The organism is Campylobacter ureolyticus (assembly GCF_013372225.1).
Taxonomy (GTDB): domain Bacteria; phylum Campylobacterota; class Campylobacteria; order Campylobacterales; family Campylobacteraceae; genus Campylobacter_B; species Campylobacter_B ureolyticus.
On sequence record NZ_CP053832.1, the window covers coordinates 1,037,321 to 1,094,991 of the forward strand.

Genomic DNA, 57,671 nt, shown 5'->3' on the forward strand with positions numbered 1-57,671 from the left:
AAACAACTGATGAAATTTTAAATAAAGATACTCTTACACTTGATGATTTAAAACAAATTGCACCAAACGAAGATGGTAATTTGGAGCTTGATAATTCATTGATTTATCAAGAAGTAAGAGTGACTGATTTTTTACTATCAACTAGAAATGTTCCTAAAAACGTTTATCAAAATCAAATTTTTAGCATAAATTTCAATGCAGATATTCAACAAAATATAAGTTTAGATCTGAATTTAACAGTTGATAAAACTCCAAATTTGGAGTGGTTAAATGAAGGAAAAATAAACTGGGATAAAGATATAAATGGCGTTTACTCAACTAAACTTTGGTTTGAAGCAAAAGAGAAAAATGCAAGCTTAAGTAAAATTTCAATCATAGCAAAAAGAAATGGAGAATTTTTTCAAAAAGCAAACATAAGTCCAAAACTTCCTAAAATTCTACCCATAGAAGAAAAGGATGGCTATGCTCATATCGTAGCTGATGAGTTAAAAGTATTAAACTACAAAACGGCAAAATTTGATGAAAATTCGAATATTATGACTATTGAACTATCTTCAAAAAATGCAAATTTAAAAAGCTTTTACGTAAATAATGAAAATATAATAAGACAAGGTATAAATTCCACAAAAGGTGGATATCAAAACCAAAAAGGCTTTTACTTTGTTGTTTTTAATAACAATATAAAGAAATTTGATTTTTCTTATTTTAATGCTAAAACGAAACAATTTGAAAGTTTTTCTTTAAATATTAAGCTTGAAGTCGATGACTTAAGCACCCAAACAGAACTAAATCCACAAAATGATCCATTTTATGCTTACAAAAAAACTGCTCTTTACGCGGGTGTTATATTGCTTTTATTTTTATATATTTTTAGTAAAAATACCACACCACTTATATTTGCATGTATTTTGATAGCATTTCATATATATAATAAAGATCCTCATAATGTCGGAATTGTAAGCAAAGATGCAAAAGTTAAAATTTTACCTATTGAAAAATCAACTATTTTTTATATACCTGATAGTGATGAAAAAGTTGAAATTTTTGATCAAAATAAAAATTACTATAAAGTTCTTTTTGAAAATGGAAAAATTGGCTGGGTAAATAGTCAATATTTAATTAAAAAATAATTTTAAATCTTAATACTCAGTAAGTTGATAGTAATAATATCAACTTACTTTATAAAAATATATTATTTCTTGCAATTTTAATCACTTTGTTGTATAATCTGCTAAAAATTCGAAATAAAAAAGGAATAATTATGGAACAAAAACATGAATTTCAAACTGAAGTTAGCGAACTTTTACATTTAATGATTCACTCACTTTACTCAAACAAAGAAATTTTTTTAAGAGAACTTATATCAAATGCAAGTGACGCGCTTGATAAGCTAAACTATCTATGTCTTACAGATGATAAATATAAAGCGCTTTCTTATACTCCAAAAATAAATATTGAGTTTAATAAAGATAAAAAAACTCTAATTATAAGTGATAACGGCATTGGAATGGATAAAGAAGATTTGATTAATAATCTTGGAACAATAGCAAGAAGTGGAACAAAAGGATTTTTATCAAATTTAAGTGGCGATATTAAAAAAGATTCAAATTTAATAGGACAATTTGGAGTTGGGTTTTACTCTGCTTTTATGGTTGCTGATAAAATAGAAGTAATGAGTAAAAAAGCTTTAAGCAATGATGCAAATATATGGAAAAGTGATGCTACAAATTTTAGTGTTGAGCCAGCAAAAATGGAAAACTTTGGAACAAAAATAACTCTTTATATGAAAAATGATGAATTTTTAGATGAGTATACGCTAGAAAATATTATTAAAAAATATTCGAATCACATTCCTTATCCTATTTTCATGGATAAAAGCGACTATATCCCACCAAAAGATGGAGAAAAAGAAGGTCACACAGAGATAAAAAATGTTCAAGTAAATAAAGCAAGTGCATTGTGGCAAATGCCAAAAAGTACATTAAAACCAACTGATTACAATGACTTCTATAAGCAAATTAGCCACGATAGTAAAGATCCACTTTTGTATATACATACAAAAGCTGAAGGAAAAATAGAATACTCAACACTTTTTTATATCCCTAGCATTGAGCCTTTTGATTTATATAGAGTTGATTATCAAAGTGGCGTGAAGCTTTATGTAAAAAGAGTTTTTATAACCGATGATGAAAAAGAGCTTTTACCATCATATTTAAGATTTGTAAGAGGCATAATCGATGTTGAAGATCTACCACTTAATGTAAGTAGAGAAATTTTACAAGAAAATATTATAATGCAAAGCGTAAAAGAGGCAAGTATTAAAAAAATTCTATCTGAGTTAAAAAATTTAAAGGAAAAAGATTTTGAAAAATACTTAAAATTCTATTCGCTTTTTGGAAAAGTTTTAAAAGAGGGGCTTTATGGTTTTACACCATATAAAGATGAAATTTTAGACTTAGCGCTATTTAAATCAAATAAAAAAGATGGTTTTATAAGCTTAAAAGAATATAAAGAAAATATGCAAAAAGATCAAAAAGAGATTTATTATATCACTGGAAAAAATGCAAATAATTTGAAAAATTCCCCTCTTCTTGAAAATTTTAATAAAAATAACATTGAGGTTTTAATCTGCGATGACGAGATAGATGCCATTATTATGCCTATGGTTTATGAATATGATAAAACTCCTATTAAGCCAGTAACAAGTGCTGAATTTAAAGAAGAGTTAAATCAAGATGACTTTAAAGAACTTACAGAAAAAATAAAAGAGGCCTTAAAAGATGAAGTAAAAGATGTAAGAGTAACTTCAAGACTTAATAAATCAGCTTCGTGTTTGGTTTATGATGAAAATGATCCAGACTTTGCAACACAACAAATTTTAAAACAAATGGGACAGGATAATCTACCAAAAATTCTACCAATTTTAGAAATAAACCCAAACCATGAAATCATAAAAAAACTAAAAGATAATAATATGGTATTAAACGATGTAGCAAAAGTTCTTTTAGGAGTTGCGAAAATTCAAGAGGGCATCACAATAGAAAACACAGATGAATTTACTAGCATTCTAACTAGTTTTATACAAAAAGCAATTTAAAAAGCAAAAGAGTAGATTTTTCTACTCTTTTATAAATTTGTAATTATATTCTTTAGCTAATCTCTCAACGCCACCTTTTAAATTTACTACATCTTTATAACCATTTTTATCAAGTAGTTTTGCAGCCGCGCTAGATCTTGCACCACTTTTGCAAATAACAGCTATCTTTTTATTTTTATCAACATTTAAAGCTTCTAGCTCATTTAAAAAATCAGCATTATAACCATTTTCAGTTGTTATAGGAACATTTAAAGAGTCAGCTATATGAAAGCTTTTAAACTCTTCTTTTGTTCTTACATCAATAAGTAAAACATCATTTAATGCTTCAGGCGTAGCCAAAATATTTGAAATTTTGCCAAAAAGCACACAACTACTAAAACATAAAATAAAAATTATTTTTTTTCAAATTCTATCCTTTTTATAAAGTTGATATATTATACAAAATTATTATAAATAATATTATTGCATTTCTTTTTTATAACAAATATATAAATTTTTTATAATTAAAAAAAACTTATCTTATAATATAATTTAATTAATGTTTTTTAGATTCGTTTAAAACTTATTGTGATATAATTACTCAAAATCTTTAAATAAAGGAGAAAAGATGGCAACAAGAAAAGAACACGATTTTATCGGTGAGTTAGAGATTAGCGATGACGTTTATTATGGCGTTCAAACTTTTAGAGCAGTCGAAAATTTTAAAATGACTGGAAGACAGATAAAAGACTATCCATTCTTTGTAAAAGCTTTTGCGCAAATTAAAAAGGCAGCAGCACTAGCAAATAAAGAAGTTGGTGTTTTATGCCCAGAAAGAGCTGATGCTATCGCAAAAGCAGCTGATGAAATCATAGCTGGAAAATATCACGATCAATTTGTTGTAGATATGATCCAAGGTGGTGCAGGAACTTCAACAAATATGAATACAAATGAAGTTATAACAAATGTTGCATTAGAAATTTTAGGCCATAAAAAAGGCGAATATAAATATCTTCACGCAAACGACCACACAAATTTGGGTCAAAGCACAAATGATACATATCCAAGCTCAATCAAAGTTGCAACTTATGCAAAACTTACAGACCTATTAAAGGCAATGGAGCTTTTAAAATCGGAGCTTGAGAAAAAAGGCGAAGAGTTTAAAGATATGATTAAAATGGGTAGAACAGAGCTTGAAGATGCTGTTCCTACAACACTTGGAAATACTTTCAATGCCTTTGCAAGCTATATCAAAGCTGATATTGAAAACATTAAAAAAGCAAGAGAATTAATGAGCTTTTTAAATATGGGAGCAACAGCAATTGGAACAGGAATTAACTGCCACCCAGATTACAAATGTGCAGTTCATAAACACCTTAGTGAAATAACAGGTACAGAATTTAAACCAGCTGAAAATTTCATAGCTGCTACACAAGATACAGCAGACTTTGTTCAAGTTAGCGGAAGCTTAAAAACAGCTGCAGTTAGACTAAGCAAGATTGCCAATGACTTAAGGCTTATGAACTCAGGCCCAAGATGTGGTTTAGCTGAAATCGAACTACCTAAAATGCAACCAGGAAGCTCAATTATGCCAGGAAAGGTAAATCCTGTTATTGCTGAAGTTGTAGGCGAGGCTTGCTATGAAGTTATAGGAAACGATGTAACTATTATGCTTTGCTCAGAAAGAGGAGAGTTTGAGCTTAATGCATTTGAGCCAGGAATTGCTTATGCACTATTTAATTCACTTGTAATCCTTGAAAATGCATACATAACTCTAGCAGAAAAAGCTATTAAAAATGTTCAAGCTAAACCTGAGAATTGCTTAAATTTGGTTCTTAACTCAGTTGGTATAGTAACTGCATTTAATCCAGTAATTGGTTACGAAAACTCAGCTTCAATTGCAAAAGAAGCACTTAATAATGGAAAATCAGTTGGTGATATCGCAATAGAAAGAGGACTTTTAACAAAAGAAGAAGTTGATAAACTTCTAGATCCAAAAAGTATGTTAAATCCTCATATGTCACATACTGGCAAAGATAAATAAATAGTCGGCACAAGGAAAATTTCCTTGTGCTTTTTCAAAAGCAAAATTTAAAAAGGGGTTTTTATGGACTTCATGCTTATTTTAGAAATAATCGTTTTACTTGGAGCGATTTTTATAGGTGTCAAGTTAGGTGGCATCGGCATAGGCTATGCAGGTGGTCTTGGTGTTGTAATTTTGACAATGCTTGGTTTAAAAGCTGGAAACATTCCTTGGGATGTTATCTTAATTATTGCTTCTGTTATTTCAGCAATAGGTGCGATGCAAGTTGCAGGTGGACTTGATTATTTGGTTCAAATTGCCGAGAGGATTCTTCGCAAAAATCCAAAATATATCAACTTTTTAGCTCCAACAGTAACATATCTTTTGACTATCTTTGCAGGTACAGGTCACACAGCGTTTTCAATGATTCCTGTTATTTCAGAGGTTGCAAAGGGACAAAACATCAAGCCTTCAGTTCCATTATCAATCGCTGTTGTTTCATCTCAAATAGCAATTACAGCAAGCCCTGTATCAGCTGCAGTTATCTTTATGGCTGGCAATATGGCACTTGGCGGACTTGGAATTTCTTATCCAATACTTCTAGCTATCTGGATTCCAACAACATTTGCAGGTTGTATGGTAACAGCTTTAATTATGAATTTACTTTGGAAACAAGACCTAGATAAAGATCCAGTTTATCAAGAGAGACTTAAAGAAGGTTTAGTTGCAGCTCCACAAAAAGAGGGTAACTATAAAGAGCTTCCAAAAGGTGCTAAAACTTCAGTTTTGATATTTTTCATTGGAATTATAGCCGTAGTATTTTATGCAACAGCTATAAGCAAAAATGTAGCAATAATAAAACCAAGCTATGTAACAGGATATGAAAAGGTATATCAAAGCAAAGATACAGCTAAATTTGATGAAATAGTAGCGGCAAATCCTAACATAAAAATATCGACAGATAAAAATACAGGCATAAAATATGTAGAAGATAAAAGCAAACCGGTAAAATCTCTTACCCTAGCAAGAGATGGCGCTATTATGAGCTTTATGCTAATTATCGGTGCATTGATAGTTATGATTTGTAAAATTGATGTTAATAAAATTCCTGTTCAAAGTACATTTAGAAGTGGTATGACAGCGTGCATATGCGTTTTGGGTGTCGCTTGGCTTGGAGATACATTTGTATCAAATCACACTGAAGAGATTAAGGGCTTGGCAGGAAACCTGGTAAAAGAATATCCTGTTTTATTGTCAGTTGCACTCTTTCTTGCAAGTATGCTTCTTTACTCACAAGCTGCAACTGCAAAAGCATTGATTCCTACTGTTATAGCTGCTCTTGGACTAAGTGCAACAAACAATGGAGATGTTTATATCCTAGTTGCTTCATTTGCTGCTGTTTCAGCACTATTTGTTCTGCCAACCTACCCTACACTTCTAGGTGCAGTTCAAATGGACGATACAGGAACAACAAGAATTGGAAAATATGTATTTAACCATGCATTCTTCTTACCTGGTGTTTTGGCTATAGCTTTCTCAGTAGGCTTTGGCTTTATTTTAGCACCAATTCTACTTTAAAACTATTAGTTGGGGTAATCCCAACTAATTTTTATATAACTTATTTAACTTGACTTACGATAATTCTTATTAATACACTAACATTGATTTTTGACACTTGATATGTTTTACTAGTTTTAAATCTAACGGGTATCTTTTTACTGATTTTTTTACAATAAATAACAATGTTGGTTATAAAAAAACTAGCATTTAATTACTTAGTTCATATTTTTCAATGTTTAATTACATTATATAATTTTTTACAATTTAACAGTGTTTAACTCTACACTATAGTATTCCAATATTTTAAAACATAAATTTTTTAGTTATAAAAAAACTATGTTTTGATATTAAATTATATATTTTTTACACTATTAATCATAAAAAGCTTTAAAATATTTGAAATCTTTTTAAAATTTGGATAATGAAATTTCTAAATGATACATACTTGTTTTTATCGGCAAAATACAACTCAAAACTCTTTTTTAGAGTTTTGAGTTGTATTAAATTCAATATATATTATTAATAATAGTCTTTATTTTTAAGAATTTGCAAATTTAATTACCTCTTTTGCAAGCTCTTCAGTAGCATCTACAAATTTAAATTCTTTTGGCACAAATGGCAAAAATAATGGTATTTCAGTGCAAGCTGCTATAAATATATCCGCATCAATCTTCGACATAGTTTCATTGAAGAAATCTTTACATTCAACTATTTTTCCAGCTTTTACGCCCTCATAAATGCATTTCATAATGTCATTTTCTATCTCTTTGCTAAACTCAACACTTTTAAAACCATATTTTTCTAAATTTTTATCATAAATTTTACTTTTTCTTGTAGTTATTGTTCCTACAACAGCCACTTTTTTAGCATTTTTGTAATTTGTACTTATATTTTCAACAGTTATATTTGGCATATCTAAAAATTTCATTTTTGTTTCAGTTATAAGTTTTGGTGCAAAATAATGAGCCGTATTACACGCCATGCAAAATGCATCACAACCTGAGTTTTCAAGTCTTTTAACACTATCGAGCAAATAAGGAAATGGATCTTTTCCATCTCCATAAATATAACTTGTTCTATCAGGAATTTTTGCATTATTATCAATTGTCAATAAAATATGATCTTGGTCGCATTTTGCAGGAGTTAATTTAACTATTTTCATATAAAGATCTGCACTTGCCATAGATCCCATTCCACCAATTATCCCAACTCTTTTCATAAATTTTTTCCTTTTAATTTTTGTGAGCTAAAATTATACTATCAAAATACTTAAAAACATAAAAAACTAACTAAATTTATAAATTTAACTTTAAAAATAAAATCTAATTTAATCAAATTAAAATCTATTTTTTAAACTCTTTTAAAAGATCAGCTACTAAAAAAGCAAGTTCTAAGGATTGATTTGCATTTAGTCTTGGATCGCACTGAGTTTCATATCTTTTAGCTAAGGTTTCTTCTTTTACATTAAAAAATCCACCAGTACATTCAGTTACATCATCACCACTCATTTCAAGATGAATTCCACCAGGATATGTTCCTTCACTTTTATGAATTTCAAAAAAGCTTTTTACCTCTTTAAGTATTTTATCAAAAGCCCTTGTTTTGTAATTATTTGTTGTTTTAAAAGTATTTCCATGCATTGGATCACTGCTCCAAAGTACTATTTTACCCTCACTTTTTACAGCTTTTAAAAGTTTTGGTAAATTACTTTCTATTTTATCAGCACCCATTCTAACAATTAAATTTAATCTTCCTGCTTCATTTTCTGGATTAAGTTTTTCACAAAGTCCTAAAACCTCATCTGGTGTTGCAGTAGGTCCAACTTTTACACCAACTGGATTTTTAACTCCGCTTAAAAAATTTACATGGGCTTCATTAAGTCCTCTAGTTCTCTCACCTATCCAAAGCATGTGAGCTGAGCAATCATACCAATCACCACTTGTGCTATCTATTCTAGTTAATGCCTCTTCATAAGGCAAAAGCAAGGCTTCATGGGAAGTATAAAATCTGGTCTCATTTATGGCTTGAGCTTCTGGGTCTATACCACAAGCTTCCATAAAATCTAGTGCTCTTGTGATTTCACTTACCAAATTTGAAAATTTAGTCTCGATTTCAGCTGCTTTTGCAAAACCCAAATTCCATTTATGAATTTCATGTAAATTTGCTAGTCCGCCTCTAGCAAAAGCTCTAAGTAAGTTTAATGTTGTAGCGCTTTGATAGTATGCTTGAATGAGCTTTTCTGGCTTTGGCTCTCTTGCTTCTTTAGTAAATTCTAAATCATTTACAATATCGCCTCTATAGCTTGGAAGTTTTACTCCATTAATCTCTTCAAAATCACTACTTCTTGGTTTTGCAAACTGTCCTGCGATACGCCCTACTTTGACAATTGGAAAACTCCCTGCAAATGTTAAAACAGCCGACATTTGTAAAATTACCTTAAACATATTTTTTATATTATCAGCTCTATAGTTTGCAAAACTCTCAGCACAATCTCCGCCTTGAAGCAAAAAGCTTTTTCCTAAACTAGCACTTGCAAGTTCTTTTTTAAGACTTCTTACCTCTCCTGCAAAAACAAGTGGAGGAAGTGTTGCTAAGCGAATTTCGGTATTTTTAAGTTCATCTAAATTACTATAAATAGGCTGCTGTTTAATAGGTAAACTCCGCCAACTATCTTTATTCCATTTCATATTTTTCCTCACTTAAAATTTATAAATTTATCCATTTTATCTTAAAAACCTAAATTCAAAGTTGATTTTAAAGAAAAAATTATAAAATAATGATAAATTTTAAACTTTATTTCGGAGAGTTAATGAAAACAGAGACTAATATAGGTTTTGTTGCAGGAATTTCTACATTTGTTATGTGGGGTCTTTTTCCTTTATATTTCAAGCTTTTACAAAATGTAAGTGCAGTAGAAATTTTAGCCCATAGAATATTTTGGTCTTTTGTTTTTGTATTTTTTTTTATACTTTTTTCAAAGAAAATTAGCAGTTTAAAAAAATATATATTAAATAAAAAAGTAGTTCTAACACTAACTATTAGTGGAATTTTTGTTAGTCTTAACTGGGGAATTTACATATATGCAGTAAATTCTAATCAAATTTTAGAAGCAAGTTTAGGGTATTTCATCAACCCTTTAATGTATATAATCTTAGGTATGATTTTCTTTAGAGAAATTCCTTCAAATTTAGGAAAAATAGCAATTTTTATAGTATTTTTAGCTATTTTAATACAAGTAATATCCCTTGGAAAACTTCCTTTTATCTCACTTATTTTACCAACATTATTTGCCTTATATGGATTAATCAAAAAAAAATTAAATATTGGCTCACTTGAAGGACTTTTTATAGAGACATTTTTACTTTCAATTTTAGCATTTTGCTATATTTTAATAATACAAAATAATGCAACCGGACACTTTGGTTTTGGCAAAACTGGGTTTCTTTTAGCACTTTCAGGTTGCGTGACAGTTTTACCACTTATAACATTTAATATTGCCGCAGTAAGATTAAAATTTTCAACCATAGGCTTTTTACAATATATTTCACCAACAATGACAACAATGCTTGCTATTTTTTTATATAAAGAAGATTTTAGCATTTATAAACTAATAAGCTTTGTTTTAATATGGATAAGTATAGCTTTAGTTACAATTGATAGCTATAAAAATAAAAAAGAAGAAAAATAATGAAAAATTTAGGTTTAATTTTAGGAATTTTATCCTTTTTTATGTGGGGAGCTTTTCCTGTTTATTTTAAGTATTTATCACACATTTCAGCATTTGAAATTTTAGCAAATAGAATACTTTGGTATTTTATATTTGTCTTTTTTGTCCTTTTGTTTTGTAAAAAACTAAGAAGCTTAAAAAGATATCTACTTGATAAAAAACTATTTTTAAAATTAAGCGTTTGTGGAATTTTAGTAAGTCTAAACTGGGGAATTTATGTTTATGCAATAACTATAAATAGGGTTTTAGATGCAAGTTTGGGGCAATTTATAAATCCTTTAATGTATATGTTTTTAGGAATTGTATTTTTTAAAGAAAAACCATCTAAACTAGAATTTACAGCTATATTTTTAGGGTTTTTAGCCATAATGATACAAGTAATTGAGCTTGGAAGTTTTCCATATATTGCTTGCTTTTTATCACTTAGCTTTACAATTTATGGACTTTTAAAGAAAAAAATGAACATCCCATCACTAGAAGGACTTTTTATAGAAACATTTGTTGTTGCAATAATTTCTTTTTTTTATATAAGCATAACTCCTTCAAATTTAAATTTTGATTTAACTGGGCTTTTACTTTTAGGATGTGGTATAGTAACGCTAGTTCCTATGCTCACATTTAACTATGCAACCCTTCTTTTAAAGCTTTCAACTATTGGATTTTTACAATACATTACGCCAATTTGTACTGTAATTTTTGGTGTAGTTTTATTTAACGAACACTTTAGTATTTATAAATTTATAAGTTTTGGACTTATTTGGATTGCACTAATAATGATAACCTATGATGGATATAAAAGGAGAAAAAATGTTTAATGTTGAGCTTATGCTTGTAGTTGCGTTAGTGGTTGGATTTATAATATATAAAGAAATTTCAAAAGTAACTTCAAATATAGATATTCACGAACAAAATCCTGATATGAGTAAATATTCTAAATTTTGTGATTTTATAGATGATGAAATAACCTCGGTTAAAAACTCACTTATGCTTGAAAATGTAAAATTAAAAAATGAAGATTTAAAAGATGAATTTTTAGATAAAGTCAGCACTCTTAGCAAAGAGCTTGTTTTTTTACAAAATATGAGTTCAAGCAACAAAAATGCAAAAGATTGGGAAAAAAGACTATTTGATTTTTTAAATAAATTTGAGAGTTTAAATGATGAATATTTGCAAAATTCACAAAACTTAAATGATGAAATAAGGGAAAGACTAGCTAATAAATTTAGGAATTTGTAAAAAATAACTTTTTTAAAAAAATTATTTTTTATTATAAATCTTTTTTGAGAGTACAAAGAAGTCTAATTATAGCTCCCGTTTGATACATTAAATATTCTAAGGATTTTAAGTTGGCATCATATATTTGATTTGGTTCTTTTTTATTTGTTTTATGTTTGGCATAATTATTCATAAATTTTGCATACATATCTAATACATTCACAAAATTATTTGAAATTTCTTTTGGAATTCCTTGTTCATTTAAAAAAAATCCATATTCTGATTTATAATTTTCAAGACTCTTATCACTATTAAAAAATTCTTTAAAAAACTGCTCCAAAGATTTTCTAAAAGAATCTGCAACTTCACTAGGATGTTCTTGAGTTATATTTTGATATTTTTTAATCGCCATAATAAATTTCAAATCTAGATTTTGGATAATCTTTTAACCAATCCAAAGGCCCACTGATTAAACCATCATCCATTTCTTTTGCCCCTTTTTCAAAAACAAATTTTCCATCGTCGTCTTCTATAATTTCTACTGGAATTTTACACTCTTTAAAATATGATTCAAAGTCAGCCCACATTTCATTTTTTTGCTTATAATCACTAATAGAATTTAACAATATTACAAAATTATATAAAAATTCCAAATTTTCAAATTTTTCAAAAAAATCAACTATTTCATAATATGGGTAATATCTTCCATAATGATTTATGCGACAACTAGGTTTTTCATACTTATAATTGAGATCTTTAATATTGCCTAAACACTTATTTATATCATTAAAATAAAAGCTTTGATATTTTTCTAAAAGCAATAGAGATTTTTGCTTGAACATTTTCATTTTATCAAAATTACTGAAAGATAATCCTAATTTTTTCTATAATCTATAAAATTCATTTTATATATTTATTAAATTTAAAAAAGGTGTGAAAAGTTTCACACCTTTTTACTTCTTTGAGATTAAATTTTACTTACTCAACTTCAGCATCTATTACATCATCATCGTTTTTCTTGCCGCTCTTATTGTCAGCACCAGCGTTATTTGCACCAGCATTTTGACTTGCTGCTGCTTTATACATATCTTCAGCAACTTTACTTAAAGCTTGAACCTTGCTATCAATTGCCTCTTTTGTAGCACTTTCATCTTTTAAAGTAGCTTTAAGATCATTTAAGGCACTTTCAATTTTTGCTCTAACATCATTAGGGATTTTTTCACCCATTTCATTTAGAGTTTTTTCAGTTTGATGAGCTATACCATCAGCTTGATTTCTTGTTTCAATGAGCTCTTTTCTCTTTGAGTCCTCTTCTTTGTGAAGCTCGGCATCTTTTACCATTTTATCAATCTCTGCCTCACTTAGTCCGCTTGATCCAGTAATTCTTATATCAGTTGCTTTTCCAGTTGCTTTATCTTTAGCTGAAACTGTTAAAATTCCGTTTGCGTCGATATCAAATTGAACTTCGATTTGTGGGATACCGCGTTGAGCTGGCATAATACCCTCAAGATTAAAATTACCCAAAGTTTTGTTATCTTTTGCAAACTCTCTCTCACCTTGAAGTACATTTATAGTAACTGCAGTTTGGTTGTCTTCTGCGGTTGAGAAAACTTGAGATTTTTTAGTTGGTATTGTTGTACCTTTTTCAATAACTTTTGTCATAACACCACCAAGTGTTTCAATTCCAAGGCTAAGAGGTGTAACATCAAGTAAAAGTACATCTTTTACATCACCTTTTATAACAGCACCTTGGATAGCAGCGCCAATTGCTACAACCTCATCAGGATTAACAGATTTATTTAACTCTTTTCCACCAAATGCTTTTTTAACTTCTTCTTGAACTAAAGGAACTCTTGTTGAGCCACCTACCATTACGATTTCAGCAATATCTGAGTTAGATACTCCAGCATCACTCATAACATTTTTAAGTGTTTTAATTGTACTTGCTACTAAATCCTCAATCATACTTTCAAATTTAGCTCTTGTTAAAGTTTTTGTTAAGTGTTTTGGTCCTGTTTGATCAGCTGTAATAAATGGTAAATTTACAGTTGTTTCCATTGCTGAACTTAACTCTTTTTTAGCATTTTCAGCAGCTTCTTTAAGTCTTTGCATAGCCATAACATCATTTTTTAAATCAATTCCACTTTCACTTTTAAACTCTGTTAAAAGCCAATCAATTAATTTATTATCAAAGTCATCTCCACCTAAAAACGCGTCTCCTCCAGTTGCTAAAACCTCAACGACATTATCTCCAGTTTCTAGAACTGTGACATCAAATGTTCCACCACCTAAATCATAAACTACGATTTTCTCACTCTCTTTTTTATCAAGTCCATAAGCCAAAGCTGCCGCAGTTGGCTCATTTACTATTCTTAAAACATTTAAACCTGCGATAGTTCCGGCTTCTTTTGTAGCTTTTCTTTGGCTATCGTTAAAATATGCTGGAACTGTAATAACAGCATCTACAACGCTTCCGCCTAGATAGCTTTCGGCATCTTCTTTTAATTTCATCAAAACTTTTGCTGAAATTTCTTGTGGTGTATAAACCTTACCATCAATCTCAACAGCTGCTGCACCGTTTCTATCAACTATCTTATAAGGAAGTCTTTTTTGAGCTTCTTTGGCATTATTCTCATTCATCATTAAGCCCATTATTCTTTTTATAGAATAAATTGTTTTTGATGGATTTGTAACAGCTTGACGTTTTGCAGTATCACCTACTAAAACCTCACCCTTATCTGTAAAAGCAACAATTGAAGGAGTTGTGTTTTTTCCCTCTTTATTTGGGATAATTTTACTCTCTCCCCTTTCAAATATTGCAACTGCTGAATTTGTTGTTCCTAAGTCAATTCCTATAACTTTACTCATTTTTTATCCTTTTTATTGTTTTTATCTATTATTATGATTTTCTTTTTTCAGAATATCTATCTTCGATACATTTTTTACCTTTAGAGGTTATACTTAAAATTTTTTTATCTTCATCATAGGCTAAATAACCAATATTGTTATTAACATATGAAGTTAAATTTTTTCTATTGCAAATAACATTATTTACAAGCTGTTTATCATTGGGAGATAAAACCTTTTCTATTCTGTCAGTAGAAATACTTTCTGCTTTGTATAAATAATGTAAAGCTAACTCATCTAAAAACGCGTTTTCATTAATTGCCATTATTAAATCCTTATTTTTTATTTTACTACTACAACCATTGCTGGTCTTAAAACTCTATCTTTATACAAATATCCTTTTTGATAAACTTGATGTATATCTCCACTTTCTTTTGACTCATCTTCAACTTGATTTATCGCATTGTGGATATTATGATCAAATTTACCATCAGTTTTAATCTGCTTAATACCTTGTTTTTCAAGACTTCTTAGCATCATATCAAGACATTGTTTTACGCCATCTTTTATCTTGCTTGCCAAGTCATCACCTTGTGTTTGTATCTTTAAAGCCTCTTCTAAAGCATCAATTACTGGTAAAATATCCTTTGCAAAACTCTCGCTTGCATAGGCAACTGCGGTAAGCTTTTCTTTTTCAAGACGCTTTTTGATGTTTTCAAAATCTGCATTTGCTCTATAAAATTTATCAGTTAGTTCACTAAGCTCATTTTGAAGCTTTATAACCTCATCATTTTGTGAGTTTTTATCTGATTTTTCTTCACACTCACACTCTTTGTTATCTGTACAATCAGCTTGATTGTTTATATTTTCGCACTTATCATCAGCACAAAAACCATTTTTTAGTTCATCTTGATTCATGCTGCCTCCATTCCTATAATATTAAAAAATTTTTCATAATCTTCATAAACACTTCCTGCACAAAGCATAGTAGCATCACTGTCTTTATAAACAACATCTGTTTTTATACCCATAAATCCTTGTTCAAAAATCGGATAAAAGAGTAAATTTTTACTAAATTTTGTTGTTATGCTTGGCTCAAAAAGCATTTTAAATCTTTCATCTTCAAATATTTTATATGCAATTACTTCATTTGCCATAAACTTAATTTCAGATCTTTTAAGCTCCTTTAACTTGGTTCTAAGATCACTTAATCCAACTTGAATAGAAATTCTCTCCAAATCTTTAAGCTCTGTTCCAACCAAATTTAAAAGTAAATCATAAACTCTATAATCAAATTTCAAAACAATTTCACTTCTTGAAAAACAAAGTATAATAAACCTATCTCTATAATTTATCACCTCATTTAAAATTTCATTATCTGAGCTAAAAATCATACAATAAATACTAAATTTATCTAAAACTTGCTCTAAAACTTGCTCATTTATAATAAGCTTTTTGTCTAAATTGCTGAGTTTCTTTTCCCAATAGTTTTTCATAGTCAAAACAGTTGGCATTCTACCACCACTTATGTGAAGCTGCTTTAAAGCACCCTCATCGCTTAGCTTTTTAAAATAAACTCTAATAGTTGAAGCTGGGATCAAACCATCCATTCTAAGACCTAAATCAACAGAGCCAATTGGAGTGTTTTCATCCAAATAAGCTTCTATTATGTAATTAAGTATTAAATCTCTTTTATTTATCTTCATCCCACAAAACCTCAAATAAACTTGCCAAATCTAAAAATCCATTTTAAATTGGCTTTTAATATTAGCACTCTATATTTTAAATTGCTAAGTGGTATTATACAATGTGAGCGTTATAATGTCAAGTATTTTATATAAATTTATTGATTTAATTTTATTTAGCCTTTAACACTCAACTTTTAAAGACTAAATAATACTTTTAATTTGTATTTTTTAGATAAAATAGAGATTAAAACAATAAAGGGAAATTTTTGCAAACAGTAAATAGCGAATATTACGCAAAACAAGAAATAAAAAAATCAACTTTCTTGTCTTTTTTAGTTCCGTATGAACTTTTTGATAAAACCCATGAGAGATTGAAGGCTGAGCATCCAAAAGCAGTTCATATAGTTTGGGCTTATAGGTTTTATAATAAATATCTTCAAATCGTTGAAAACCAAAGTGATGATGGAGAGCCAAAAGGCACAAGCGGGCCACCTGCACTAAATTCTTTAAGAGGTGCTGATATTATAAATGCTGGAGTTTTTATAGTAAGATATTTTGGTGGCATAAAACTTGGAACTGGCGGACTTGTAAGGGCATATAGCTCAAGTGTAAATTTAGCTATTAGCCAAGCTGAATTAATAGATTTTGAGATAAAAGATAGCTGCTCATTTTTTGTCCCATTTAGCCTAATATCAAGATTTGAGTATTTTCTAGATAAAGAAGACTTAAAATGTCAAAAAGAATTTGGAAATTTTGGCGCTTGTATTGAAATTTCAGTAAATAAGGATGAGTTTATAAAATTTTATGATTTTTGTAAAGTTTTTTTGATAGATGAGTTTAAATTTTTATCAATTCCGCTTTTTGCAAAAGATATTTTAAAGGATTTTAATGATTAAAAAGTTATTTTTAGCATGCTTTGTATTGTCTTTTTTATTTTCTAACGAGACAAATAGTTCAAATTTTAAAGAATTTTTTGGTGAAAATAGAGAATTTAAACATCCACAAATGGATTTTTGTCAAAGAGATAAAAATCTATTAGATCATAATATTACAAAATCAGACTTAAAAAAGGGTGAGGTTTTTATACATGGTGGAAATACTGTGAAAAATAAATTTTTAGTTTTAAATAAATTTATAGACTCTAAAAAAGTTATAGATAATCTAAATGATGTTTTAAAAGAAGAGTTTAAAAATGATAAATTTAAAGAGTTTGAAAATTCACTTAGCTATGAAATTTTTGCCTTTAATATAAGAGAAAAAGGCTCTAAAACAGAGTTTGAATTTGTAATAAAATATAAAACTACAAACCCTTTGAATAAAAAAGAGCTTAAGGAAAAAGAAATTTCAAATATTGTTAATTTAAAAGAAAACTCTAGTGATGAAATTTATAAAGAAGCTTTGAATATTATAATGCTAGAAATAAAAAATACAAATAATAAATAATTTAATTATTTGTCTAGACTTTTTATAAACTTTACATTTTTATTTATAGCTCTTTTGCACTAATATACTTTATTATGTGCTATATCTAATAAATGGCATTTTTTGCGAAACTTTTTTTGCGTTGTTAAAATCAAAACTATCTATATTTTCTTTTATTAGAACTTTTAATATTTCATTATATTTTATATCTAAGTATTATTTTTACAACGCTTTCTCTATTTATAATTTATTCCCTATAATCATTTAATTTCTTTAAAAATTCCACTACTTTTTTTAAAATTATCTAAATTTTTACCAAAACAAATTAAAAAATATTTTTTTAACTCCTTATATTCATAGTGTGATTTTATAAATATGAAAAACTTTGCATTATCATTACCAATAATTTCGAGAGTATCAAACATTCTTATGGATTTTAATCCTCCATTGAGATGGTGAATAAAAAATGGAAATGAAAAATAAAATAAAAATAATGATAAAATCACTGCAAAAACCTTAATAACATTTACACCAGTATCTATAAAATAAACCAAAGCAATTAATGCAAAAATAAAAAATATAAATAAAACTATCTTTACATAAGTTTTATCTAATGTCCTGTCATCATAAGAAACATTCCAAAAAATCTTTTTTATACTTTTAATTTCATTTAGTGAAATTTCACCTATTATGTTGTTATTTTTGTCGATATGAACTATCTTGGTTGTTAAAAAATGATAATGGCTATTTTGTTTTATTTTATACACACTATAAGTTTCCTTAAGCCATACAAGAAAACTCATAAAAAAAATCACTGTTGATGATTTTTGTAATATGCCAAATAAAAACAAAAAAAAACAGACACAACTAGAACAATTATTCCAAAAAATAAATTAATTGCCGAACTATATTCATAAATAATTAAAGGCTCTTTATCATAATCGCGTTTGTTTGGAGAATTTGATGGGTTGCTGTTTTTGTTAGAATTAGTTTCATTGTTTGAAATTTGAGAATTGTTTAAATTTAAATTATCCAAATTTGATTCATTTTTCAAATTTTTATTAGAATTCTCTTTATTATCAGAGTTATTGCCTAAATTCACTCTATTTTTAGGTCTATTGTTTCTTAAATATTCTCTAAGTTTTTCTCTTTTATCATCACTCAAATTTTAGCCTTTGCTGTTTTTATAAAAACGATGTATTCTAGTCTTTTAAAACTTAAAATATTATTTGAATTTTTTATTAATATAAATTTAGCATAGTGGCTAATTTAGGATTATCTACTATAACTTATTGTAATTAAAAACTTTTATTTATGGTAAAGATTTAATATAAAAAAGAGTGTTTAGTTTATCATTATAAGAGTTTAAAGATGATTTTAAATTTAATTTTATATATTTTTCTGCCTTATCAAGCTTCTCTTTAGCTTTTATTTGCCTATCTAATAAATTCATAATTATCCCCTTTAAATAAAATTTTATTATTAAAATATGTTATAACTTTTTGGTAAATTGTCTATATCAATATTTTTTTGCAAAAAATATTGTTTTACCTCTTTATAAATTTCATAATTATAAAGATAAATTATATAATACCGTTTAGCAAAAGAATTGTTATAGCTTAGCAAAAAAGTTGGTTTATAAATTTGTATAAATGGAAATATTTTAAAGCCATTTACTCTTTTGTTTATAAATAGATAGATAAAAAATTTGATAAATAAATTTGAAAAATAAAAAGATATCACAATAAAAAATACAAAACCTTTACTAATAATTATAAGTACAACTAACGAAGAATATATTATAATATCAGCAATATCAAAATTTGAATTTTTTGAATAATTTGTAGAAAATGGTAAAATCAACTCGCTAGCCACAATCTTGCTTTGCTTTTTTAATTTGCCATAATCATAAAATTCAATATATTTATTGCAAAATTTGATTTTATGATTTGAAAAATATTGTTTTTGACAAATAGTTACGACAAAAATATATCCAACTAACAAAAACAATGCAGCTATATACCCATCAAAATCTATAACCGACCCTTTATATAAATCTTTGCAAAAACAAGAGATAATTAAAGATAAAATCAAAGACGCCATAAACATAATAAGAACAAAAAACTCTTCATAGCTTTGTATTATCAGCGGTTCTTTATCATAATCTCTTTTATTTAAGTTTGTTTTATTATCTGAAATTTGAGAATTGTCCAAATCTGAGTTATTATTTAAATTCAAATTATCTGAGTTTAAATCATCTTCTAAATTTTTATTAGATTTTTCTTTATTATCAGAGTTATTGCCTAAATTTATTCTATTCTTAGGTCGATTATTTCTTAAATATTCTCTAAGTTTTTCTCTTTTATCATCACTCAAATTTTAGCCTTTTGTTGTTTAAGTTATCATCATAAATTTTTAATGTATTATAGCATTTACAGTTATTTAAAGCTAAAAATTTTATGATAATTAGTCTTAAAAAAACAGAGAATAAAAATTGATATTTTTAACTTTAACATTAAAATCATAAAACAACTGTTTAATCCAAAATTTCTGTTTTTATATGGCTTTTATCTATTTTAAATCTAAAACCATTTTTTGATTCTATAAACCACTTATTTCCAAGTGCTGATAAAACTTTAATATTATGAAGTTTTATTATATCACTATCTTTTGTAAAATATGTTGGTATTACCACAAAGATTTTTTTATCAGTTTTGTTGTCGCGAGATATATTTTCATTTTTATATGTTTTTATTGTATTATTATTTTCATCTATAAAAGCAAGACATTTAAATGAGATATTTAATGACTTTGTTGTGTTATTTTCTAATCTATATGTTAAATTTCCGTCTTTATAAGATATCATCTCTTTTGGCTTTTTTATATTTTTTATATATGTATCATCACAAATTTCATCAGGAAGTTTTGCATTTTTGTCTAAAATGATATATTCATAATCAATATTTCCGAAATTTAAATATCTATAGACACTATCTATAAAAAAGAAAACACTTCCAAAAATCAAAAACACAACAGATATAGAAAATGCGCTCATATAAAATTTATCGTCCGTAACATTACTAATAAGTATAGCCCAGCAAAACAATACACCAAAAAATATATAAATAATAAATGATGTTTTATCTGACATGAAAGCCAAAGAAAAAGAATATGCCGAAGCAATGAAAAATACAAATAAAAAGAAAAAAAACATAAATTTTTCATTTTTAATTGAAAAACTTATTACTACATGAAAAGAAATAAAAGGCAAAAAAAATAACGCGAGTAAATAAAAAATACCACTTATAGTGTTAAGCGTATTCAAATTTGGTATAAATTTTGAAATTGTATCACTACAAATAATTATAAAAACCATAGATAAGATTAATGATAAAATATTTACGAAAACTGAGTCATAGAAAAATAATCTCTCTTTAAATTTTCCATTTTCTTTCTCAGAAACATACATAATCCAAAAAAACCATACAAAAAATAAAATAAATGTCGGAATTAATAAAAATATCGCTGAAGTTGCAGTGATGACATAAATAAACTCTTGCCCTGGAATAAAAGGAGTGTATTTATAAAAATATAAGAAATATACTATAAAACCAAATCCAAAAAATAGCACAGTAGAAATCCACTGATTATTTTTTATCATTTTAAATATATTTAAAAGCGCCTCTTTTTTAATTTTTTGTGATTTTTTATATATGTATTTGTCAAAAAAACAATTAGTTAAAATTTCTTTTTTGATATAGTGTAATCTATCATAATAGGACTTGGCAAAGTTAAAATCTTTAAAATTTTCTTTATGTCTTTGATAAAATTCATATTCTAAACATATATTATCATCAAAATATTTTAAATTATATTTAATTTCTAATTTATCTTTTAAAAGTTTTAATTTTTCTTGATTCTTTGCATTTAGATCTTTAAAATCATTGCGGACATCTTGCTTTATACACTCGATCTGTCTACAGATATCATCATCTATTTGCATTAATTTTTCTATAAAGGTATCATCTTTGTATGGATTTAAGTTGTCTAATATATCTATTTTGCTATATAGCAAACGTGCCAAATTGTCTAAATTTATATTTTTTTTATAAATATCAAAAAAAAATACAATATATATATTTTATAAACTCTTCACATTCTAATATCTCTTTATCTTTATTATATAAAACATATTCAAAACTCATAAATTTCCTTTTAAAATTTAGCTATTACCTCACACTTAACCCCTCATCAAGGTATTTTATTATTGGATAGATAAATAGCTCAATTACTCTTCTTTTGCCTACTTTTACTTCAGCTATCACACTCATTCCAGGCTCAATGTTTTTTATCTCTCCATCTATGTTTAGAGTTGTTTTTAAAGGTTTTACTTTTATCTCATAAACTATTCCAAGTTTTTCATCTTCTATAGCATCATTTGCAATGTGTATTAACTCTCCATCAAGTTTTCCATATTTTTGAAAGTTAAAAGTATCTATTTTAATAGCTACTTTTTGTCCTTCTTTTAAAAATCCTATATCTTTATTTAGCGTTGTTGCTTTTATTATAAGTGGCTCATTTGCTGGAATTATAGTTATTAAAGCTTCCCCACTATTTACAACTCCACTTTCAGTATTTACTAAAAGCTTTCCAACATATCCATCAACAGGACTTTTAATGAGTTGTTGTTTGCTTTGAAAAAGATAGGCATTAATCTCTGCTTTTATTAAATTTGCCTCTTTTTGTTTGGCTATAAGTTCATCTAGGAATTTACCTTTTGAGTTTTGTTTAAAAACTTCAAGCTCTTCTTTTGTTGCATTTAGTTTGTTTATAGCTGCTGTTTTATTATTTTTAGCGATATTTAATTTAGAAGTTAAATCATACACCTCTTTTTGAAGCTCATCATACTCTTTAAGCGATATTATGTCTTTTACTTTTTCAAGTCTATTTAGTCTATTTTGATTTTTATTTAAAAGATTGTTTAGCCTTATTATCTCATCTTTGGATGATTCAATGTTAAAGTTTAACTCCTCAATGCTAAATTTGTATTGATTTATAGAGTTATCATAAGAGTTTTTTTGATTTAAAAACAAATTTAACTCACTATTACTTAGTAAATTTAGCTCTTCATTTGTTAAATCACTCTCATTTCCTAAAGCCCTAAGCCTAATTATACTCATATTTAAATTATTAAGTTCATTTTCTTTAGTTTGTAAATTTACAGTTGTTACACTTGGATCGATACTCATTAAAGTATCGCCTTTTAAAACCTTATCTCCTTCTTTTACTAAGATTTTTGATACAACACCTGATTCAAGAGGCTTTAAGATTTTAATCTCTCCATTTGGGATAACTTTTCCTTGGCTACTTACTACAATATCTATTTTTGCTAAAAACAGCCAAAGAAATGTAAAAATTATTAAAGACAATACAATATATAAAATAGTTCTACCAAGTGGGTTTTGAGGGGTATCTTCTATTTCAATAATAACAGGTTTAAACTCATAAGAATCATCTTTTATTTTTTTAAATATTTTAAACATTTTAATTACTTTTTATATCTAAATTTTGTTTATCATATAAATTTTTATAATATCCATTTAATTTAATAAGCTCTTCATGAGTACCTCTTTCTTTAATCTCACCTTTATCCATAACTATAATCTCATCACAATTTCTAACTGTACTTAGTCTATGAGCTATTATTATAAATGTTTTATTTTGTTTAATTTGAGATAAATTTTGAGTGATTATACTTTCACTTTCATAATCAAGTGCTGAAGTTGCCTCATCAAATATTAAAATTCTAGGGTTGTTTATTAAGGCTCTTGCTATTGCAATTCTTTGTTTTTGTCCACCACTTAGTGATGATCCTCTTTCTCCAACTGCTGTATCATAGCCTTTATCTAAAGTAGCTATAAACTCATTTGCTCCAGCAATTTGGCTAACTTTTATTATATCTTCCATACTAGCTCCAGGAGAAGCAAATGAGATATTATCTTTTATACTTCCACTAAATAAATAACTCTCTTGTAAAACCACTCCTATGTTTTGTCTAAGAATATAGGGATTTAAATGTCTTATATCTATACCATCAATGTAAATTGCACCTTCATCTTGCAAATAAAGCCTTTCAATTAACTTTGTGATTGTGCTTTTTCCACTTCCACTTCTTCCAACTATTCCTATGCTTTTATTTGGAGTTATGTGTAAGTTTATATTTTTTAAGACCAAATTTGAACTTGGTGTATATTTAAAACTGACATTGTCAAATTTTATATCACCTTGAATATTATTTAAAGTTATTGGTTTATTTGTGATTTGTTCTGTTGGGGTATTTAAAATATCGCCTAATCTATCTACGCTAAGTAAAGCTTGTTGAAACTCATTCCAAAGACTAACTAATCTCATAACTGGGGAGCTAAACTGTCCTGCAAACATCTGAAAAGCTATTAATTGTCCTACGCTTAAATTTCCTTTTATTACTTCGCCTACTCCAAAGTATAAAATTGATAAAGTCATCATTTTTTGTAAACAAGTAGCAAAGCCACTTGCAACATTGCTTAAATTTGAGAGATTAAATGATGATTTTACATAATTTCCAAGATAGTTTTCCCACTCACGCTGCATACTTCCTTCAATTGCTAAAGATTTGACTGTTTGCATTCCAGTAACTGCTTCAACCAAATAAGAATTTGATGCTGCTCCCATTTGAAATTTATCTTCAAGTCTTTTTCTAAGAATTGGAGTTATGAAAAAATATATTAGTGCAATTATTGTAACAAAAAATATCGCTATTAAAGTTAGCTTTACACTATATAAAAGCATCATTAAAACAAACACAAAACTAAATAAAAGATCTAAAATAACAGTTACGCTTTTATTGGCTATAAAATCTCTTATAGAGTCAAGCTCTCTAACTCTTGCTACAATATTTCCAACTTTTCTGTTTTCAAAATAAGTCATTGGAAGAAGTGCTAAATGTGAAAAAAGCTCACTTCCAAGCTTGGCATCTATTTTTGTAGTAGTGTGCGCAAATATATAATTTCTACTTAGACTTAGTAGTAGTTCAAATACAATAGTAGCTAAAAATGCAATAGCAATAACTCTTAAAGTACTAATGCTATGATGAGTTAAAACCTTATCCAAAACAACTTGGGTAAAAAGTGGAGTAACAAGTCCAAAAAGCTGCATAATAAATGAAGCTATTAAAACCTCAAATACTATCCTTTTATAATTTAGCATTCTTTTATAAAACCAGCCAAAGCCAAATTTTATCTTTGAGTTTAACATTTTATGAGATAAGACTATAAATTTAGAGTTTGATATATTTATAAGCTCATCAAAACTTAGTTCATTTGTGCTACTTCCACCGTTAAAAACTATAAAAGAGTAACTATCATGATTTTTTGAGTTTTTCTTGGTTGAATTATTATTATTTGAACTTTTACTATTTGACTTATTATCATTTAAATTTTTACTATTTACACTTTTATTATTTGATTTATTATCTTTTTTAACAACTTTTAAAACAGTAAAATAAAGTCCATTTTTATCTTGTAAAACAAAAGGAGCTTCATATTTAGTTAAATTTTCTAAGCTTAATGTTTTTATTTTAGTTTTAAACTCACAAGTTTTAAGAATTCTTACAAACTCTTCAATACTTGGCTCATTTTTAGTAAGTGCAAATTTATTAATTATAGATTTTGGGTCAAAGGGAATTTGGTTAATTGCACAGATAAGTCCTATGGTTTGAAGTGCAGATTGCATTTACTTCCTTAAAAGATTTTTAATTAATTATTTAAATTTGATTTAGTATTTTATAATTTTAGAAGTTAAATGATGCTGAAAAGTAAAAAAATTAAGTGAATTTTTTGAAATTGAGATGGTTTTAGTGTATGTTGATTAAAAAATATATAAAAATATCACTTTTTTAAAAAAATTTCAACCAACATACATGATAACAATAACTTTAAAGAAGCCTCTTCATGGATAGATAAAGGAGATGCTTTTTTAGCATTAGATAAAAACAGTAATGGTCTTATAGATAATGGAAATGAACTATTTGGAAATCATACTATATCAAATACAAGATTTAAATACACAAACAATAAAGCAACTAATGGCTTTGAGGCTTTAAAAGCTTATGATTTAAACGGTGATAATGTAATAGATAGTAAAGATGAAATTTATGATAAGTTACTTTTATGGAAAGATTCTAATCAAAACGCCATAACTGATAAAGGTGAGTTAATAAAACTAAAAGATAGTGGTATAGTAAGTATTGATCTAAACTATAAAAACACAAGCATAGATGAAAAAGGAAATACTATAAAACAAAATTCAACTATTACTTTTGAAGATGGTTCTACTACAATAGCTAATGATGTATGGTTTAAAGTAAATTTAGATAAAACTAAACAAACTTCAATAGATGAGATGATAAAAGATACTTTAATAAATTTAAATAAAAGACAAGATGAATTAATCAAAAAATACAAAGAAAACAATAATCTAAATACTAATGATTTAAATGATGATGAGTCATTACAAAACATTTTAAATAGTGATGAAACATTAAAAACTTATAATGATAAACTAAACACTCTTTTTACTATTAAATCCTTACCACAAGTAAAGGCTTTTGGAAATTTAAGTTCATTACAAGAAGCTATGGTTAATAACCCTAAGTTAGCTACTATGATGAATTTATATCTTTTAATGGATGAAAAAACTAAAAAAGAAAACATTAGTGATATTATCTATGAATGGGCAGGAGTATCAAGTGTAGATGATAGCTCTATGCGTGGTCAAGTAAAAGAAAAAGATATGATAGTTTATGAAAAACTATCTGGAAAGCCTTTTATGCAATTGGGATATAGTCGTAATCCTGGGCAAAATGCTTCTACCATTATAATTGATAAAATTCAAGTATTTAAAAACTATGTTTATGCAAATATTGAATTACAAACTACATACCAAGAAGTAAATTTAGATATAGATTATATGAAATTTGACGGTAAAGAGTATAGATATGATTTTAGTAGTATTGATGAGTATTTAAAGACTTTGTGTAACGAAAATAAAAAGCAAGATATTATAAAATTTATAAATATTCTTAAAACTTCACTTACTTATAAACCAGTAGCGACAAATCATTTAAATAAACACATATTCAATATCTTTAAAAATGATATAGCATTTATGTCTGAAATTTTAGGAAATGTTAGAACTGGAACAGATTTTAATGATTATTTATACGGCTCAAATCAAACAGATGTGATAAATGGTAAAGGTGGAGATGATAAACTCTATGGAGCTGGTGGTGATGATTTATATGAGTTTGATAAAAACTTTGGAAATGATATCATATACGATACTCAAGGAGATAGTGAAATAGTATTTACTGATGGTATAGCTTTAAAAGATTTATCGTTTAAAAGAGAGCTTGCCAATTTAATAATCTATGTCACAAATGAAAATGGCGAAAAAGACAGCATAACTGTGCAAAACTTTTTTGATATAGGTGATAATTTAGGGAATGGTGTCATAAAAAATATAAGTTTCGCAGACAGAACAAAGTTAAATATAGATGATATTTTAAAGTTTTCACCACTTATTGGAACAGATGGTGACGATAAGTTTTATTTAACAAGCAATAATGATAATTTTAAGGCTCTTGGCGGTAACGATATAGTATATGGCGGAGTAGGAGATGATGCTATAGGTGGTGAAGATGGTAATGACATTTTGTATGGTGGAATTGGTAATGACATATTAAACGGTGGGACTGGAAATGATGAGTTATATGGTGAAGAGGGAAATGATACATATGTCTTTGGTAAAGAGTGGGGACAAGACATTATAAAAGACTATGATGGTTTTAATAATATAGAGTTTATAGATAACATAAGCATAGATGATCTAGTTTTTGATAAAAACGGTAGAGATTTAGTTATATCTGATAAAGAGCTAAAAAATACAATCACTATAAAAGATGTTATGAATGAAAATGGTACTTTAAATAACTCGGTAGAAAAATTTATATTTAATAGAAAAAAAGATGGTAAAAAAGAGACATTTGATTATTTAACTTCATCCCAAATTCTTGATTATCTTATAAAACCTACAAATGAATCTGACAAACTAGTAGGATATAATGAGCATTCTTATAATATAAACGCTCTTAATGGAAATGATACGATAATAACAAATATCAAAGATGATATTTTAATAGGTGGTAAAGGAGATGATACCCTAATAGGAAAAGCTGGAAATGACATCTATATCTTTGGTAAAGACTTTGGAAATGATACTATCATAGAAGAAAATAGTGATAAAGATGTCATTAAATTTACAGATGGCATTTCAAAAGATGATCTTTTATTTAAAAAACTAAATAATGATTTAGTGATACTTCAAAATAAGAATTCTGTAACCATAAAAGATATGTTTAATGGTGCTTCTATAAATAGCAAAATAGACAAAATAGTGTTTAATGATGGAAGCAGTATCACAAATAGAGAATTTATAAACTTGGCAGTAGCAAATTCATCTAGCAATGAAAATGATACACTTATTGGATATTTCGATGATGATTATGTATTAGATGCGCTAGATGGAAATGATACTATTATCACAAATGGTGGAAATGACGTTTTAATAGGTGGAGCTGGAGATGACACCTTACAAGGTGGCAAAGGAAATGACACATATAAATTTGAGTTAAATCACGGTAAAGATATCATTGAAGATAATATCGGCAAAGAAACCATAGTTATAAACGGTAAAACAAAAGAAGATCTTATCTTTACATATGACGCTACTACAACGGACTTAATTATTAACTATAAAGATAATAAAAACGATAGTATAACCATAAAAAAATGGAAATATATGGATAATCTTACTATTAAATTTGATGATAACTCATATATAGATGATAGATATATAACAAACAAAATAAAAACTATAAACTCAGATTCCGATACTTCCGAAGTTGGTATATATTATAATACAAATCTTGAAGATGGAGATGATGTTTATGTAATAAAAAAAGATGCAGGAAAACTATCCATATATGATAATTTTACTCTTCACTCTTATAAAGTAGATGGTGGAAACGATACAATTAAATTTGATGAAATTTCATCCAATGAAGTCGTTTATAAAATGTCAGGCAGCAATCTTTTAATCGGTATAGCAGAAGAAAATAAAAAATTTGAAGACTTAAATACCGTAGTAACTATCAAAAACTGGACCACTAAACATAATAGAATTGAAAATTTTGCATTTAGTGATAAAACACTTTCTCAAAACGACATTATAGATAAATTTTCAAAATCTGAAAATTTCTTATTTCAAACCGATGAAAGCGATAAAGCTACATTTAAAAACGGTGGAGTTATATACGCACTTGATGGAGATGATGAGATAGTATCCGTAGAAAATAAAAGCGAAGTTTACGGCAATGAGGGTAATGATAAAATAACCGCAAACGGCACTATTTACGGCAATGAAGGAGATGATACTCTAAAAGGCTATAGTGGTGATGATACTATCTATGGTGGCGAGGGAGATGATATCTTAATTGGTGCAAGTGGGGATGATTTTCTTCAAGGAGATAGTGGAGATGATACATATGTCTTTGCTAAGAACTGGGGTAATGATACTATAAATAACTTTGATAAAACAGGAAAAGATACTGTTAAATTTATTGACAACATATCCAAAGAAGATCTTATATTTGCAAGAGGTGTCGATGGTGCAAATGTAACAAATGACCTTTTTATATATTCTAGTGATAAAAAGCACTCAATTAAAGTAATTGGATTTTTTAACGATTTAAAAATAGACAACGATAGAAAAATTGAGTTTATTAAATTTGACAATGAAGATACTTTAAAATCTGATGATATAAAATATCTTGTTTTAAATGGTTCAGATTATAACGATGTCATAAAAGGCTACAATGAGGATTATGTTTTAAGTCCAAAAGCAGGAGATGATATAATCTATGGTGGAAATAAAAACGATACTTTAATCGGTGGTACAGGAAATGACACTTTACAAGGTGGAGATGGAGATGATAAATACATCTTTAATCTTGGTGATGGAAAAGATGAAATTTATGATATAAATGGAAATGATACAATAGAATTTGGAAATAATATAACAAAAGATAGCCTTATAGTTATAAGAGATGGTGAAAATAATCTTAAAATTTATGTAAAAGATAATCCAAACATTCCAAATAAAGATATAAATTTAGATGAAGTAAAAGATATCATAACCTTAAAAGATGTATTTCATTACAATGAAACATATAATTCAAATGTAGTAGAAACAGTAAGATTTAATGACGGTTCAACTTTAAGCTTTGATGAGCTTAAAAAAATGTCTATGCTTGGACTTGATAACAACCAAACAAACATTAAAGGCTATGATGATATGGAAAATATCATAAAAGCTTCTCAAAAAGACACAACTATACAAGGTGGCGACTTAAAAGACACTATTTATGGCGGTCAAAATAACGATATTATAAACGCAAATGCAGGTAATGACACTGTTTATGGCAATGGTGGGGATGACATTATTTACGGAGGAAGTGGCGATGATATTTTATATGGAAATGATGGTAATGATACAATATATGACACAAATGGAAACAATACGATAAATGGTGGAAGCGGTAATGATATAATCAAGGGCTTTGGTAGCATATATGGAAACAGCGGAAATGACACCATAGAAACTTCAGTTAATTATTATGAAGAAAATACCTCTATAAATACTATTAATGGTGGAAGTGGAAATGATACTTTAAAAGGTGGAAAAGGCGATGATACCTATGTTTTTAACTTAGGCGATGATATAGACACTGTTACTGATCAAGGCGGAAATAATGCTGTAAAATTTGGAGATGGAATAAACACAGATAACATCATAGTTAAAAGAGGCAGTAATTTAAACGATTTAGTAATCATGACAAGTAAAAACGATAAAATAACCATAAAAGATTTTTATATAGGATCATCCTATGAAGATGGTACTTTACTAAATACGCAAGATAATAAACATAAGATTATAAATAAATTTATCTTTGCAGATCAAACAGAGCTTAATTACGAAGAATTTCATAAGCTTTCATACAATGGAAAAGACAGTGATGATTTAATATATGGTCTAAACTCAAATGATTTCATAAATGGTGGAAAAGGTAATGACACAGTATATGCTAGAGATGGTGATGACACTTTATATGGTAATGACGGAGATGACATTTTAAATGGAGATTTGGGAAACGATACTTTAATCGGTGGCACAGGAAATGACACTTTACAAGGTGGAGACGGAGATGATACATATATCTTTAATCTCGGTGATGGTAAAGATGAAATTTATGAAAGTAGCGGAAACGACACTATAGAGTTTGGAAAAGGAATTTCAAAAGATAGCCTTATAGTTATAAGAGATGGTGAAAATAATCTTAAAATTTATGTAAAAGATAATCCAAACATTCCAAATAAAGATATAAATTTAGATGAAATTAACGATGTTATAACTTTAAAAGATGTATTTCATTACAATGAAACATATAATTCAAATGTAGTAGAAACAGTAAGATTTAATGACGGTTCAACTTTAAGCTTTGATGAGCTTAAAAAAATGTCTATGCTTGGAACAAAAAATAATCAAACTACAATCATAGGCTATGACGATATGGAAAATCTAATTAAAGCTTCCAACAACGATACTGTTATACAAGGTGGAAATCTAAAAGATACTATTTACGGCGGAAATGGAAATGATGTTTTAAACGCAAATGCAGGTGATGACACAGTTTATGGCGGTAACGGAGATGATGAAATCTACGGCGGCGATGGTGATGATACTTTATATGGAAATAGTGGTAATGACACTGTAAATGGCGGATTGGGCGATGATATCATCTATGCAGGTGAGGGAGATGATGAAATTTACGGTGAAGATGGTGATGATTATTTAAGCGGTGGAAATGGAATAGAAAAAAACACAGGAAATGATAAGCTATATGGAGGAGCCGGAAACGATCAACTTAGAGGTGAAGATGGAAATGATTATCTAAACGGCGGAAGCGGCGATGATAGATATTATTATTCTTATGGAGATGGGTTTGACACTATAGAAAATGAAGGCGGTGGAAGTGATTCTTTGATATTTTTTGACATTACAAGAGATAGATTAAGCTTTTCAAAAGAAGAAAACGACCTTATCATAAATATAGACAACGATGCAAATCAAGGAGTAAGAGTTAAAAACTACTTTTTAAATGATGAGTATGCTCTTGATATGATCCAACCAAGTGACGGATATGCTTATACCAAAAACGACATAGACAATATCGTAAATGCCTTTGATAAGCCAACTCTTACAGAAGATAAAAATGCAAATATTATTGATACTAAAAACGATGAAATTTTACAAGGAAGCGACAAAAACAACACTTATTATTATCATGGTGGAAAAGATCTTATAGTTGATAGTGGTGGAATTGATACTTTGAAATTTATGATTAATGGATATCGTCTTAATTTTTCATCAAACGGAACTGATTTGTCATTAAGCCTTGGTAATATACAAGATGAAAATAACAATAATATTGTAACTATAAAAGACTTTTTTGCAAATGAAAATTCAATTGTAGAAACAATACAGCTTAAAAACGGTTATAAATTCAGTGCAAAAGATATTTATCAAAGCTTTGGAAAAGAGTATCCAAAAGATGACTCTTCAAATATCACAGAGCCCGAAACACCTGAAATTCCACAACCAAGCGAAGATAATTTAGTTGGTGGCGATGAAGATAATAAATACATATTTAGCGGAGGAAATAAAACAGTAATAGATAGTGGCGGAAACGATACTATAAAATTTACGCAAGATGGAAATGGTTTAAATTTTGCAACAAACGGAACGGATTTAACTTTAAATGTTTACAATCATGAAAACGATACTATAACAGTTAAAAATTTCTTTACAAATCCAAGCAATATAATTGAAAAGTTTGAACTTAAAAACGGTTACACAATTACTTCAGAACAAATTTATCAAAGCTTTGGAAAAGAGTATCCAAGCAGCAATCTTGAAGCATTTGGATTATCTAACACAACTATAAATAAGATAGTTGAAAATCTAAACTCTTATTCTGACGATTTAGGAGCAAATTTAAACTATGTAGGCAATGCTAAAAATAATTTTGATATTATGCAAATTTATTCTAACTAGCCTTCTTTATATAAAATACAAAATTAACCATGCTATTTTTTTAGATATGGTTAATTTGTAAAATTTTATAATTATAATATTTCACCAACTTTTACACTCATTAATCCCACTCATTATATTTGCTTTATTTATAAAATATCCTGCTTTTAGTAGATGTTCTTTATAACTCATCTCTTTTTTAAGTAAAACAACATATGAGTTTAATACCTCTATTTTTGAACTTTCTTTTGCTTTATTTAAAGCTTCTTGCATATTATATGAGTTTTTTGAAATTTCTTTTAACTCTTTTAGTATTTTATTAAAACTATCTTCTTTACTTAAAAATAGTTCTAAATCAGCTATATCTTTTTCATACTTTAATCTTGCTTCTTCTTTTCTAAGTAAAATCTTTTCTTTATTTATCTCTTTATCTTTTATTCTAGCTTTTTTCTTTCCACCATCAAATAAACTTAAATAAAGTGATAATCCAACTCTATATCCATGTCTTTTTAAATCTTTTGTAGAATCAAAATAATCATCTCTGTCATTTCCGTATAAATCATACTTTGCATATAAAGAAATAGTTGGATAGTAAGATCTTTGTTCAGACTTTAACTCATACTCATTTGTTTTTAACTCATAATCAAATTCTTTTGCTATAAAAGTATCTTCAAATTTAATAAATCTAAACTCTTTATTAAAAACATTGAAATCTTCTAATTTAGAGATATCATCTATTTTAGATCCAACTATTTGATTAATTGTATTTAGTGAATTATTTGCATTTAATCTAATACTAGATAATTCATAATCTGTATCTGCTAAAATAATTGCACTTTCTCCAAGAGCTAATTTATCAATCTCTCCAACACTAGATAATCTTTTTTGATAAGTATAAAGCTTTTGATAAATAAGCTTTAATATCTCATAATATCTTATTTGATTTTTATATCTTAAAGCTTCATAGTAATTATCTAATAATTTTAATGAAACCTCATAGTTACTCATACACCTTTTATATTTACTTGCATAAATATTTTCTTTTGCTGCTTTTACTTTAAAACTATCTTTTTTAAAAGTATATAAATCATAATTTATCACAAATGAGACAGAGTTAGAATAAGATGTGTTTGAGACAAGATTATCTTTACCAACATATAAAGAGCTATATCCATCATTAAATCTTTTTGAATACTCACTATTTGCACTTATTCCAATTTCAGGGTAATAACTAGCTTTTGAGTAATCATACTCATTAATAGCACTCATAATATCTTGCTTGGCTAAATTTAAAGTAGGAGAGTTAATTAAAGTATAGTTTAATAGCTCATTAAAGCTATAACTACTTTTAAATTTGTTTGATGAGCTATATTTATTGTCATCTATAAATTTATCAAATTTTGTATTGTTGATAAATTTATTATTTAAGATAAATGAGTTTTTGTAATTAAGATTATTGATTGTAGTATTTATATCAGTTTTATTTAAAATGTTTTTATTGTTTGATATTTCTTTATTTACATATAAATTATCAATTCCCAAATAGCTATTAAATAACTTATCTTTTTTTATTTCTTCTTTGCTAAAGACAAATACAGCAAATAAAAAAATACACATCAATAAACGCATTACAAACCTTTTTAAAAATAAAGAATTTATTTTATATAAGTTCATATTAAATATAGATAAAAAATAAATTATATTATTAAAATAAAAGATATTTATTTGGGTTTAATATTTAAAAGAGAATTATAGGTTAAATAAGGGGGGAGTAAATTGCAGATAAAATTATTAATTTAAAGATGATTCTCTGATAATTTTAAGTAAACAAAAAACATATAATTGAAAACTATTATAAATATAACTAAAATATCATTCAAATTTAAGAAATAAAGTTATATAATTTCTTCATTACATTAAAAGGCTAAATTTGAAAAATAAATTTTTAAATTCATTTATAATTATAACTTTAATTTTAGTTGCTTTTATAGTTTATAATAAATTTAAACTCTCTGGAAATTCTCATTTTACAGTCACAGCTGATACAGTTATAAAACCAGGTTCTGAAATTTCAAAGTATGTTACGCAAGAAGAAGTTGATAGTTTTAGTTTTAGATATTCCGATATTCACTGTGATGAAGAGACAAACTCCACTCTTATACCTTTAAGAAAAGCTTTAATGGATAAAGATACAAATAAAGTATTGAATTTCATAAAAGACAATAATCTCTCAGCAGATGTAACAATGCTTGATAAAAGAACTCCTTTAATGTATTCAAGTTTTTATAATGATACAAATACTACAAAAGAGTTAATTAAACTTGGAGCTGATGTTCATAAAAAAGACAGATATGAACTAAATGCTCTAGCTTATGCTATAAGCATAAACTCAGCCCAAGTGGTTAAATTTCTACTTGATAATGGTATGAAGATGGATGAAATTAAAGAAATACAATATTACTATCCACAAAAGAAGTTTTATAGAACAATTAGTCAAATAGTCATAGATAGTAATTACTTAGATGTCAAATATAAAGATTATATCTTGGAGGAAAATTGCGATAATAGCGGAATAAGTAGGTCAGCTTTTGAGATAATGGATTATCTTACTACTTTTAATTTATACAATACAGCAAGAGTTATATTGGAAAGTGGTTATAAGCCATATACTTACCGAGGCAAAGGTGAATCTGTAATTGCTAGTAATTCTATACAGGATATATTTACAAAAGAAGATGTTGAAACTGGGGAAATAAATCCATATGATTATACAGTATATAAGAATTTAGAATACATCCCAAACTTCGAACCAATGCTAGATTTGCTACTTGAACACAATGTCTCAGGACAACCTGGCAAAGAGTTTTTAAAGAGTGAGTATGAGAAGTGTTATAAAGATAAAAAGTCTGATGAACTATTTTATGAATACTATGAAATCAATAAGAAAAAATTTGATGAAGATGATATTAAAGTTGGAAAAACGCCAGAAAAAGAAAATCAATTTTTTCCATTGCAAAAATATATGTGGCTAAGGCACTATTACATATATTGCAAAGATGAAAATTCTACTTTTAACAATACTAAAGAATATATTGACTGGAAAAATGCTAACAATTTATTAAAAGCAGTTTCTCCAAAACTAGAAAACAATAATCCAAAAATTATCTTTAAAAATACATCGCAAGATGAAGTTATGAATTGTTATAGAAAACTAGTTGAACCAAGCAGTTCTAAAATAAATTTAAATGATAACTGTTTAAATTTAAAATTTTAAAAAGAATTTAAAAAAAAGGATAAACAATGGCAAAATTTGATCAACAAAAATACATAGATGAAAAAATAAAACAATACGCACCAAGTATAGTCGGTTTAGCAAGCGGGACAGATGATCCGATAAAACTTGCCAAGGATTTAACTGATTTATTTAGAAATACACCTGAAACTATTATAGATAACAGTGTTGAGAATGAAACTCAAGCTGATAAAGAGTTTAGAAAACTTCAATCAAAAAGAATAGGTATGATAATAGATGGTAAATTCGGTATATTGGATTTTACTTTATCGCAAATAAAATTTACTCATTTTGGAATAAATACCGATGGCTCAAGTATAGATGATGGAAATAATAAGTTATATCCTGATCCTGATAAAAATGATTTTGCATATGCAGTTAAATACGGGCTTGGTATAGTATTGGATATTGTAATATCTAGAAATCTAGCAGGGGCTATTTTTGCTGCAGTAATTGATATATTAGATGCGCTTACTAAAAACCACATAATAAATGTTGATTACAAAGATAAAAAGTCAAATAAAACTCAAGAAAGAAAATATATCCTTTATAATGCAAGTAAAAACTTTGACAGTGCTTTAAATAGTGTTTGGAATAAAATAAGTTCTGATATGCAAATTTATGATAGAGTTATCTTTGCTAGAGATGAGACACCTGTTGAGTTTATTTATCATAAAGACTATAAAAATACAGGTGTATTAAACACTTTTGAATTTAGACAAGGTAGAGACGAATATAAAATAATATCTGTTTTAAAAAGAATAAACTATCCAACAGATAATAAAGAAGCCCATCTAACATTTAAAAAAGATGATAATCCTAAAAAATTAATAACTAACTATTATGCTAACTATGGTGAAGGTGCCAGTAGAGTTTTAAGTGATTTAAAAAATAAAGATTTAAAAGACATTGCCGCCCACTGCTTAAATGAACTAAAGGGTTATGCTTTAGAAAATGAAACTTTAAATACTGGTAGATATAGTCAGGATAAATTAAATCAATACTCTAAAAAACACTTGGAAACAAGAGTAAATTTTCTAAGAACTATTATTTATGAAAGAGCTAAAAATAGAGCTTTAGCCACTGTTTATTATGAAGATACAGGCAATGGCGAACATAGCAATCGGACTTTTGATGAAAATGGACATTTAAAAGATTTTAGTTCTTCTATTGCCTATAATCAAAACATCTTTGTTGATGGAAGTTTTAACTCTTTAAATATAAAAGGTGCTAAATACAATATATTTGGTTATTCCAAAGGCGACAATATAACAATAAGTAAAAATGCCGGCGATGTCTATGCTGAGCTAGGTGAAGGTTCTGACACCATAACCACAGGAAGTGGCAATGACACAATATACACCAATGCAGATATTGATGATGAGTTTGACACCGAAGATAAAAACACTACTAATACAGTAAACTCAGGTGCAGGTGATGATACTATCTATGGCTCTAAAGGAAAAGATATTATAACTACTAAAAAAGGCACAAATCATATCTACACTAAAAGTGGAGATGATGAAGTAAATGTAGAAGATGGTAAAAACTATATTTATTTAGGTAGTGGCAGTGATAAAGTAAATACAAACAATGGAACAAACTATATCTATACAGGGATAAATAATACAAATGAAAATGATCAAGACACTAAAGATGATATAAATACTATAAATTTAACTTATGGAAAAAATGAAGTGTATGGTTCTAAAGGAATGGATTTAATAACTTCAAAAAATGCTACTAAAAACTATATAGTCACAAAAGAAGGTGATGATGCAATAGATATCTATGGTGGAGAGTTTAATGAAATATATACAGGCAAAGGCAGTGATACCATCACAATAAACAGTGCAAAAGGACCAAATTATATCTATACAAGCACAGATTCAAAAAACTCAGAAGATCAAGATACTAAAGATGATATAAATACAGTTGTAATAACCACAGGACAAAACTATATATACGGCGGAAAAGGAGTTGAGAATTTACATATACTTGAAGGAGTTAATAATGCAAATTTAGGTAATGGTAAAAACACAGTAGATATACAAGGTGGAACAAATTCTATAGTTCTTTTAAGAATTTAAATATAACTAAAATATCATTCAAATTTAAGCAACAAAGTTATATAATTTCTTCATTACATTTAAAGGTTAAATTTGAAAAACAAATTTTTAAAGATTATCAAAAAAATAGCTTATATAATTTTAGAAATTTCACTATTTTTCATTATTATTGCTGTATATTATTACCTAACAAATGAAAAATCAAGAGAAGTTTTTCATAAAACTTTTTTTGTAGATTCTGATACAAAAATAGACCCAAACTCAGAACTTGCAAAGTATGTTACACAAGAAGAAGTTGATGATTTTGCGTTTAGATATTGGGATATAGATATAGATGAAGTAAAAAACAATCCATTAATGGAAAATTTTCGTCAAATTTTAAAAAGTAAAAACACAAAAAATATCTTAAATTTTATGAAAGATAATAACCTTAGTGCAAACACAGAACTTCATCGTGGCGTTACTCCTTTAATGTATTCCAGCTTTTACAATGACTTAAATACTACAAAAGAATTAATTAAACTTGGTGCTAATGTCCATAAAAAAGATAAATATGGTTTAAGTCCATTAGCTTATGCAATAGAAAATAATTCTACTAAGACAGTTAAAATTTTGCTTGATAATGGGGTTGGTATTAACGAGGTTGATTTTATTCAGTTTTATTTATATACAAGAAGTTATCGTTCAATTGATTATTTAATTATAGATAATGACAAGATAGAGTTAAAATTTAGCAATTTATATGGAACAAAGAATATACGTTCAAAAGATGCGATTAACCCATTTGCATATGCTATAAATTTAAATTTATTAGAGATGACTAAAATAATTTTAGAAAGTGGATATAAACCAGAAATTAAAAAATATAATTATTATGAAACATATTATATCTCCGACAAAGAAGATATTATGTTTTATAAATATTTGATTGGATATCCCAACTTCGAACCAATGTTAAATCTTCTCTTTGAACACAATGTCTCAGGGCAACCCTCAAAAGAACTTATGAAAGAAAAATGTTTAAATGATTGCTCAAGTAGATATAGAGACTATATAGAAGATAAATTTAATCTAGTAAGAAATGAAATTTTAAAAGATTATAACGATGAGATAAAACTTATAAAACTTGATTTTTATTATAAAGACTACAATGAAACTATTAAACTTATAAATGATAATAAGATAGAAATTATAACTCCAAATAATGAAATTTTAAAAAAATTTTACTTTTTAACTGATGAAATAAAATGGTATGCAAAATACTGTGAAGAAGACTATATGCAAGAACTTAAAGACTTTATAGGTGCTGGAGATTTATTTTATTGGACTTGGGAAGATGGTTATATATACACACACGACAATAACAGAACAATAAAAGGCTATAAATACAGTAAAGCCACTTTTAAAGACACAAAAGAATTTGTTGCATTTTATAATGAGAGAAATAAAAAAAATATGGTCGATTATTTAATATCAGAATATAAAAAATGCGATAAAGAAAGTAAAGCATATAGTGATAAAGAATGCAAAAACTATACAAAAAGAGTTTTTATAAAGAATAAAACGGTTGATTTAAAATAAGATTAAATTTCAAAATAAAAAGATTTTAAAAAAAGGATAAACAATGACAGAATTTAATAAAGAACAAGAGACACAAAAATTTAAAACAGCTATAACTGATTTTTTTGGCATAACAGAGGGTGGTGAGATAAAAGCTGGTGGTATAACCGCAACAGCAAAACATGTTATGAACGCCATTTTTGAATTTGTACAAGCAAGTGCAAAAGATATGGATATTACAGGATTTGAGATAAGTTCAGCTGGTATTGGTATAACTTTTGATTTGGCAAAAGGATACATTGAAACCACCCTTGATGGAAGGGATAGAAGTGGTGCTAGTCCTGAATTATACGCAAGACCAGATATTCATTTTTTTAAGCTTTTAGCAAAAGGTTTAGTTACTGGAACTGCTGATTTTTTTATAGATAAAAAAGTAAAGTTAGCAGGTGAAAAACTACCAAAAATAGTTAGAACCCAATTTAGTTTTTTAAAAAATTTATCTATTTCTCAAATAACAAGTAAAACGTTTGATACCTTTTTTGGCTCTCAATATGTTACTATTGATTTTACAAAAGACAGAAAAAGTTCTGAAGTATTAGAAAGAAAATATATAATCCAAGATAATTTAAAACAATCTTTAAAGCACTATTGGAGCGATATAAAATCAGATATAAACTCATTAGAAAGAGTTATTATAAAAACAGATGATAGTGGCGGGAACATAATTTATTATGAAGATATGGAAAAAGATGGTAATCTAGATAATACATACGAATTCCCAACAAATAATAAAACACACCTATTAGAGTTCTTAAAGAGATTTGATGTTGGCTATGAAAGAGATGAAAAAAATCCTGTTCATATAAAATTATCAAGCAAAAAACAATTAATAACTAATTATTATGCTAACTATGGTGCTGGTGCAAGTCAAATTATGGGTGATTTAACTAATGAAAAGTTAAAGCACTCTGCCCAACATTGTCTAAAAGAATTAGTTGGCTACACCCTATTGGGTAATGAGCTAAATTTAATTGAATACGAAGATTTGGATATCTATTCAAATAAGCATCTGGATGCCAGAGTGAATTTTTTCTCTAATTTAATTACAAAAGAGACAAAATATGGCGAAGATAAAACACACACTTATTACTTAGATACAAAAACAAATAAACATACAGGTAGACTAAACAGTGGTGGTGATTTATTGCGTGTTTATAATAGTATGAATATTTTTGTAGATGGTTCATATTCCCTTTCTCAAAATCAAAAAAACAATAGAAAAATAAATATTTTTGGCTATTCTGGTAATGATAGTATTTCTTTAAACATAAAAGATAATGCTTATATCGAAGCTGGTCTTGGCTCAGACACCATAACCACAGGCAGTGGCAATGACACAATATACACCAATGCAGATATTGATGATAGGTTTGACAATGAAGATAAGAACACTACTAATACAGTAAATTCAGGTGCAGGTGATGATACAATATATGGCTCTAAAGGAATAGATATTATAACTACTAAAAAAGGCACAAATCATATCTACACTAAAAGTGGAGATGATGAAGTAAATGTAGAAGATGGTAAAAACTATATTTATTTAGGTAGTGGCAGCGATAAAGTAAATACAAACAATGGAACAAACTATATCTATACAGAGATAAATAATACAAATGAAAATGATCAAGACACTAAAGATGATATAAATACAGTTGTAATAACCACAGGACAAAACTATATATACGGCGGAAAAGGAGTTGAGAATTTGCATATACTTGAAGGAGTTAATAATGCAAATTTAGGTAATGGTAAAAACACAGTAGATATAAAAATGGAACAAATACTGTAGTTATTTCAAGAATTTAATACAACTAAAATATCATTAAAATTTAAGGCTTAAAGATGTATAATCAGACAATTACCTAAAAGGTTAAATTTGAAAAAGCGATATAAAATTTTGATTTTTATAATATTTTTATCAAGTATAATATCTATTTTACACTTCACAGGTTTTTGCTTTAGAGAATTTAAATATTTAAATGATGATGAAATTTTAAAAAATTTTCTTGATAGTGCTTTTTTAGATAAAGTTGAATATGATGACAATGGCGGATTACCACCACGATTTTATATTATAAAAGAAAATCCAACAAATTATGAAATTTTACAAACACTAAAATATATATTAGATAATGATACAAATAAAACAATAAATTCTAAAAAATACCTATATAATGAAAAAGTCGAAGAATTGACAATAAATATAGAAAGTTTAAATGTATTACAAACTCTAAAAAAATATTATACTATAGAAGAAATTACAAATAAAGTTAGTTTAGGATATGTATTCGAAAAAAATAAATATGTATATAAGTATGACATCCCCTTGAAACATTCTTTTTTTATAATTGGTCATGAGTCCTCTAAAAACCATTTTAGAATTCAGTTATACGGCAAAGATTCTTTTACTTTAACAAAAAATAATAAAATTATAAAAATAGTAGGCTTATCTTTCCACAACATACAAAATAGTTTTATAGGCTATATAGATATGGGCAATAATTTTCAAAAAATATTTGCACATGAGTGGATTATGCATTTTAAAAATAAAATAAATATATTTTTAAATAATTATTATGATAGTAACTTCACATATAATTTTAATGGAGTAGATCCTATTTTTTTAAACGAAGAAATAAAAGTTGATAATTGTGGTTTTATCAGAAAAAAATAATTTAATTTATATTAAAGGGTAAAAATTTGAAAAAACGATACAAAATTTTAATTTTTACAATCTTTTTATCAAGTATAATATCTATTTTGCATTTCACAGGTTTTTGCTTTAGAGAATTTAAATATTTAAATAATGATGAAATTTTAAAGAATTTCCTTGATAGTGCTGCTTTAAATAGAATAAACTATGATGATAATGGCGGACTTCCGCCAAAGTTTTATTTTATAGAAGAAAATCCAACAAACTATGAAATTTTAAAAACACTTAAGTATATAGTAAATAATGATATTAATAAAACAATTACTACAAAACGCTATTTTTATGATGAAAACTTAGTAGAAATTGTTACGACTGGAAGATTAAACATTTTTGAAGCTTTAGGAAAATACTATACGATAAAAGATGTTACATATGAAGTTGATTTAGGTGGCACAATAAAAAATGGTAGATATGTTTATAGATATGCTGACTTACCTATAAATCAAGCTTTTATTATAATGGATAGTCATAATTTTATTACAATATATGGTAAAGATGCTTTTTTTATAGAAAAGCATAAAAAGTATGTAAGAAGTGGTTTCTTTATCATAAAAAAAAGCTATTTTGAATTTGAAAATTACGATATAAAAGGTAATGATAGGATACCTTCCATAGGAAGTGGAGATTTAGAGAGATTTATATATGAAGTTAGTAGAAAATTCGAAAATTATAAAAATGGATTAGAGAGATATAATTTTACTAAAATTAATAATTGTGGAGCAACAAAAGAAAGATTATAAAAAGGAGCAAGCAATGGGTAAAAAATATTTACATTTAGTTGGAGATTATGCATTAGAAGTTTTAAGTGATTATATTTGGGGAGAAAAAAATAAACCAAACAATATAATAAATGAAAAATATTCAAATAGAAACCTTAATAAAGACATTGATGTAACTCTTTATGTATCAGTTAATGAGTTTATGAGTAGATATTTTCAGATAAATACAACTAAAGATTTTAAACAACATATTGCAAATATTCCTATGTTTAGATTATTTTTTGAAAACAAGGGTAAAAATGGAATGGAATTAAATTTTGAAAATTACTTAGACGAAAAACATATAAAAAATAATAAATTAATACTTAGTCATAATGAATTTGTTGATATTTTTTATGGTAAAGATAATAGTAATGCCTTAAATCCAAAAATCTCTTTTTCTATGTATAGACAAGACCCAAGTAAAGTAGAAGATTTTGCTCAAGCTGCTTTTGTTTTTGGTTCATCAAAATTTACTTTTAATTATGAAATGAATAATAATGATCTTAATGACAAAGTAAGATATGTCTTGGATATAAACGAAGATGGAAGCATAACCCCAAGCCATATAGAAAATTTAAAATTTACACTTGATACAGATAATTTTGACTTTGATAGTTTTGATGGATTAGCTAAAATGGTAAATCCAGTATTAAAAAATATTACAGATCCAAATGATATTGGAAAAACAATAAAAATAGAATTTATAAATGACTTTTATCCAAATAATAATGATATTGATCTTACTTTGACAGCACAAGAGTTTAAGAATTTAGAAAAGCTCAAAGTTGAATATACTGAATTTGAAATGAAAAAACTTGTTAGAGATTATGCAAAAAAATATATATCTTACTTCAGAAAAATAATAAATAGCGATATTATAAATTATTCAGCAGAAGGTAAATATTTAATTTATGGAAATAAAAATGATAATGTAATAAATAAAACCGTAACAAAATCTGGTGTTGATTTAAGGTTTAAATTAACTTTTGATGATATAAATTCTTTGACTACTTCTATTGTTGATTCTATATTTTCTATTTTTACTCCTATTTATAATTTTATGACTAAAAGTGTAGTTAGAAAAATAGTCACTGAGGAACTAAGAGATATTGGTTTATCTGGAAATTCTAATATTAACCCCCACTCATCTCGCCTAGACAACGGCATCATCTACCTTTTAGGTGATGGCAACGACGCAGCTACTGGAACCAATAAAGATGATATCTTAATAGGTGGAAATGATAGCGATACGCTAAATGGTGGCAAGGGTAATGACATACTAATAGCAGGAAATAGAACTAAGGATAATAAAGATGATGGAAGTGATAACTCATCAAATACTTTATATGGTGGTGATGGAGACGATAAAATATATGGAAGTAGTGGTGATGATTTTTTACATGGTGATGAGAACCCAAGTTGGTTTGGAGATATTGCAGGAAATATCACAGATAAGCTCGTCCCAAAAGGAGATGATACTATTCATGGTGGAAAAGGAAATGATACTATAATTGGCGGACTTGGCAATGATAATCTTTATGGAGAAGATGGCAACGATATAATATATGCAACACAAGATAATTTATTGAATTTATCAGATAATGAAACAAACTATCTTTATGGTGGAAGTGGTAGTGACACATTAGTCGGTTCAGACGGAGTTGATTATTTATACGCTAGTGGAGATAATACACAAGATAAAACAAGTGATAAAAATTATATGATAGGAAGAGGTGGAGATGATTATATATATGGGAGCGAAGGAATAAATTATATCTATGCAGGAAGTGGAAGTGATATTATAGAATCTAATAATGCAAGTAAAAATATCATTTTTACGCATAGGGACTACGACATAGGAACAAATATTATATCATTAAGCGATGAAGATAAAAAAGGAGATACAAACACTGTCACCGTAGGAGATGGGGAAAATCACATATATGGTGGAAAAGGAAACGATATTGTAACTGCTGGAAATGGAAATAACACTATAAATTTAGGAGATGGTGATAATGTTATAACCGTAGGCAATGGCAACAATACAATTACAACTGGCGATGGCAGTGATAAAATAACAGTTACTGGAAGCGGTAAAACAACCATAAATTCTGGAGCAGGCAATGACACCATAACCTCAGGTGGTGGCAATGATATAATATATACTAATCATGGAAAAGATGATGATGCTGATACTATAAAAGATAGTGGCGGGTATGATGAATATCATGTTGGTAATGGCGATACCATAGAAGATAGTGATGGAAACGGAAATATTTGGTTTAAGCACTCATATCCTTTAAGTGGCGGAAAAGAAACAAAGCCTGGTTCTAAAATATATAAAGGCTATGGATATACATATCATCTAAACGGAAGTGAGCTTAAAGTTACTCACGATGAATCGAAAGAAAGTATAACTATAAATAACTTTAGTCAAGAAGAAAAATATTTAGGCATAACTCTTGAAAATAAAGTTGGTCTAAGAATAAAAGATGTTACAAAAAACGAATCGGATAAAACAGCTGAGATAACAATAGAGCTTGTTGGGGAAATAACAGGTGATGGCTCTTTGGATGTATTTATGAGAAATAGTAGCGATAAAGCAATAACCTTTAAAAAAGGCGATACTATTAAAACTTATAAATATGATATATCTGATTATGATGATTTTATAGTAAATACTCAAAAAATAAGAAGCGCTACGAATCTTCATCCCTACTGGATAATTCCACATAAAAGCATAAGTTATGATCCATCTAGTAGTAAATTTGGCGATTTAAAAATAAAAGATGATGATTCACCATTTTATTTAGTATTAGAAGGTAGTGATGCAAGTGAAAAAGATGAAAAGATATATGGTGGAGTTGGAGCAATTGGCAATTGGCAAGATGGAATGTATATAAAAGTAAGCGCAGGTGGAAAGACTTACACATTAAATTGTAGAAGCACATTTAAAAGTAATATTAAACTTTCATCTTGGAATGATAATAAAATTAAAGAAGAAGATGGAAAATTTTTTGCAAAAGCTGTTGTTATAGAAAGTAATGTGACTGCTTTTGACTCCAAAGAAGTATTGTGTACCATCTATGACGATGACAAAGACCCAAATGACAAAGATCCTGAAGATGAAGTATCGCCTATTATCATAGATATGAATAAAAACTCCATTACTTCATCTGCTATTGATAGCTTAACACACTTTGATCATAACAATGACTCTTTAAGAGAAAAAACTGCTTGGATAGATAGTGGTGATAGTTTCTTAGCTCTTGATAAAAATAATAATGGTTTAATAGACAATGGCGCAGAGTTATTTGGAAATCATACTATAACAGATACAAGTTATCCATATATACCAAGTGGTAGAACAAATGGATTTGAAGCACTAAAACTATATGATGATAATGGTGATGGCATTATAAATATGCAAGATAAGGTATTTGATAAACTGCTTCTTTGGAATGATATAAATAAAGATGGTTTAAGTCAAAGCGATGAGTTATCATATCTAAAAAATAGTAATATAGCTGCCATATCATTAGATTATAAAAACACTAACACTATAGAAAATGGTAACACTATAAAACAAAGCTCAAAAGTTTTCTTTAAAGATGGCACAACTACAATAGCTAATGATGTATGGTTTAAAGTAGATCCATCTAAAGTTGTAGAAAAAGATATAACCTTTAGCGATGAGATAAACTCCTTGCCACAAATAGAAGCTAGAGGTGGATTTAGCTCTTTAAGAAAGGCTAGTTCTAATAATGAAAATTTACTAAATTTAATTAAAAAATATGAAACTTCAAATACTCTAACTCCTGATGAAAAAAAGCTCTTAGCTTATGATATAGTTTATGAGTGGGCAGGAGTATCAAGTGTAGATAAAGATGAAATAAAAAGCTACTCTTTAACACAAAGAGATTTCTTAATATATGAAAAACTTACAAATAGACCTTTTAGACAAGGTGGATATGAAACTACACCTAGACCTAATGCTTCGGCTATGATACAAGCTAGAGTTACAAAATTTAAAAACTATGTATATGCTAGTTTGGAATTAAATACTACTTATAAGGATTTGAATATAGATATAGAGTTTATGTATCAAGACAAAGATGGAGACATTTCGTATAAGTTTGATCAATTAAATAAGTCTTTAATAGGCTATTATAAAAATAATGACACTATAAGCATTTTAAAACTTCTAAACACTATAAGAACTGCAGCTTATTATAAGCCAAGATATCAAAAAGAGCTAATTAATAATTTAAATACTCTTTTTAAAGATGATTTAAAAACATTAAATATAGCTCTTGGTACTTATGTTGCTGGATTGGAAAACACAGATCAAACACTAAACGGAAATGATGATAATAACTTAATAGACAGTAAAAGTGGTAATGATATTTTAAGAGGTGGAAAGGGAGATGATATTTATAAATTTAGCATAGGCTATGGAAATGACACTATCTATGATACAGAAGGAAGTAACAAACTTCTCTTTTCAAAAGAGATATCTTACAAAAACATTTCATTTAAAAGAGAATTTGGTAGCTTAATAATTCAAATAAAAGATAATAATGGAAATTTAACTAATGATAGCATAACAATTCAAAACTTCTTTGATATAAAAAATGACTTTGGAAATGGCGCTTTAAGCACTATTGAGTTTGAAAATGGAAAAGTTATTTCTATGAGTGATTTTTTAAATATGGCTATAGAAGCTACTAAGGAAGACGATAAACTTTACTTAACTAGTTCAAATGATGAATTTAACGCTCTTGGTGGTAATGATACCATATATGGTGGCGCAGGAAATGATATCATTTATGGTGATGATGGTAATGACTTTTTAAGTGGTGATAGTGGCGATGACACCCTAATAGGTGGAAGTGGTAATGACACTTTACAAGGTGGCATGGGAAATGATACTTATGTATTTGGTAGAGGCTTTGGAAATGATGTAATCTTAAACTTTAATCCAGATAATGAAACAGATACTATTAAATTTATTGATGGTATAAGTCAAGATGAACTTAACTTTAAAAGTATTGATGGAAATTTAGTTATAAGCTTTAAGGATAAAAATATAAAAGATACTATTACTATAAGCAACTTCTTTAAAGATAAAAACTATATGATAACAAATATAGAGTTTGATAAAAGCTATATGAGTTTAAGTGATATTATGAATAAAGTAATTCTTTCTACTGATGATAGCTCTAATAATATAAATGTAATTGATGATAATAGCTACATAATTGATGGTAAAGGTGGAGATGATATTATTACTGCAAGTAGTGGTAATGATACAATAATAGGTGGAAGTGGAAATGACACTTTAACAGGAGGACTTGGAAGTGATACATATAAATTTGATGATAACTTTGGAAATGATACGATAATAAATTATAACCCTACTTTAAAAGATATAGATACAATAGAATTTACTAGTAAAAATATAACTAAAGAGAGTTTAAATTTCTCTAAAGATAAAAACGATCTTCTTATAGTTAAAGATGAACTCAACTCTATAAGAGTAAAAGATTATTTCTTACTTAATTATAACAAAGAACCAGTAAATGCTATAAATACTATTAAATTTGCTAATAAAACTACTTTAAGTATAGAAGATATTGATAAACTCTTAATATCAAATAGTTCAGATAAAAATGATGAAATAAGTACTATTAGTAGTAAAAACTTTGCTATAAATGCTAAGGGTGGAGATGATGTAATAACTACTAATGGTGGGGATGATTATATAGATGGTGGAAATGGTAATGATACAGTAAGTGCGATAAAGTTTAAAAATAATTTAATTATTTACCCAAAGGATATAAACTATTATAATATAACTAAAATATCATTTTAGTTTAAGTCAAAAAATGTATAATTAAATATTATATTTATAAAGGTTAAATTTGAAAAAGGTAGTTTTAATGATGTTTTTGTTATACACAGTTTTGTTTTCTAGTGATGTAGAAAGTAGCTGTAAAAATAAGGGGTTCGATTCATGTATAAAGCTTTATAAATTTTATATGAGTTCGGCAAATATTGATATTTTAAACTCGCTAAACTTCTTCATTGAAGATTGCAAAAACAAAGATATTGAAAGTTGTTATCATGCAGCTGTTATAGCGAACAAATATCTAAATAAAGAAGACCTTGCTAGAGAAATTTGGCTTAAGCTTTGCGATATATATTCTCATAAAAAATCCTGCCTTAAATTAGAAAATATAAAATGAAATTTTTTTTAGTATTTATAATAGTTTTTAATTATTGTTTTTCAAATGAGAATTTGTATGATTGCGGTCTTAAACATCTTAACGAAGCCGAGATTAAATACAAAAAAGCTTATGATTTAGCAGATGATATTTGCAAAAGCGGCGATCTTATGGGGTGTCTGCTGGTTGCGACTATGACAGGCAATGGAAAAGGCGTTATAAAAGATAAAGAAAAGTCTTTTGAAATGCTAGCGGATTTATGTTTAAATCACAACTATGCATGTTCAAACTATTATAGTGTTTTGTATCAGGATAAAAAAGATGAAAAAATAGTATCAAATTTGAAAATTTTATGTGATAAAAATGATTCTATGGCTTGTCATACTTTAGGAAAAATTTATAGCGACATGGATTATTTTAAGAAAGCTTGTGATTTAAATTTTGATGAGTCTTGTGGCGAGATAACTGACATTAAATATTTAATTAAAAAATGTAATTTATCAAATCATTGGACTTGCGAAAAAGTAGGGGATTTTTTTCTTGAAAAAAACAACACTTCTAAATCGGAGTTATATTACGAAAAAGCATTTTTATTTTTCAAAAAAGAGTGCGAAAGTGATCTTTTTGCTTGTAAAGAATTGAGTAATTTTTATAAAGATGGAAAAGGTGTTGAAAAAGATATAAAAAAATCTAAGTTTTATTTAGAAAAATATATCAATAATATTTTAAATATAAAGGAAAAATAATGAGTAAATCAGGAACAATAGTAGTCAAGGGGAAGAAAAAATCTAAAAAAATTTTATCTAATGATGAAAAAATTAATGAAGTAGTTGATACTGCTAGTAATATAAAAGACAAGGTTGATAAAGCCAATATCTTAATAGATGGATATCATTTTATCATAAATAAAGATAAGGATTCAGCAGTTGTATTAATCAATAATATTGCTCCACCATATGTTGATACTGGAAAATTAACTAAAAGATTGAATGATCTTACTGATAAGATAGGGTGGGAGGAATCAAATAGATATAACTTGGATGAGGCTGAGAAAAATGCGGTCGGAATAAATTGGGGCAACAATCAACCCAAACCACCTTCCGAAGAGATAAAAGACAACGCTAACGAAATTAAAAAAGATATAGATTTTAAAGAAAAATTAGAAAAAAGCGAAACAAAAAACAAACATACCGAAGAAGCAAGTAAAAATATAGATAAATTTTTGAAAGAAAAACTTGATAAACTTTCAAATAAAGTAAAAGAGTTAAAAGAAAATATAAATGAAAAGCTCCCAAATGAAGAAGATATTGATAAAATTATAAAAAATCTTGATAATTTAAAAAGTAAAAATGAAGTAAGTAAAAAAGATATTGATGAAATGCTTAAAAATATAGAACAATTATCAAAAGGTTTGGATAGAAAAGACCCAGCAGATAAAGACACCCCAAACGACAAAGAAGACACTGGCAATTCAGATACAACCGAAACAAATACCAATACAGGCAAAAATGATAAAGGTGGTAACTCTGGGAATAATGGCAATACTGGAAATAATTCAGATAGTGATGGTGGTTCAGATGGCAACTCAGATAATGGTAACAATTCAGGCGAAGGTAATACAGGCAATGGTAATGGCAGTGGAAATAACACACCACCAGAAGATAGTAATACAAATGAAGACACTCCTGAATTTCCAAATCCCTTTCCACCAAGAAAAACTTGTCCAGTCCCAAATCCTTTTCCTTTCCCATTTCCAAACCCATTTAAACCAAACCTTGGTGGAAAATGTTATAGAATAGAAGTTTATGACCCATTAGTACTAGATCTAAATAAAGATAATAAAATCTCAATCACATCCTCTAAAGATTCAAATGTTTATTTTAACCATACAAATGATGGAGTAAATATAAAAACTTCTTGGATAGGAAAAGAAGATGGTATTTTAGTAATTGATAAAAATGGTAATGAGTTTTGAAAATGCTACATAATGCCTAAATAAGGCTATTTCATTTTTTTAGTTATACAATTAGTTATACAAAAAAGCCTTTATATAAACTCAGCACTTGTTAACCAATTTGTATTTATTGTGTGTGTTATTTTTGTGATTAAAAACTTTTTTGTCAAGGCATCATCAAATTTAATGTTTATAAATGCACCTGCAAAAAATGGTGTTCCCATTATACTGAAATTTCCATTTATTTCTAAGTTTTTTTGACTTTTTAGTCTAGCTTCGGCAAGTTTTAATGCAGTGCTTTCATCTTTTTGTAGTGAAGTTATTTTAAGTACTGGCTCTTTTGTTCCAACTCTTGCTACTTTATATCTTGCATACTTTGTGCTATGCCATCTTACTTCACAACTTTGATAAACCTCTTTTTCTTTTTTTTCATAACTTAAAGAGATCATGTCATCTGCATTATAAAAATAATTTATCCTATGGCTTTCATCATCTCTATCAAAAAATATCAAATATCCATTTTTCACACAAAAGCTAAGCTCTAAATCTTTTGCTATTTTATTACAAACATTCATATCGCTTTCATCATATTGTTCTAGTAAATTTACCTCATCCATTCTTTTGAAATCAATTTTAGTTTTATAGTCATTTTCTTTGGCAATTTCTTCAATTACTTCTTTATAGCTTTTATCTTTAAAGGTTCTATTTTTTTCTTAGTAAAATCACTCATAAAATCAACACTTACCGCCTCAATATCAAAGCTTTTTTTATAATCAACCCTAATAGCTGAAATTATAAATTTGCCTAAAAAATAGCCATTTATAAAAACTTTTATCTCATCTTTCATCCTAGGTCTTGCATTATCCCAAAGCATAGTAGCTATAAACCTATCAGACAAATCCCCCTCATAATCTTCAATGGTAATGTTACTCCAGTGAAATTCATCTGTTTTATCAACACTGTTATAAAAAATTTTTACATCTGGTTTTTGAAATGATGCTATTACCATAGATATTTCACCTCTTTTGTTTTGTTTATTTTGATATTAGGCAAATTTACAACTTCACCCCCTTGGAGTTTTTTTAAATGAAGCAAGTCAGTATTATGTCTTAAAAAACTCACCCAAAACCTCATCATCTAAGCTCTTATAAGCCTTAAAGCATATCATATCAAGGCTTTCACCTTGGCTTGCTATATAAATATCCATTTTTCTACCTCTTTATCTGTTAATTTCTTCATCTAGATACTTCACAGCTCTTTTTTGCAACTCATCTGTAAATTTTAAAAGCTCTTCATCTAAAACCCCTCTACCTTTTATATAGTAGTAGTCATTTTTTATACTTTTACCTCTTCTAGTTTCTGTTAATCTTCCTCTTTTAGTTATCCAGTCTTTTATTTGATGATTTTTCCTAGAGATAAAAAACTTACCCCCTTTTTCTTTACTTCTTTGAATGCCAAATTTATTACCCACATTAGGTCTAAAAGACCTTTCAACCATAAAAGGAGTAAGGGTTTTATCTGTTGCAGTAAGCTTTATATTAAGATCATTTCTTCTAACACGATATCCTTTTAATCTTGCACTTTTTAAATACTTCTTTTTAACGCCGTGCTTTTTTTGGATATAGTTTTTTTGATCATTCCTAGATCTTGTTAGGGTTCTATTCATTGCATTTTGCATAGTTCTTTGAACCTGTAAGGCGTTTACTTTTATATTTACTATCATATCAAACCCAAAAGACCAAAATCATTTTTTTCCTCATCATCATTATAACACCACTTATTTTTATATCTTTTGTGTAATAAAGCGTAGAAAACAGATGACTTTTAACAAAGTTTCCAACCTCAACTTCGTAATTTGTTATAAAAATTCTTTTAAAAAAACAGCATATCAAAGCTATTTATTCTAACTGGCTTTGCCTCTTTTACCATTTTTTCAAAACCGATAAAAAACTTTATATCTGGAAGTAGAATTTTAGCACTAAAACTTACCTCTTCACTATAGCCACCTATATGAGTATAAACTGGCTTTGTTAATGTATCTTGCTTGTTTAAATTCACACTTAGCTTTTTTTGAAGTCCCTCAATGTTGTTTTTAACCATGAAAAAATATTTATCAATTTGCACTACTATCATCAGTCACCACCAAAAGCATATGAATTATTTCTTATTGCAGTTGCCACGCTTTCAGGCGTTGCATTTGGTCCTTGCATACTTATGTTTATTACTTTGTTGTCTGTAATTTGCCTTGTTGATTTGTTGTCTATATAGTTTTGATTGCTTGCTACTACCTCTTTTATAGCTCCTTTTGTGTTTTGCTCATCACTACCAAATCCGAAAAACTCTTTTGTTCCACTCCATAACCCCTTAGCTCCACTTGCTAAATTTGATGGAATATTTACTATACTGTTATAAGCACTTGTTATGCTGTCAAATCCTGCCATATGAAATCAAATAAAGGCTTAAAAAAGGCTTTTATATCTTCACACATATTTTTAATACTATTTGTAAAGCCCTCTGCAAAATTTGCTCCCTTAAGTGCAATAATATCAATAATTAACCCAATGGCATTAAAGATATTTGATAGTGCTTCAAGTGGATATAAAAGGATTGATAAAGCCTTACCAAAGCTAGTTCCAAAATCAACCCCCGCTTCTTTTATACCATTTAGCTCATCTTTTGCTTTTTGCCCCCTTGAAAAAAGACTAAAAAATGAAACCAAAATATCTTTAGCGCTTCTTAAAGCTTCAAATATCCCACCAAAGCCATTTTTAAAAGCAGTTATTGTTGGCTCTAGACCAGCTTTTAAGCCAGTTATTATGCTTGTAGCTATGCCTTTCATCACAGTTTTTATACCACCTAAGGCTAAGGCTGATTGAAGCTTTAATGTAGTAAAGCAAGTAGTTAGTTTTAAAATTCCACTACTTGTAGTTTTTATTGTAAGTGGCAATGCTAAAAGAGAAATTCTAAAAGAATTTAAAACAATTGTTGTAGCAGAGCCTACAACTTTAAAAATAAGAAAGCCGGCATTCAGTGTGGCTAGTCCACCTGCAACAGAACCAAAAGCTATAATTAAATTTGGAAATTTTATAGCAAAATCAGCTATTTTAGAAGTAATTTCTTTTATAAAATTTACAGCCTTATTCAAAAAAGGTAAAAACACACTTCCGATATTTACACCGATTTCATAAAAGCTATTTTTTAAAAGCTGTAAATTATTAGCTGTTGTATCACTTTTGTTTTTAAACTCTTTTGTCATTGAACCTAAATAGTCTGTTTCATTAGCTACATTTTTCAAAGTATCTTTATAAGTATCAAGTCCATTTACCAAAAGTGCAATATCAGATGAAAACCCTCTACCAAAAATATCTGTCAAAACCTCTAGTTGTTTGTTTTTATTTGGCATAGTTTTAACTGTTTGTAAAAACTTTAAAATAGCTTCTTGTGGGTTTTTACTCATTGCTTTTTCTAACTCACCAACTCCAATTCCAAGACTTTTTAATGCTTTTTTTGCTTTTGGAGTTGCTGAACTTATGTTTTTTAGCTGCAACAAAAGAGTTCTTGAAGAGGTTGCGGCAAGTTCTGGAGTTTTACCAAGGCTTAAAAAGGCTGCTGATAAAGCAGCAGCTTGTTGTGAGGTTATACCAACAGCTTGAGAGGCACCACCTATTCTTTTTAAAACCTCAACAACTTCAGCTGCTTTTGATGCGGAATTATCACTTAGATAGTTTATTGCATCACCAAGCTTGGTAACTCCTTTAATATCTGTGTTAAAAATATCCATAAGTTTTCCCATGCTATCACCTGCTTCACTAGCTGTGATATCAAAAGCCACACCCATTTTTGAAGCAACTTCTGTAAATTCTAACAAATCTTTTTTAGCAATTCCAAGCTGACCTCCACTTGCTGTTATAGCGGCAAGTTCATTCATACTCATTGGAATTTCACGACTTAGTTTTTTTATCTCATTGCCAAAGCTTGTAAGCTCTTCTTTGCTATCAAAATCAACAACTTTTCTAACATCAGCCATCGACTCTTCAAAACCAATTGCAGAACTTATTGGTGCTGCCATACCCTTGACTGCTCCAATGGTTGCTAGGATATTTCCCACTAGTCCTTTGAGTTTGTTTTTAGCTTCACTTATATCTAGATCAAGCTTTGCTTTGGTAGTGGCTTTAATTTTGTGCTTTAATTCATCAAGCTGAGCTAAGGTTTTATCATTTTTAAACCCTAGCTTTAAATCACTCAGTCCATTCTTATATGAACTCATTGCATCTTGTAATCCACGCCCAAGACTTTGACTTAGATTACTTGTTTGGCGATTTATCTTATTAAAAGCGGTATTAAACTCGCTTAAATCCATTCCAAAGGTTAAAGTTGCTTTTGCCATGTTTTACCTTTTTGTGATATAATAGTATTATCAAATTTTAAAGGAGCTGTAATGATTAGTAGCATAGTTGCCATTGTGTTTTTAATTTCAGTTTTTTTGGTGATATGTTTAATAGCATACATGTTCTTCATCAAACTTTTAATAATTTTTTATAGCTTTTTTACATCTGACAAAGGGCATAAATACAAAAAGCCAACACCACCCAAACACCAAGCTTTAAATCCTAAACTTTGATAACTCTTTTGACATCTCATAATAATCCACAAACTCATTAAAAGTAAAATTTATAATATCGCTATGAGTAAAATGTAGGGCGTAGCCGATTAAGGCTATGCCCTGCCTTAGTTTTTTTCATCAAAGGTTATAAATTTAGCTACAACTTGATTTAGTTTTGTTACTTCACTAATTGGCAAAGCATTTATAAAAACCTCATCCATTGCACCATTACTCATATCTACTAAAATGCTAGTAAGCTTATCAAAATCATCATTTTTATTATTTGCTTTTCTTACTTGAGCTAATGTTGGTGCGTTTAATACAACTCTTTGACCATCGCTAAAAATATGCTCTATTTTTTCAAGTTCTATTTTTTTAAGCATTTTCTATCCTTATAAAATATTTTTTCTAATCGGTTCATAGATATCTTTGCCATTAACTTCATAAAATGAATTGACAACATCATAAAGAAGTGAAGTTTCGCCATCTATTTCATACTTCACAACTGTTGCACTCATCTCAAAGCTTACTTCCGCTTCGCTATTCATCTCAAATTTTGGAGCGTTTAATACCTTGATATTACCCTCAAAGGTTACAACGATACCTGTTTCTTTGCCATTCATTGATGAAAGGTTGTTTTTGATATAAATTTTTTGTGGTTTTGTGGTATCTAAAAGACCAAAATAAATTTTATCTACTTTATTTACCGTAAAACTAGCACTAAGTGGCTTTAAGGTCGGTAAAACATGCTCGTATTTTCCAATTTGTGATGAAGTCTCTACTGTTTCATGTTCAAAAGCTGGTGGCTCAAAATTTGTAAGCTCACCAAACATACCAATACCATCAACAAAAAGGTTTCCACCGGTTACTGCTTGAGCTGTTACTGCATTTCTTATCATTTTATAACTCCTGTATTAATACTTGTGAGTATGCATCTACTCTATAAATTCTATTTGTAATGTTTTTAAGTAGTGGCATTTCTTGAACTTCGTGCTTGATATAGACTTTACCCTCAGCTATGACTTGATTGTCGTTTAATTCTTTTGGAATTGTTACCAAAAAGCCAACTACTACATTATTTGCAACTAAGCGGCGGTAAAAGGCTTCAAGGCTATCAACCATATTTTTAAGCACATCTCTCATTCTTTTGTCAATTGCTCTTTTTTGAGCTTCAAAAATCGTATCTATGGCGGTATAAAAAATAACATAAGTATGAAGCGAAGAAAAGTCCTCATCTCTTGTTTCCCCTCCCCAAGCTCTTAAACCATCATCGCCGATTATCACAGTTATTCCTGCATCTCTTAGCCTATCAGCTTCGCAATCAACACCTTGGATAAACTCTACCTTGTCTTGAACGCCTATAATTCCAGGTATAACCCTGTTTGAATAAGTTTGAGAAAAACCATACTCAGTCTCACTCATAACCTTTGCATAAAGAGCGATTAAAAACACACTTGCGGGCCTTACTACCTCATCTACTCTAACTACTTTTTGATATGAGATAATTGCTGTTTTTGTTTGAAGTTCTTTAACTTCTTTAAGTGCTGTTGTCTCATCAGTCGCATCTACTTCTATAGCATATACTGCTCTTAAATACTCACCAAGTTGTTTAAGTTTTTCAT

The 57,671-nt window shown here is 27.8% G+C and carries 46 protein-coding genes (2 of these 46 running past the window's edge); 20 read left to right on the forward strand and 26 right to left on the reverse strand.

The window, feature by feature from the left end; genetic code table 11:
• Nucleotides 1–1,130, forward strand: partial view of an SH3 domain-containing protein gene (locus tag CURT_RS05250; protein ID WP_018713195.1) — the 3' portion only. The gene continues 133 nt to the left of window position 1, outside the view; the window shows 1,130 of its 1,263 coding nt (coding positions 134–1,263); its start codon lies beyond the left edge, outside the window; its stop codon occupies nt 1,128–1,130.
• Nucleotides 1,131–1,261: 131 nt separating this feature from the next.
• Nucleotides 1,262–3,097 carry a molecular chaperone HtpG gene (gene htpG / locus CURT_RS05255; protein WP_018713196.1) on the forward strand — a complete coding sequence of 612 codons (1,836 nt, stop codon included), beginning with the start codon at nt 1,262–1,264 and terminating at the stop codon, nt 3,095–3,097.
• Between the two features lie 21 nt (nt 3,098–3,118).
• Here the strand turns inward: htpG and CURT_RS05260 are convergent, their stop codons facing one another.
• The gene (locus tag CURT_RS05260; protein WP_018713197.1) at nt 3,119–3,463 is read right to left on the reverse strand and encodes a rhodanese-like domain-containing protein; all 345 of its coding nucleotides are present in this window, start codon (nt 3,461–3,463) and stop codon (nt 3,119–3,121) included.
• 241 nt (nt 3,464–3,704) lie between these two features.
• Here CURT_RS05260 and CURT_RS05265 point away from each other — a divergent pair, with 241 nt between their 5' ends.
• Together CURT_RS05265 and CURT_RS05270 are read left to right on the forward strand one after the other, a co-directional pair.
• Entirely contained in the window at nt 3,705–5,120 is a 1,416-nt protein-coding gene (locus tag CURT_RS05265; protein WP_018713198.1) for an aspartate ammonia-lyase, read from the forward strand.
• A 63-nt stretch (nt 5,121–5,183) separates the two neighbouring features.
• Nucleotides 5,184–6,677: an anaerobic C4-dicarboxylate transporter gene (locus tag CURT_RS05270; RefSeq protein ID WP_018713199.1), complete on the forward strand. Its 1,494-nt coding sequence runs from the start codon at nt 5,184–5,186 to the stop codon at nt 6,675–6,677.
• A gap of 520 nt (nt 6,678–7,197) precedes the next feature.
• Here CURT_RS05270 and cuyB read toward each other — a convergent pair.
• Nucleotides 7,198–7,878: a cysteate racemase gene (gene cuyB / locus CURT_RS05275; protein ID WP_018713200.1), complete on the reverse strand. Its 681-nt coding sequence runs from the start codon at nt 7,876–7,878 to the stop codon at nt 7,198–7,200.
• Nucleotides 7,879–8,002: 124 nt separating this feature from the next.
• On the reverse strand, nt 8,003–9,346 hold the full coding sequence (locus tag CURT_RS05280) for a class II 3-deoxy-7-phosphoheptulonate synthase (protein WP_018713201.1): 1,344 nt from the start codon (nt 9,344–9,346) through the stop codon (nt 8,003–8,005).
• A gap of 122 nt (nt 9,347–9,468) precedes the next feature.
• Between CURT_RS05280 and rarD (CURT_RS05285) the strand changes: the two genes are divergently transcribed.
• Genes rarD (CURT_RS05285) through CURT_RS05295 form a run of 3 tightly spaced genes read left to right on the forward strand, consistent with a single transcriptional unit; the run spans nt 9,469 to nt 11,622 of the window.
• A complete protein-coding gene (rarD, locus tag CURT_RS05285; RefSeq protein WP_018713202.1) occupies nt 9,469–10,347 on the forward strand; it encodes an EamA family transporter RarD in 879 nt (292 codons plus the stop codon).
• Nucleotides 10,347–11,201 carry an EamA family transporter RarD gene (gene rarD / locus CURT_RS05290; RefSeq protein WP_018713203.1) on the forward strand — a complete coding sequence of 285 codons (855 nt, stop codon included), beginning with the start codon at nt 10,347–10,349 and terminating at the stop codon, nt 11,199–11,201. Before rarD (CURT_RS05285) ends, rarD (CURT_RS05290) begins: the two co-directional genes overlap by 1 nt.
• A complete protein-coding gene (locus CURT_RS05295; RefSeq protein ID WP_018713204.1) occupies nt 11,194–11,622 on the forward strand; it encodes a hypothetical protein in 429 nt (142 codons plus the stop codon). The genes rarD (CURT_RS05290) and CURT_RS05295 overlap by 8 nt, the downstream gene beginning before the upstream one ends.
• A gap of 31 nt (nt 11,623–11,653) precedes the next feature.
• Here the strand turns inward: CURT_RS05295 and CURT_RS05300 are convergent, their stop codons facing one another.
• From CURT_RS05300 to CURT_RS05325, 6 genes are all read right to left on the reverse strand, one after another.
• Entirely contained in the window at nt 11,654–12,013 is a 360-nt protein-coding gene (locus tag CURT_RS05300) for a hypothetical protein (RefSeq protein ID WP_143297703.1), read from the reverse strand.
• Entirely contained in the window at nt 12,003–12,449 is a 447-nt protein-coding gene (locus tag CURT_RS05305) for a hypothetical protein (RefSeq protein WP_018713206.1), read from the reverse strand. The genes CURT_RS05300 and CURT_RS05305 overlap by 11 nt, the downstream gene beginning before the upstream one ends.
• Nucleotides 12,450–12,579: 130 nt before the next feature.
• Nucleotides 12,580–14,469 carry a molecular chaperone DnaK gene (gene dnaK, locus CURT_RS05310; RefSeq protein ID WP_018713207.1) on the reverse strand — a complete coding sequence of 630 codons (1,890 nt, stop codon included), beginning with the start codon at nt 14,467–14,469 and terminating at the stop codon, nt 12,580–12,582.
• Nucleotides 14,470–14,500: 31 nt separating this feature from the next.
• Entirely contained in the window at nt 14,501–14,773 is a 273-nt protein-coding gene (locus CURT_RS05315; protein ID WP_018713208.1) for a hypothetical protein, read from the reverse strand.
• Between the two features lie 17 nt (nt 14,774–14,790).
• On the reverse strand, nt 14,791–15,366 hold the full coding sequence (gene grpE / locus CURT_RS05320; RefSeq protein ID WP_018713209.1) for a nucleotide exchange factor GrpE: 576 nt from the start codon (nt 15,364–15,366) through the stop codon (nt 14,791–14,793).
• A complete protein-coding gene (locus CURT_RS05325; protein WP_018713210.1) occupies nt 15,363–16,154 on the reverse strand; it encodes an HrcA family transcriptional regulator in 792 nt (263 codons plus the stop codon). Before CURT_RS05325 ends, grpE begins: the two co-directional genes overlap by 4 nt.
• 248 nt (nt 16,155–16,402) lie before the next feature.
• On the opposite strand from CURT_RS05325, the gene CURT_RS05330 reads away from it, so the two are divergent.
• A complete protein-coding gene (locus tag CURT_RS05330) occupies nt 16,403–17,032 on the forward strand; it encodes an IMPACT family protein (protein ID WP_018713211.1) in 630 nt (209 codons plus the stop codon).
• A complete protein-coding gene (locus CURT_RS05335; protein ID WP_018713212.1) occupies nt 17,025–17,579 on the forward strand; it encodes a hypothetical protein in 555 nt (184 codons plus the stop codon). The genes CURT_RS05330 and CURT_RS05335 overlap by 8 nt, the downstream gene beginning before the upstream one ends.
• Before the next feature lie 239 nt (nt 17,580–17,818).
• On the opposite strand, the gene CURT_RS05340 is transcribed toward CURT_RS05335, so the two are convergent.
• The 7 genes from CURT_RS05340 to CURT_RS05370 form a co-directional block, all read right to left on the reverse strand.
• Nucleotides 17,819–18,325, reverse strand: coding sequence for a hypothetical protein (locus tag CURT_RS05340; protein ID WP_018713213.1), 507 nt, complete (start codon nt 18,323–18,325; stop codon nt 17,819–17,821).
• Between the two features lie 44 nt (nt 18,326–18,369).
• Nucleotides 18,370–18,723, reverse strand: coding sequence for a hypothetical protein (locus CURT_RS05345; RefSeq protein ID WP_018713214.1), 354 nt, complete (start codon nt 18,721–18,723; stop codon nt 18,370–18,372).
• A 147-nt stretch (nt 18,724–18,870) separates the two neighbouring features.
• The gene (locus CURT_RS05350) at nt 18,871–19,011 is read right to left on the reverse strand and encodes a hypothetical protein (protein WP_018713215.1); all 141 of its coding nucleotides are present in this window, start codon (nt 19,009–19,011) and stop codon (nt 18,871–18,873) included.
• A gap of 29 nt (nt 19,012–19,040) precedes the next feature.
• Nucleotides 19,041–19,934 (reverse strand): hypothetical protein, encoded by an 894-nt coding sequence (locus tag CURT_RS09435; RefSeq protein ID WP_018713216.1) that lies wholly within the window; start codon nt 19,932–19,934, stop codon nt 19,041–19,043.
• A gap of 160 nt (nt 19,935–20,094) precedes the next feature.
• Nucleotides 20,095–21,633 carry a hypothetical protein gene (locus CURT_RS05360; RefSeq protein WP_018713956.1) on the reverse strand — a complete coding sequence of 513 codons (1,539 nt, stop codon included), beginning with the start codon at nt 21,631–21,633 and terminating at the stop codon, nt 20,095–20,097.
• Between the two features lie 154 nt (nt 21,634–21,787).
• Entirely contained in the window at nt 21,788–23,101 is a 1,314-nt protein-coding gene (locus tag CURT_RS05365) for an HlyD family type I secretion periplasmic adaptor subunit (RefSeq protein ID WP_018713958.1), read from the reverse strand.
• 1 nt (nt 23,102) lies between these two features.
• A complete protein-coding gene (locus tag CURT_RS05370; RefSeq protein WP_115651853.1) occupies nt 23,103–25,328 on the reverse strand; it encodes a peptidase domain-containing ABC transporter in 2,226 nt (741 codons plus the stop codon).
• 669 nt (nt 25,329–25,997) lie between these two features.
• Between CURT_RS05370 and CURT_RS05375 the strand changes: the two genes are divergently transcribed.
• Complete coding sequence (locus tag CURT_RS05375) at nt 25,998–32,828, forward strand: calcium-binding protein (RefSeq protein WP_115651852.1); 6,831 nt, start codon at nt 25,998–26,000, stop codon at nt 32,826–32,828.
• A gap of 81 nt (nt 32,829–32,909) precedes the next feature.
• Here CURT_RS05375 and CURT_RS05380 read toward each other — a convergent pair whose 3' ends face one another.
• The gene (locus CURT_RS05380; protein ID WP_172539781.1) at nt 32,910–34,424 is read right to left on the reverse strand and encodes a TolC family protein; all 1,515 of its coding nucleotides are present in this window, start codon (nt 34,422–34,424) and stop codon (nt 32,910–32,912) included.
• Between the two features lie 313 nt (nt 34,425–34,737).
• Between CURT_RS05380 and CURT_RS05385 the strand changes: the two genes are divergently transcribed.
• The 10 genes from CURT_RS05385 (at nt 34,738) to CURT_RS05430 (ending at nt 51,467) form a co-directional block, all read left to right on the forward strand.
• Complete coding sequence (locus tag CURT_RS05385) at nt 34,738–36,081, forward strand: ankyrin repeat domain-containing protein (protein ID WP_115651851.1); 1,344 nt, start codon at nt 34,738–34,740, stop codon at nt 36,079–36,081.
• Nucleotides 36,082–36,107: 26 nt separating this feature from the next.
• Nucleotides 36,108–38,189, forward strand: a complete 2,082-nt coding sequence (locus tag CURT_RS05390; protein WP_115651850.1) for a calcium-binding protein — start codon at nt 36,108–36,110, stop codon at nt 38,187–38,189.
• Nucleotides 38,190–38,261: 72 nt separating this feature from the next.
• A complete protein-coding gene (locus CURT_RS05395; RefSeq protein WP_018713953.1) occupies nt 38,262–39,749 on the forward strand; it encodes an ankyrin repeat domain-containing protein in 1,488 nt (495 codons plus the stop codon).
• 43 nt (nt 39,750–39,792) lie between these two features.
• Nucleotides 39,793–41,580, forward strand: coding sequence for a calcium-binding protein (locus CURT_RS05400; RefSeq protein ID WP_115651849.1), 1,788 nt, complete (start codon nt 39,793–39,795; stop codon nt 41,578–41,580).
• An 87-nt stretch (nt 41,581–41,667) separates the two neighbouring features.
• The gene (locus CURT_RS05405; RefSeq protein WP_018713951.1) at nt 41,668–42,465 is read left to right on the forward strand and encodes a hypothetical protein; all 798 of its coding nucleotides are present in this window, start codon (nt 41,668–41,670) and stop codon (nt 42,463–42,465) included.
• 26 nt (nt 42,466–42,491) lie between these two features.
• Complete coding sequence (locus tag CURT_RS05410; RefSeq protein ID WP_018713950.1) at nt 42,492–43,244, forward strand: hypothetical protein; 753 nt, start codon at nt 42,492–42,494, stop codon at nt 43,242–43,244.
• Between the two features lie 13 nt (nt 43,245–43,257).
• Complete coding sequence (locus CURT_RS05415; RefSeq protein WP_115651848.1) at nt 43,258–49,140, forward strand: calcium-binding protein; 5,883 nt, start codon at nt 43,258–43,260, stop codon at nt 49,138–49,140.
• A 49-nt stretch (nt 49,141–49,189) separates the two neighbouring features.
• Complete coding sequence (locus CURT_RS05420; protein WP_018713722.1) at nt 49,190–49,513, forward strand: hypothetical protein; 324 nt, start codon at nt 49,190–49,192, stop codon at nt 49,511–49,513.
• Nucleotides 49,510–50,238 carry a tetratricopeptide repeat protein gene (locus CURT_RS05425; RefSeq protein WP_018713723.1) on the forward strand — a complete coding sequence of 243 codons (729 nt, stop codon included), beginning with the start codon at nt 49,510–49,512 and terminating at the stop codon, nt 50,236–50,238. The genes CURT_RS05420 and CURT_RS05425 overlap by 4 nt, the downstream gene beginning before the upstream one ends.
• Complete coding sequence (locus tag CURT_RS05430; RefSeq protein WP_018713724.1) at nt 50,238–51,467, forward strand: hypothetical protein; 1,230 nt, start codon at nt 50,238–50,240, stop codon at nt 51,465–51,467. The genes CURT_RS05425 and CURT_RS05430 overlap by 1 nt, the downstream gene beginning before the upstream one ends.
• 71 nt (nt 51,468–51,538) lie before the next feature.
• Here CURT_RS05430 and CURT_RS05435 read toward each other — a convergent pair whose 3' ends face one another.
• From CURT_RS05435 to CURT_RS05480, 9 genes are all read right to left on the reverse strand, one after another.
• Nucleotides 51,539–52,117: a hypothetical protein gene (locus CURT_RS05435; protein WP_081617958.1), complete on the reverse strand. Its 579-nt coding sequence runs from the start codon at nt 52,115–52,117 to the stop codon at nt 51,539–51,541.
• Nucleotides 52,117–52,455 (reverse strand): hypothetical protein, encoded by a 339-nt coding sequence (locus CURT_RS05440; RefSeq protein WP_018713726.1) that lies wholly within the window; start codon nt 52,453–52,455, stop codon nt 52,117–52,119. Before CURT_RS05440 ends, CURT_RS05435 begins: the two co-directional genes overlap by 1 nt.
• Before the next feature lie 210 nt (nt 52,456–52,665).
• Entirely contained in the window at nt 52,666–53,169 is a 504-nt protein-coding gene (locus CURT_RS05450) for a hypothetical protein (RefSeq protein ID WP_018713729.1), read from the reverse strand.
• Nucleotides 53,170–53,318: 149 nt separating this feature from the next.
• Nucleotides 53,319–53,579 (reverse strand): hypothetical protein, encoded by a 261-nt coding sequence (locus CURT_RS05455; RefSeq protein WP_018713731.1) that lies wholly within the window; start codon nt 53,577–53,579, stop codon nt 53,319–53,321.
• Nucleotides 53,579–53,887: a hypothetical protein gene (locus CURT_RS05460; protein ID WP_018713732.1), complete on the reverse strand. Its 309-nt coding sequence runs from the start codon at nt 53,885–53,887 to the stop codon at nt 53,579–53,581. The genes CURT_RS05455 and CURT_RS05460 overlap by 1 nt, the downstream gene beginning before the upstream one ends.
• The gene (locus CURT_RS05465; RefSeq protein WP_018713733.1) at nt 53,866–55,833 is read right to left on the reverse strand and encodes a phage tail tape measure protein; all 1,968 of its coding nucleotides are present in this window, start codon (nt 55,831–55,833) and stop codon (nt 53,866–53,868) included. Before CURT_RS05465 ends, CURT_RS05460 begins: the two co-directional genes overlap by 22 nt.
• A 341-nt stretch (nt 55,834–56,174) precedes the next feature.
• Nucleotides 56,175–56,432 (reverse strand): hypothetical protein, encoded by a 258-nt coding sequence (locus CURT_RS05470; protein ID WP_018713735.1) that lies wholly within the window; start codon nt 56,430–56,432, stop codon nt 56,175–56,177.
• A gap of 9 nt (nt 56,433–56,441) precedes the next feature.
• A complete protein-coding gene (locus CURT_RS05475) occupies nt 56,442–56,948 on the reverse strand; it encodes a phage major tail tube protein (RefSeq protein WP_018713736.1) in 507 nt (168 codons plus the stop codon).
• A gap of 1 nt (nt 56,949) precedes the next feature.
• On the reverse strand, nt 56,950–57,671 hold the 3' portion of the coding sequence (locus CURT_RS05480) for a phage tail sheath protein (RefSeq protein WP_018713737.1). 358 nt of this gene lie beyond the right edge of the window; 722 of the gene's 1,080 nt are visible here — the last part of the coding sequence; its start codon lies beyond the right edge, outside the window; it ends in the stop codon at nt 56,950–56,952.

Coding starts and splice junctions, on each gene's coding strand:
- htpG (WP_018713196.1), top strand. CDS start 1,262: ATGGAACAAAAACATGAATTTCAAACTGAAGTTAGCGAACTTTTACAT.
- CURT_RS05265 (WP_018713198.1), top strand. CDS start 3,705: ATGGCAACAAGAAAAGAACACGATTTTATCGGTGAGTTAGAGATTAGC.
- CURT_RS05270 (WP_018713199.1), top strand. CDS start 5,184: ATGGACTTCATGCTTATTTTAGAAATAATCGTTTTACTTGGAGCGATT.
- cuyB (WP_018713200.1), bottom strand. CDS start 7,878: ATGAAAAGAGTTGGGATAATTGGTGGAATGGGATCTATGGCAAGTGCA.
- CURT_RS05280 (WP_018713201.1), bottom strand. CDS start 9,346: ATGAAATGGAATAAAGATAGTTGGCGGAGTTTACCTATTAAACAGCAG.
- rarD (WP_018713202.1), top strand. CDS start 9,469: ATGAAAACAGAGACTAATATAGGTTTTGTTGCAGGAATTTCTACATTT.
- rarD (WP_018713203.1), top strand. CDS start 10,347: ATGAAAAATTTAGGTTTAATTTTAGGAATTTTATCCTTTTTTATGTGG.
- CURT_RS05295 (WP_018713204.1), top strand. CDS start 11,194: ATGTTTAATGTTGAGCTTATGCTTGTAGTTGCGTTAGTGGTTGGATTT.
- CURT_RS05300 (WP_143297703.1), bottom strand. CDS start 12,013: ATGGCGATTAAAAAATATCAAAATATAACTCAAGAACATCCTAGTGAA.
- CURT_RS05305 (WP_018713206.1), bottom strand. CDS start 12,449: ATGAAAATGTTCAAGCAAAAATCTCTATTGCTTTTAGAAAAATATCAA.
- dnaK (WP_018713207.1), bottom strand. CDS start 14,469: ATGAGTAAAGTTATAGGAATTGACTTAGGAACAACAAATTCAGCAGTT.
- CURT_RS05315 (WP_018713208.1), bottom strand. CDS start 14,773: ATGGCAATTAATGAAAACGCGTTTTTAGATGAGTTAGCTTTACATTAT.
- grpE (WP_018713209.1), bottom strand. CDS start 15,366: ATGAATCAAGATGAACTAAAAAATGGTTTTTGTGCTGATGATAAGTGC.
- CURT_RS05325 (WP_018713210.1), bottom strand. CDS start 16,154: ATGAAGATAAATAAAAGAGATTTAATACTTAATTACATAATAGAAGCT.
- CURT_RS05335 (WP_018713212.1), top strand. CDS start 17,025: ATGATTAAAAAGTTATTTTTAGCATGCTTTGTATTGTCTTTTTTATTT.
- CURT_RS05350 (WP_018713215.1), bottom strand. CDS start 19,011: ATGAATTTATTAGATAGGCAAATAAAAGCTAAAGAGAAGCTTGATAAG.
- CURT_RS05365 (WP_018713958.1), bottom strand. CDS start 23,101: ATGTTTAAAATATTTAAAAAAATAAAAGATGATTCTTATGAGTTTAAA.
- CURT_RS05370 (WP_115651853.1), bottom strand. CDS start 25,328: ATGCAATCTGCACTTCAAACCATAGGACTTATCTGTGCAATTAACCAA.
- CURT_RS05375 (WP_115651852.1), top strand. CDS start 25,998: ATGATAAAAGATACTTTAATAAATTTAAATAAAAGACAAGATGAATTA.
- CURT_RS05380 (WP_172539781.1), bottom strand. CDS start 34,424: ATGTGTATTTTTTTATTTGCTGTATTTGTCTTTAGCAAAGAAGAAATA.
- CURT_RS05390 (WP_115651850.1), top strand. CDS start 36,108: ATGGCAAAATTTGATCAACAAAAATACATAGATGAAAAAATAAAACAA.
- CURT_RS05400 (WP_115651849.1), top strand. CDS start 39,793: ATGACAGAATTTAATAAAGAACAAGAGACACAAAAATTTAAAACAGCT.
- CURT_RS05415 (WP_115651848.1), top strand. CDS start 43,258: ATGGGTAAAAAATATTTACATTTAGTTGGAGATTATGCATTAGAAGTT.
- CURT_RS05425 (WP_018713723.1), top strand. CDS start 49,510: ATGAAATTTTTTTTAGTATTTATAATAGTTTTTAATTATTGTTTTTCA.
- CURT_RS05430 (WP_018713724.1), top strand. CDS start 50,238: ATGAGTAAATCAGGAACAATAGTAGTCAAGGGGAAGAAAAAATCTAAA.
- CURT_RS05440 (WP_018713726.1), bottom strand. CDS start 52,455: ATGGTAATAGCATCATTTCAAAAACCAGATGTAAAAATTTTTTATAAC.
- CURT_RS05450 (WP_018713729.1), bottom strand. CDS start 53,169: ATGATAGTAAATATAAAAGTAAACGCCTTACAGGTTCAAAGAACTATG.
- CURT_RS05455 (WP_018713731.1), bottom strand. CDS start 53,579: ATGATAGTAGTGCAAATTGATAAATATTTTTTCATGGTTAAAAACAAC.
- CURT_RS05460 (WP_018713732.1), bottom strand. CDS start 53,887: ATGGCAGGATTTGACAGCATAACAAGTGCTTATAACAGTATAGTAAAT.
- CURT_RS05465 (WP_018713733.1), bottom strand. CDS start 55,833: ATGGCAAAAGCAACTTTAACCTTTGGAATGGATTTAAGCGAGTTTAAT.
- CURT_RS05470 (WP_018713735.1), bottom strand. CDS start 56,432: ATGCTTAAAAAAATAGAACTTGAAAAAATAGAGCATATTTTTAGCGAT.
- CURT_RS05475 (WP_018713736.1), bottom strand. CDS start 56,948: ATGATAAGAAATGCAGTAACAGCTCAAGCAGTAACCGGTGGAAACCTT.